59 protein-coding genes (1 of these 59 running past the window's edge) are annotated in these 54037 nt (G+C 71.8%); 37 read left to right on the forward strand and 22 right to left on the reverse strand.

All coding sequences use genetic code 11. The annotated features are described in order from the left end of the window. Nucleotides 1–378 precede the first annotated feature (378 nt). A complete protein-coding gene (locus ACIHIX_RS36140; protein ID WP_399963809.1) occupies nt 379–1317 on the reverse strand; it encodes a LysR family transcriptional regulator in 939 nt (312 codons plus the stop codon). A gap of 96 nt (nt 1318–1413) precedes the next feature. Between ACIHIX_RS36140 and ACIHIX_RS36145 the strand changes: the two genes are divergently transcribed. Further along, complete coding sequence (locus ACIHIX_RS36145; protein WP_399963811.1) at nt 1414–2583, forward strand: acyl-CoA dehydrogenase family protein; 1170 nt, start codon at nt 1414–1416, stop codon at nt 2581–2583. On the opposite strand, the gene ACIHIX_RS36150 is transcribed toward ACIHIX_RS36145, so the two are convergent. The 3 genes from ACIHIX_RS36150 to ACIHIX_RS36160 form a co-directional block, all read right to left on the reverse strand. Beyond that, nucleotides 2580–3272: a hypothetical protein gene (locus tag ACIHIX_RS36150; protein WP_399963812.1), complete on the reverse strand. Its 693-nt coding sequence runs from the start codon at nt 3270–3272 to the stop codon at nt 2580–2582. The genes ACIHIX_RS36145 and ACIHIX_RS36150 overlap by 4 nt on opposite strands. Nucleotides 3273–3361: 89 nt before the next feature. Next, nucleotides 3362–4036 carry a DUF3105 domain-containing protein gene (locus ACIHIX_RS36155; protein ID WP_399963814.1) on the reverse strand — a complete coding sequence of 225 codons (675 nt, stop codon included), beginning with the start codon at nt 4034–4036 and terminating at the stop codon, nt 3362–3364. Nucleotides 4037–4101: 65 nt separating this feature from the next. After that, nucleotides 4102–4473 (reverse strand): hypothetical protein, encoded by a 372-nt coding sequence (locus ACIHIX_RS36160; protein WP_399963816.1) that lies wholly within the window; start codon nt 4471–4473, stop codon nt 4102–4104. A gap of 124 nt (nt 4474–4597) precedes the next feature. Between ACIHIX_RS36160 and ACIHIX_RS36165 the strand changes: the two genes are divergently transcribed. Continuing rightward, complete coding sequence (locus tag ACIHIX_RS36165) at nt 4598–5395, forward strand: sulfite exporter TauE/SafE family protein (protein WP_399963818.1); 798 nt, start codon at nt 4598–4600, stop codon at nt 5393–5395. A gap of 33 nt (nt 5396–5428) precedes the next feature. Here the strand turns inward: ACIHIX_RS36165 and ACIHIX_RS36170 are convergent, their stop codons facing one another. Further along, complete coding sequence (locus tag ACIHIX_RS36170; protein WP_399963820.1) at nt 5429–6088, reverse strand: DUF1326 domain-containing protein; 660 nt, start codon at nt 6086–6088, stop codon at nt 5429–5431. Between the two features lie 146 nt (nt 6089–6234). After that, entirely contained in the window at nt 6235–7071 is an 837-nt protein-coding gene (locus ACIHIX_RS36175; RefSeq protein ID WP_399963822.1) for a DUF2182 domain-containing protein, read from the reverse strand. Nucleotides 7072–7227: 156 nt separating this feature from the next. Between ACIHIX_RS36175 and ACIHIX_RS36180 the strand changes: the two genes are divergently transcribed. From ACIHIX_RS36180 to ACIHIX_RS36205, 6 genes are all read left to right on the forward strand, one after another. Continuing rightward, a complete protein-coding gene (locus ACIHIX_RS36180; RefSeq protein WP_399963937.1) occupies nt 7228–8013 on the forward strand; it encodes an SGNH/GDSL hydrolase family protein in 786 nt (261 codons plus the stop codon). Nucleotides 8014–8038: 25 nt separating this feature from the next. Then, nucleotides 8039–8614, forward strand: coding sequence for a PadR family transcriptional regulator (locus ACIHIX_RS36185; RefSeq protein WP_399963824.1), 576 nt, complete (start codon nt 8039–8041; stop codon nt 8612–8614). 106 nt (nt 8615–8720) lie between these two features. Then, nucleotides 8721–10301, forward strand: coding sequence for a methylmalonyl-CoA mutase family protein (locus tag ACIHIX_RS36190; protein WP_399963826.1), 1581 nt, complete (start codon nt 8721–8723; stop codon nt 10299–10301). Nucleotides 10302–10335: 34 nt separating this feature from the next. Then, a complete protein-coding gene (locus ACIHIX_RS36195; RefSeq protein WP_399963827.1) occupies nt 10336–10725 on the forward strand; it encodes a cobalamin B12-binding domain-containing protein in 390 nt (129 codons plus the stop codon). A gap of 14 nt (nt 10726–10739) precedes the next feature. Then, on the forward strand, nt 10740–11696 hold the full coding sequence (locus tag ACIHIX_RS36200; RefSeq protein ID WP_399963829.1) for an LLM class F420-dependent oxidoreductase: 957 nt from the start codon (nt 10740–10742) through the stop codon (nt 11694–11696). Then, nucleotides 11693–12739, forward strand: coding sequence for a CaiB/BaiF CoA transferase family protein (locus ACIHIX_RS36205; RefSeq protein ID WP_399963831.1), 1047 nt, complete (start codon nt 11693–11695; stop codon nt 12737–12739). The genes ACIHIX_RS36200 and ACIHIX_RS36205 overlap by 4 nt, the downstream gene beginning before the upstream one ends. On the opposite strand, the gene ACIHIX_RS36210 is transcribed toward ACIHIX_RS36205, so the two are convergent. Beyond that, a complete protein-coding gene (locus ACIHIX_RS36210) occupies nt 12716–13717 on the reverse strand; it encodes a 2Fe-2S iron-sulfur cluster-binding protein (RefSeq protein ID WP_399963833.1) in 1002 nt (333 codons plus the stop codon). The genes ACIHIX_RS36205 and ACIHIX_RS36210 overlap by 24 nt on opposite strands. A gap of 97 nt (nt 13718–13814) precedes the next feature. On the opposite strand from ACIHIX_RS36210, the gene ACIHIX_RS36215 reads away from it, so the two are divergent. From ACIHIX_RS36215 to ACIHIX_RS36230, 4 genes are read left to right on the forward strand one after another with little or no spacing between them, the layout of a single operon-like run. Then, entirely contained in the window at nt 13815–15218 is a 1404-nt protein-coding gene (locus ACIHIX_RS36215) for a class I adenylate-forming enzyme family protein (protein WP_399963835.1), read from the forward strand. Then, nucleotides 15196–16089: an acyl-CoA dehydrogenase family protein gene (locus ACIHIX_RS36220; protein WP_399963837.1), complete on the forward strand. Its 894-nt coding sequence runs from the start codon at nt 15196–15198 to the stop codon at nt 16087–16089. The genes ACIHIX_RS36215 and ACIHIX_RS36220 overlap by 23 nt, the downstream gene beginning before the upstream one ends. Next, nucleotides 16076–17164, forward strand: a complete 1089-nt coding sequence (locus ACIHIX_RS36225) for an acyl-CoA dehydrogenase family protein (protein WP_399963839.1) — start codon at nt 16076–16078, stop codon at nt 17162–17164. The genes ACIHIX_RS36220 and ACIHIX_RS36225 overlap by 14 nt, the downstream gene beginning before the upstream one ends. 1 nt (nt 17165) lies before the next feature. After that, nucleotides 17166–17933: an enoyl-CoA hydratase/isomerase family protein gene (locus tag ACIHIX_RS36230; RefSeq protein WP_399963840.1), complete on the forward strand. Its 768-nt coding sequence runs from the start codon at nt 17166–17168 to the stop codon at nt 17931–17933. 18 nt (nt 17934–17951) lie between these two features. Here ACIHIX_RS36230 and ACIHIX_RS36235 read toward each other — a convergent pair whose 3' ends face one another. After that, nucleotides 17952–18719, reverse strand: a complete 768-nt coding sequence (locus tag ACIHIX_RS36235; RefSeq protein ID WP_399963842.1) for an SDR family NAD(P)-dependent oxidoreductase — start codon at nt 18717–18719, stop codon at nt 17952–17954. A gap of 80 nt (nt 18720–18799) precedes the next feature. Here ACIHIX_RS36235 and ACIHIX_RS36240 point away from each other — a divergent pair, with 80 nt between their 5' ends. Beyond that, the gene (locus ACIHIX_RS36240; RefSeq protein ID WP_399963844.1) at nt 18800–19948 is read left to right on the forward strand and encodes a thiolase family protein; all 1149 of its coding nucleotides are present in this window, start codon (nt 18800–18802) and stop codon (nt 19946–19948) included. Here the strand turns inward: ACIHIX_RS36240 and ACIHIX_RS36245 are convergent. The 3 genes from ACIHIX_RS36245 to ACIHIX_RS36255 form a co-directional block, all read right to left on the reverse strand. Then, nucleotides 19941–20975, reverse strand: a complete 1035-nt coding sequence (locus ACIHIX_RS36245) for a dihydrodipicolinate reductase (RefSeq protein WP_399963846.1) — start codon at nt 20973–20975, stop codon at nt 19941–19943. The two genes, ACIHIX_RS36240 and ACIHIX_RS36245, sit on opposite strands and share 8 nt — an antisense overlap. Next, nucleotides 20972–21793 carry an acyl-CoA thioesterase gene (locus tag ACIHIX_RS36250; protein ID WP_399963848.1) on the reverse strand — a complete coding sequence of 274 codons (822 nt, stop codon included), beginning with the start codon at nt 21791–21793 and terminating at the stop codon, nt 20972–20974. The genes ACIHIX_RS36245 and ACIHIX_RS36250 overlap by 4 nt, the downstream gene beginning before the upstream one ends. 64 nt (nt 21794–21857) lie before the next feature. After that, entirely contained in the window at nt 21858–22526 is a 669-nt protein-coding gene (locus ACIHIX_RS36255; RefSeq protein ID WP_399963850.1) for a TetR/AcrR family transcriptional regulator, read from the reverse strand. Nucleotides 22527–22666: 140 nt separating this feature from the next. On the opposite strand from ACIHIX_RS36255, the gene ACIHIX_RS36260 reads away from it, so the two are divergent. Genes ACIHIX_RS36260 through ACIHIX_RS36270 form a run of 3 tightly spaced genes read left to right on the forward strand, consistent with a single transcriptional unit; the run spans nt 22667 to nt 25616 of the window. Continuing rightward, on the forward strand, nt 22667–23665 hold the full coding sequence (locus ACIHIX_RS36260; protein WP_399963853.1) for an acyl-CoA dehydrogenase family protein: 999 nt from the start codon (nt 22667–22669) through the stop codon (nt 23663–23665). Further along, nucleotides 23649–24824: an acyl-CoA dehydrogenase family protein gene (locus tag ACIHIX_RS36265; protein ID WP_399963855.1), complete on the forward strand. Its 1176-nt coding sequence runs from the start codon at nt 23649–23651 to the stop codon at nt 24822–24824. Before ACIHIX_RS36260 ends, ACIHIX_RS36265 begins: the two co-directional genes overlap by 17 nt. 9 nt (nt 24825–24833) lie before the next feature. Beyond that, entirely contained in the window at nt 24834–25616 is a 783-nt protein-coding gene (locus ACIHIX_RS36270) for an enoyl-CoA hydratase (protein ID WP_399963857.1), read from the forward strand. 40 nt (nt 25617–25656) lie between these two features. On the opposite strand, the gene ACIHIX_RS36275 is transcribed toward ACIHIX_RS36270, so the two are convergent. The 5 genes from ACIHIX_RS36275 to ACIHIX_RS36295 all read right to left on the reverse strand — a co-directional run bounded on the left by ACIHIX_RS36275 (nt 25657) and on the right by ACIHIX_RS36295 (nt 29033). Beyond that, nucleotides 25657–26418, reverse strand: a complete 762-nt coding sequence (locus ACIHIX_RS36275; protein WP_399963859.1) for an acyl-CoA dehydrogenase family protein — start codon at nt 26416–26418, stop codon at nt 25657–25659. Nucleotides 26419–26422: 4 nt separating this feature from the next. Continuing rightward, nucleotides 26423–27532, reverse strand: a complete 1110-nt coding sequence (locus ACIHIX_RS36280; protein ID WP_399963861.1) for an acyl-CoA dehydrogenase family protein — start codon at nt 27530–27532, stop codon at nt 26423–26425. Then, on the reverse strand, nt 27529–27945 hold the full coding sequence (locus ACIHIX_RS36285) for a nuclear transport factor 2 family protein (RefSeq protein ID WP_399963863.1): 417 nt from the start codon (nt 27943–27945) through the stop codon (nt 27529–27531). Before ACIHIX_RS36285 ends, ACIHIX_RS36280 begins: the two co-directional genes overlap by 4 nt. After that, nucleotides 27942–28490, reverse strand: coding sequence for a carboxymuconolactone decarboxylase family protein (locus ACIHIX_RS36290; protein ID WP_399963864.1), 549 nt, complete (start codon nt 28488–28490; stop codon nt 27942–27944). The genes ACIHIX_RS36285 and ACIHIX_RS36290 overlap by 4 nt, the downstream gene beginning before the upstream one ends. A 78-nt stretch (nt 28491–28568) precedes the next feature. After that, entirely contained in the window at nt 28569–29033 is a 465-nt protein-coding gene (locus tag ACIHIX_RS36295; RefSeq protein WP_399963865.1) for a pyridoxamine 5'-phosphate oxidase family protein, read from the reverse strand. A gap of 137 nt (nt 29034–29170) precedes the next feature. On the opposite strand from ACIHIX_RS36295, the gene ACIHIX_RS36300 reads away from it, so the two are divergent. From ACIHIX_RS36300 to ACIHIX_RS36360, 13 genes are all read left to right on the forward strand, one after another. Next, a complete protein-coding gene (locus ACIHIX_RS36300; protein WP_399963867.1) occupies nt 29171–30634 on the forward strand; it encodes an aldehyde dehydrogenase family protein in 1464 nt (487 codons plus the stop codon). Nucleotides 30635–30717: 83 nt separating this feature from the next. Continuing rightward, nucleotides 30718–32106 (forward strand): ABC transporter substrate-binding protein, encoded by a 1389-nt coding sequence (locus ACIHIX_RS36305; protein ID WP_399963869.1) that lies wholly within the window; start codon nt 30718–30720, stop codon nt 32104–32106. Between the two features lie 9 nt (nt 32107–32115). Continuing rightward, on the forward strand, nt 32116–34230 hold the full coding sequence (locus ACIHIX_RS36310; RefSeq protein WP_399963871.1) for an ABC transporter permease: 2115 nt from the start codon (nt 32116–32118) through the stop codon (nt 34228–34230). Then, nucleotides 34208–34918 carry an ABC transporter ATP-binding protein gene (locus ACIHIX_RS36315; RefSeq protein ID WP_399963873.1) on the forward strand — a complete coding sequence of 237 codons (711 nt, stop codon included), beginning with the start codon at nt 34208–34210 and terminating at the stop codon, nt 34916–34918. Before ACIHIX_RS36310 ends, ACIHIX_RS36315 begins: the two co-directional genes overlap by 23 nt. Continuing rightward, nucleotides 34915–35622 (forward strand): ABC transporter ATP-binding protein, encoded by a 708-nt coding sequence (locus tag ACIHIX_RS36320; RefSeq protein WP_399963875.1) that lies wholly within the window; start codon nt 34915–34917, stop codon nt 35620–35622. The genes ACIHIX_RS36315 and ACIHIX_RS36320 overlap by 4 nt, the downstream gene beginning before the upstream one ends. Next, nucleotides 35619–36008 carry a hypothetical protein gene (locus ACIHIX_RS36325; RefSeq protein ID WP_399963877.1) on the forward strand — a complete coding sequence of 130 codons (390 nt, stop codon included), beginning with the start codon at nt 35619–35621 and terminating at the stop codon, nt 36006–36008. The genes ACIHIX_RS36320 and ACIHIX_RS36325 overlap by 4 nt, the downstream gene beginning before the upstream one ends. Beyond that, nucleotides 35974–36288, forward strand: a complete 315-nt coding sequence (locus tag ACIHIX_RS36330; RefSeq protein ID WP_399963878.1) for a hypothetical protein — start codon at nt 35974–35976, stop codon at nt 36286–36288. The genes ACIHIX_RS36325 and ACIHIX_RS36330 overlap by 35 nt, the downstream gene beginning before the upstream one ends. A 20-nt stretch (nt 36289–36308) precedes the next feature. Further along, complete coding sequence (locus ACIHIX_RS36335) at nt 36309–37607, forward strand: amidohydrolase family protein (protein WP_399963880.1); 1299 nt, start codon at nt 36309–36311, stop codon at nt 37605–37607. Then, nucleotides 37604–38362, forward strand: coding sequence for an SDR family NAD(P)-dependent oxidoreductase (locus ACIHIX_RS36340; RefSeq protein WP_399963882.1), 759 nt, complete (start codon nt 37604–37606; stop codon nt 38360–38362). Before ACIHIX_RS36335 ends, ACIHIX_RS36340 begins: the two co-directional genes overlap by 4 nt. 383 nt (nt 38363–38745) lie before the next feature. Next, on the forward strand, nt 38746–39888 hold the full coding sequence (locus ACIHIX_RS36345; protein ID WP_399963884.1) for a CaiB/BaiF CoA transferase family protein: 1143 nt from the start codon (nt 38746–38748) through the stop codon (nt 39886–39888). Continuing rightward, on the forward strand, nt 39885–40685 hold the full coding sequence (locus tag ACIHIX_RS36350; RefSeq protein ID WP_399963886.1) for an enoyl-CoA hydratase/isomerase family protein: 801 nt from the start codon (nt 39885–39887) through the stop codon (nt 40683–40685). Before ACIHIX_RS36345 ends, ACIHIX_RS36350 begins: the two co-directional genes overlap by 4 nt. Beyond that, the gene (locus ACIHIX_RS36355; protein ID WP_399963888.1) at nt 40670–41806 is read left to right on the forward strand and encodes a thiolase family protein; all 1137 of its coding nucleotides are present in this window, start codon (nt 40670–40672) and stop codon (nt 41804–41806) included. Before ACIHIX_RS36350 ends, ACIHIX_RS36355 begins: the two co-directional genes overlap by 16 nt. Next, a complete protein-coding gene (locus ACIHIX_RS36360; protein ID WP_399963890.1) occupies nt 41806–42954 on the forward strand; it encodes an acyl-CoA dehydrogenase family protein in 1149 nt (382 codons plus the stop codon). Before ACIHIX_RS36355 ends, ACIHIX_RS36360 begins: the two co-directional genes overlap by 1 nt. A 4-nt stretch (nt 42955–42958) precedes the next feature. Here the strand turns inward: ACIHIX_RS36360 and ACIHIX_RS36365 are convergent, their stop codons facing one another. Both ACIHIX_RS36365 and ACIHIX_RS36370 read right to left on the reverse strand, forming a co-directional pair. After that, a complete protein-coding gene (locus ACIHIX_RS36365; RefSeq protein ID WP_399963893.1) occupies nt 42959–43978 on the reverse strand; it encodes a phosphotransferase family protein in 1020 nt (339 codons plus the stop codon). Then, complete coding sequence (locus ACIHIX_RS36370) at nt 43975–45270, reverse strand: acyl-CoA dehydrogenase family protein (protein ID WP_399963895.1); 1296 nt, start codon at nt 45268–45270, stop codon at nt 43975–43977. Before ACIHIX_RS36370 ends, ACIHIX_RS36365 begins: the two co-directional genes overlap by 4 nt. Nucleotides 45271–45307: 37 nt before the next feature. Between ACIHIX_RS36370 and ACIHIX_RS36375 the strand changes: the two genes are divergently transcribed. From ACIHIX_RS36375 to ACIHIX_RS36385, 3 genes are read left to right on the forward strand one after another with little or no spacing between them, the layout of a single operon-like run. After that, entirely contained in the window at nt 45308–45961 is a 654-nt protein-coding gene (locus tag ACIHIX_RS36375; RefSeq protein ID WP_399963897.1) for a TetR/AcrR family transcriptional regulator, read from the forward strand. After that, the gene (locus tag ACIHIX_RS36380; protein ID WP_399963899.1) at nt 45958–46395 is read left to right on the forward strand and encodes a VOC family protein; all 438 of its coding nucleotides are present in this window, start codon (nt 45958–45960) and stop codon (nt 46393–46395) included. The genes ACIHIX_RS36375 and ACIHIX_RS36380 overlap by 4 nt, the downstream gene beginning before the upstream one ends. Further along, complete coding sequence (locus ACIHIX_RS36385; protein ID WP_399963901.1) at nt 46392–47210, forward strand: SDR family oxidoreductase; 819 nt, start codon at nt 46392–46394, stop codon at nt 47208–47210. Before ACIHIX_RS36380 ends, ACIHIX_RS36385 begins: the two co-directional genes overlap by 4 nt. Here ACIHIX_RS36385 and ACIHIX_RS36390 read toward each other — a convergent pair. The 3 genes from ACIHIX_RS36390 to ACIHIX_RS36400 are packed head-to-tail and all read right to left on the reverse strand — an operon-like array spanning nt 47200 to nt 48979. Beyond that, entirely contained in the window at nt 47200–47499 is a 300-nt protein-coding gene (locus tag ACIHIX_RS36390; RefSeq protein ID WP_399963903.1) for a DUF1330 domain-containing protein, read from the reverse strand. The genes ACIHIX_RS36385 and ACIHIX_RS36390 overlap by 11 nt on opposite strands. Before the next feature lie 14 nt (nt 47500–47513). Next, nucleotides 47514–47702: a ferredoxin gene (locus ACIHIX_RS36395; protein WP_399963905.1), complete on the reverse strand. Its 189-nt coding sequence runs from the start codon at nt 47700–47702 to the stop codon at nt 47514–47516. Next, entirely contained in the window at nt 47699–48979 is a 1281-nt protein-coding gene (locus ACIHIX_RS36400) for a cytochrome P450 (RefSeq protein WP_399963907.1), read from the reverse strand. The genes ACIHIX_RS36395 and ACIHIX_RS36400 overlap by 4 nt, the downstream gene beginning before the upstream one ends. 127 nt (nt 48980–49106) lie before the next feature. Between ACIHIX_RS36400 and ACIHIX_RS36405 the strand changes: the two genes are divergently transcribed. From ACIHIX_RS36405 to ACIHIX_RS36425, 5 genes are all read left to right on the forward strand, one after another. After that, nucleotides 49107–49481 carry a carboxymuconolactone decarboxylase family protein gene (locus ACIHIX_RS36405; protein ID WP_399963909.1) on the forward strand — a complete coding sequence of 125 codons (375 nt, stop codon included), beginning with the start codon at nt 49107–49109 and terminating at the stop codon, nt 49479–49481. Continuing rightward, nucleotides 49478–50335 carry an NAD(P)-dependent oxidoreductase gene (locus ACIHIX_RS36410; RefSeq protein WP_399963911.1) on the forward strand — a complete coding sequence of 286 codons (858 nt, stop codon included), beginning with the start codon at nt 49478–49480 and terminating at the stop codon, nt 50333–50335. Before ACIHIX_RS36405 ends, ACIHIX_RS36410 begins: the two co-directional genes overlap by 4 nt. A gap of 71 nt (nt 50336–50406) precedes the next feature. Next, nucleotides 50407–51675: an aromatic ring-hydroxylating dioxygenase subunit alpha gene (locus ACIHIX_RS36415; protein WP_399963912.1), complete on the forward strand. Its 1269-nt coding sequence runs from the start codon at nt 50407–50409 to the stop codon at nt 51673–51675. Nucleotides 51676–51688: 13 nt separating this feature from the next. Further along, the gene (locus ACIHIX_RS36420; protein ID WP_399963914.1) at nt 51689–52042 is read left to right on the forward strand and encodes a hypothetical protein; all 354 of its coding nucleotides are present in this window, start codon (nt 51689–51691) and stop codon (nt 52040–52042) included. Then, nucleotides 52042–53286: an amidohydrolase family protein gene (locus ACIHIX_RS36425; protein WP_399963916.1), complete on the forward strand. Its 1245-nt coding sequence runs from the start codon at nt 52042–52044 to the stop codon at nt 53284–53286. Before ACIHIX_RS36420 ends, ACIHIX_RS36425 begins: the two co-directional genes overlap by 1 nt. Nucleotides 53287–53374: 88 nt before the next feature. On the opposite strand, the gene ACIHIX_RS36430 is transcribed toward ACIHIX_RS36425, so the two are convergent. Beyond that, nucleotides 53375–54037 carry the 3' portion of an SDR family NAD(P)-dependent oxidoreductase gene (locus ACIHIX_RS36430; protein WP_399963918.1) on the reverse strand. The gene runs 102 nt beyond the window's last position, so only the last 663 of its 765 coding nucleotides appear in the window; the start codon falls outside the window, past its right edge — the gene reads right to left on this strand; it ends in the stop codon at nt 53375–53377.

Raw genomic sequence — 54037 nt, forward strand, 5'->3', positions numbered from 1 at the left:
AGGGGCTGGGTGTGCGGGGGTGGGAGGTCGGGTGAGGGGCTGGGTGTGCGGGGGTGGGAGGTCGGGTGAGGGGCTGGGTGTGCGGGGGTGGGAGGTCGGGTGAGGGGCTGGGTGTGCGGGGGTGGGAGGTCCGGCGATGGGCTCGCTGTCCGTGGGCGGGGGTTCCGTGAAGGGCTAGTTCCCCGCGGGCGCGGGTCTCGGTTACGTGCTAGCTCTCCGCGGGTTTGAGCCCTGCCGACGTGCCGGCTTCCCGCGGGTTTGAGCCCTGCCGACGTGCCGGCTTCCCGCGGGTTTGAGCCCTGCCGACGTGCCGGCTTCCCGCGGGTTTGGGCCCTGCCGACGTGCCAGCTCTGCGCGGGCTTGCGCCCTGCCCACGCGCTAGCTCCCCGCAGGCGGGAGTTCCGCCGACGGCCAGCGGTCCTCGTGAACGGCCGTCTCCGCCCGGCGTACGAGTTCGCGTGCGACGGCCTCCGCGGCGGGCGGGGTCCGGCCGGTGCGTGGCGTGGCCAGGACGATGGAGCGCCATACGTCGGGCTCGCACAGCGGCGCGGCGCTCAGCGTGCCGTCGGCGACATCCTGGGCGATGCCGACGCCGGGCAGGATCGTCCAGCCGTGCCCGGCCCGTACGAGCCGTTTCTGCAGCCCCATCGAGTTGGTCTGCACGGCGATCTCCAGGTCCGCTCGGGCCCGGGCCGCCGCGCCCTCGATCAGCGTGCGCAGGGCGTGCCCCGAGGCGGGCATGACGAGCGGACGCGCGGCGGCCTCGGCGAACGGGACCGGGCGCGCGGCGTGCAGTCCGGCCGCGGCAGGGGCGACCAGCCACAGGCGCTCCCGCACCAGCGGACGGGTGTGGAGCGACGGGGTGCTGTCCAGGTCGTAGAGGAGGGTGAGGTCGAGGTCGCCGTCGTCGAGCCAGCGCTGGAGATGCCCGGAGTAGCCGGTCATCAGGCGCAGCCGGATGCCCGGATGCTCCTCGGCGAGCGCCGTGACCAGCGGTTCGGCCAGCAGGTCCGCCGTGCTCTCCAGCAGCCCCACGGTGACGATGCCCGTCACTGCGCCCGGAGTGGGACAGACCTCCGCGCGGGCCCGCTCCAGCTCGCCCAGGGCACGCCGGGCGCGGTCGACCATGATCGACCCGGCTTCGGTGGGGCGCATGCCCTGCCGGGTGCGTTCGAAGAGCGGGACGCCCAACTCCTGCTCCAGGGTGCGGATCTGCCGGGTCACGGCGGGTTGGACCAGGTGCAGCAGCTCCGCGGCCCGGGTGACGCTGCCCACCTCGGCGACCGTGACGAGGGCCCTGAGCTGTCTGACGTCCATCGTTCTCCCGTCCTCGCGCCGCCATTCGTGCCGCGCATGACGGCATCACGAACGGCTATTTCACGGAGGTTCTCATGACTGGACATGATGGTGGGCATGAGCACCCTCGACGCCCTGTCCGAGGACGAGCGCTTCATCGTCCGTACCGTGCGTGACTTCGTGGACAAGGAGGTCAGACCGGTCGTCCGGGAGCTGGAGCACGCGAACACCTATCCCGACGCGCTGATCGAGCGGATGAAACGGCTGGGCGTCTTCGGGCTCGCCGTCCCCGAGGAGTACGGCGGCGCCCCCGTCTCCACCCCGGCCTACGTGCTGATCACCGAGGAACTGGCCCGCGGCTGGATGAGCCTGGCCGGCGCGATGGGCGGCCACACGGTCGTCGCCAAGCTGCTCCTGCACTTCGGCACGGACGAGCAGAAGCGGCGCTACCTGCCCGGCATGGCCACCGGCGAGATCCGCGCGACGATGGCGCTCACCGAGCCCGGCGGAGGCTCCGACCTCCAGGCCCTGCGCACCGTCGCCCGCGAGCACCCCGACGGCGGATACGTGGTCGACGGCACGAAGACCTGGATCACCAACTCCCGCCGCTCACAGCTGATCGCGCTGCTGTGCAAGACCGACCCCGAGGCGACCCCCGCCCATCGGGGCATCTCCCTCCTCCTGGTCGAGCACGGCCCGGGCCTGACCGTCTCCCGCGACCTGCCCAAGCTGGGCTACAAGGGCGTGGAGAGCTGCGAGTTGTCCTTCGCGGGCCACCGGGCCCCGGCCGACGCCCTGCTCGGCGGCGTCGCGGGCAAGGGCTTCGGGCAGATGATGAAGGGCCTGGAGACCGGCCGGCTCCAGGTCGCGGCCCGTGCGCTGGGCGTCGGCCGGGCGGCGTTCGAGGACGCCCTCGCCTACGCTCAGGAGCGCGAGTCGTTCGGCAAGCCGATCTGGCGGCATCAGTCGGTCGGCAACTACCTCGCCGACATGGCGACCTCACTGACGGCCGCCCGGCAGCTGACCCTCCATGCGGCACGGGAGGCGGACGCCGGGCGCCGCGTGGACATGGAGGCGGGCATGGCGAAGCTGTTCGCCTCCGAGACGGCCATGCAGATCGCCCTCAACGCCGTGCGCATCCACGGCGGTTACGGTTACTCGACCGAGTTCGACGTCGAACGCTACTTCCGGGACGCACCGCTGATGATCGTCGGTGAGGGCACCAACGAGATCCAACGGAACGTCATCGTGAGCCAGTTGGTGAGGCGTGGGGGACTCGACGCCTAAGGCACGTCCGGCGGGACCGCCGCCTGGATCTCCACCCGGTGGCGCAGATACGCGTCGGGATGGCCGCGGGCTATGCGCACCGCCTCCGCCACGAGGTCGTGGAGCGCGGCGGGTTGACCGCCCGGACCGAGCGCGAGGCCCGGCAGGATGCATCGGCGTACGTCGAGGTCCTCGTTGGCGACGAACTCCCTGAGCGCGGCCTCCTGCCACTCGGCCCCGAGGTCGGCGACGGCGTCGACCTCGGCCTGGCTCTCGGGCGTCAGGACACGGTTCTCCCAGTCCAGGAATCGTACGGACACGCCCGTCCAGTACCAGGCGCGGGCCGCTCCCGCTCGCTCCGGATCGCTGCCGGTGCGCAGATATCCGATCAGCGCGCTCTTCACCCGGCGGCGCCCGTAGCTGCGCACGGCGGGCTCGATGAACTGCCGGTTGAAGCTGGGGTCGGGGTCGTGCACCCCGGCGCGGACCAGGTGCTCGAAGAGACCCTGGGGACGTACGTCCGTGTCACGCAGGGTGTCACTCACGATCGTGCGAGCCCGGTGCGCCCACTCCCGGTCGGAATCGGCCGGGGCGGGGGGCTCGCCGCCGAGCAGCTCCACGAGAGCCGCCAAGTGCCCGTGGAACACGGCACGGCGGTGGCTCGGCCGGTCGGGAAGCGGCAGATACGCGCGGGGTGTCTCGTGGCCCACTGGTGGTCGTCCCCCTGGCTCGTGGTCGTAGCGGTGTGCGGACAACAATGCCCGGACGGCCGGGTGCGGCGGCACCCGGCCACCGGTCGTCAGGCCTTGCCGCCCGTGCAGGCCGCGCCCGGCTCGGGGGTCTGCCTGCCCTGCACGTACTTCTCCAGGAACTCGCCCACCCGCGGATCGGACCCCTTCGTCACGTTCAGCTGATGGCCCCAGGCGGAGAGCGTGATCGGCGAGGACTGGTCGGGGTACGGGCTCATCAGGGTGTACGGGGTCTTGGCGACCTTGCCGGACAGGGACTTGACGTCGGTGTCCGCCGCCTTGTCGTTGTACGTGATCCAGACCGCGCCGTGTTCCAGGGCGTGCACGGCGTTCTCGTTCTGTATCGGCTCGGAGTAGACGTCGCCGTTGCAGTTCTGCCAGACGGGGGAGTGGTCGCCGCCGACGGGCGGCGTCATCGGGTAGTCGACCGCGGTGTCGACGTGGGTCTGGCTCAGCTTCGCCCACGTCTTCTCGCCGGAGACCGGCGCGGCCTGGGCCTCTTCCTTGGCGTCGGCGGCGTCGAGCAGATACCAGCCGCCACCGACCAGACCGGCGAGGATCGCGGTGGAGACGGCGATGGTGACGATCCGGTTGCGGCGTTCACGGGCCTGCTCGGCGCGGCGCTGTTCCTCGACGCGGGCGCGCCGTGCCTCGGCCTTGGAGGCGTGGGTGTTCCTGCTCTTCTTCGTACTGGTTCCGGTGTTCTTGGAGTTGGCGGAAGCCATGGTGAATTCCCTTGTGGGCAGCGGAGATCGACGGATGCCGGTGGATCGGGGGAACGGCGTCCGGTCTAGGTCCGCAGCACTTGCAGGGCGTGCAGGTCGGGGGCGCGGGGGTCCGCGGTGAAGGGCGTGCGGGTGGAGGGGGCCACCGCCGGCCGGGTGTCCACGCGGGTGGGCGCGGCGAGCGGCTCGGGATGTGGGCCCGGTCCGGTGCTCGGCTTGCCCGCGACGGCCTTTCCGCCGCACCGGTCGTGGCCGGAGGAGACGCAGACGTGCTCGCGCTCCTGCTGGTCCGCCACGTCGTGGAGGGCCGCGGCCACGGTGGTGTGCTGCGGCGGAAGTTGCGGCCCGCGGGCGCACAGACAGGCCACGCCGAGCAGCGTGGCCAGGGCCACCACCAGGCCCAGCACCACGGCTTCGGTCCGCCGCCCCGTACGCATTGTCGATTCCCCGCCCTTCGAGGACTCAGGGTAGGCGAGGGTGTGGCGGGGGAGGCGGGCGGGGGAGGATCTCTCGTCAAGGCCGGAGAGGATCTCTCGCCCTCGACGAGCATGAGGAGACGGCGTGACGATCCCCGCGGAGTGGGGCGGGCTGGCCGCGGGGCTGCTGATCGCGACGGTCACCGCGCCGGTGGGAGTGTCCGGCGCGGTCTTCCTGCTGCCGGTGCAGCTGAGCGTGTTCGGCGTGCCGAGCCCCTCCGTCACGCCGACGAACCTGCTGTTCAACGTGGTGGCCGGGCCGGGGGCGCTGGCGCGCTTCCACCGGGACGGGAGACTGCGGGGTCCGCTGACGCCGCTGCTGGTGGCGGGCACGCTGCCGGGCGTGGTGATCGGCGCGGTCGTACGCGTCTTCGCCGTGCCCGGGCCGACCGTGTTCCGTCTCCTGGTGGCGCTGTTGCTGCTGCCGCTCGGCCTCTGGTTGATCGCGAGGACCCTGCGACCGGCCGCGCGGGCCGCACCGGCGGGCACTGCGGCGCATCCGCCGTCCCCGCGCGCTCTCACGGGCCTCGCCCTGCTGGTGGGCGTGGTCGGCGGCGTCTACGGCATCGGAGGCGGCTCCCTGCTCGGCCCGCTCCTGGTGGGCCGCGGTCTGCCGATCGCCCAGGTCGCGCCGGCCGCCCTGGCGTCCACCTTCGTCACCTCGCTGGCCGGTGCCGGTACCTTCGCCCTGCTGTCCCTCACGGGCTCCGAGGACATCGCCCCCGACTGGTCCCTCGGCCTGGCCTGCGGCGTCGGCGGACTCATCGGCGGCTACCTGGGCGCCCGCCTCCAGCCCCGCGTTCCGGAAACCGCACTCCGCGTCCTGCTCGGCGTACTCGCCACGGCGCTCGGCGCGGCCTACGGCGCCGCGGCACTGAGCTGAGCCGATCGTTACGGCCACAGCGAACCGGTCGGGTCAGTCGGGACCGCTCCAGTCGAAGGGGAAGTGCTTGCTCGACTTGCCGGAGCGCTCCCAGGAGAAGCCGAACGCGTCGGCCTCGTCGACGGTGGCCCGGCCCCAGGTGGCGACCTGACCCGGCCCCACCTCGGCGCCCGGCGCGTTGTGGACCTGGACACGCCCGCCGTCAGGAGTCGTCGGCCCGGTGAGCGCCTCGGCCACCGCCCTGACCCGGCCGGGCACCTCGGCCCGCCAGCCCGCGAGATCCTCGTCGATCTCCACATGGATCGGAGCGATGTCCATCCCGCGCATCTCGGGGTGGAACATCTCCCCGAACCGCGCCGGCCAGCCGCCCGCCTCACCGCCGAACACGGCACCGAGTGCGGCCCGCTGCTGTTCGTCGGCCCGTTCGTCGAGGAAGACCGCGGCGTACGGGGCGCTGTGCTCGCCGGCCCAGACATTGCCCGTGAACGAGCCGAGCATCAGCACGTTGAGGCCGTCGAGCCGTACGTCGCCGTAGGTGCCCTCCCGGATGTGCCAGGCCAGGATGCCTTCGCAGTCGCCGTAGGTCGGGGGCTGGGCGAACGTGCACGGACAGGGGATGGCGCACTTGCACACATCGAACCAGTCGCCGGTCAGATGCCAGCGGGTCTGCGTGGTGGTGGCCTGCTCAGTCATCTCGCTTCCCTCCTGCCGAGCCCCAGGGAGCTCTCTCGGAGTGGCGAGACCGCGTGTGCCGAGCCCGGTCCCGGGATCAGGGAGCGGTCTCCCTTCCAGCTTGCACCTCCTGTCCCGCTGGGGGAACCCCGGTCACACGGACCGGGTCACATGTCCTCCATCGACGGCATGGAACCCTGCAACCCCGGCAGCAGCCAGTCCTGGAAGGGCGCGAGCACGGCCAGGACGAGGAAGGCCACGCCGACGACGCGGCCCAGCAGCACCCCTCGGGGTGACAGCTTCTCCAGGAAGATCACCACGGCCAGCCCGGCCATCGCCGCCACGTTCATCACGCCCAGCGGAACGAGGACGACCATCAGCCCGGCGCAGCAGCCGACGCAGTAGGCCCCGTGCTGGAGTCCCACCCGCAGGTCGCGCAGCGGCCCGCGAAAGCCGGAGTAGTGCACGAGATGGCCGAGCGGGTCGCGGCAGTGCCGCAGGCAGACGTACTTCAGCGGGCCCAGCTGGTAGAGGCCCGCGAGCAGGAAGGCGACCGAGCCGATCCAGCGGCCGGCGGTGGGATGGTCGTCGACGAGGCCGCCGGTGAGGGCCAGCGCCGCGTAGGCGAGGAGTCCGAACGCCGTCCAGACCAGCAGATACCCGGCGATGAACGCGACGGTACGGCCGGTGCGGGCCCAGCCGGAGGACTGCCGGCCGATCCCCCGGACCCAGGTGATCGCCACCGGCGCCATGGACGGCAGCATCATGGCCGCCATCATCGTCACCCACAGCAGCAGGAACAGCGGCAGCGCCATCCCCATCGTGCCGGGCTCGACGCCCATGTCCCGGGCCTGGCCGACGGTCAGCACCCACGCGGGCACCGCGATCAGCACCACGAGGAACCAGGCGGCCGCGAGATCCCGGGCCGGCAGCAGGCCACCACCCGCTCCGGTCGGGGCGACCGCCGGGGCGGATGCGACGACGGAACTCCGGCTGCGACGCATCGGCGTGCTCTCCTGCGACTGCCTCCAGCACAGCACAGGACACCCCGCGAGGCGACCCGGCCGGGAGAGCGGCCTGTGCGTACCGTGCGGCGCACGCTATATTCAACAATGCGAGTAGGTGTGTAGTTGCCTGAATCAGCGACGGACGGGGCGATCATGGTGGACAGCGGATACGCGCGGTACGTCGCCCTCGGCGACAGCCAGACCGAGGGGCTCGGCGACGGTGACGACGTACGGGGGCTGAGGGGGTGGGCCGACCGGCTCGCCGAGCAGCTCGTCCGTGCGTCACCGGACCTGCTCTACGCCAACCTCGCCGTCCGCGGGCGCCTCGCGGGACAGGTCCGGGCCGAACAGCTCGCGCCCGCCCTCGCGTTGAAGCCCGACCTCGCCACGGTGGTCGCGGGGGTCAACGACCTGCTGCGGCCCCGCTTCGACGCCGACGAGGTGGCCGGGCACCTGGAGGCGATGTTCGCGGCGCTCACCGCTCAGGGCGCCCGCGTGGCCACGCTGACCTTCCCCGACGTCTCCCGGATCACCCCGCTCGCCCGCCCCCTCGGCGCCCGCGTCACCGCCCTCAACACCCGCATCCGCGAGGCGGGGGCCCGGCACGGCGTGCTGGTCGCCGAGACCGCCGACCACCCGGTCGTGACCGACCCCCGCCTGTGGAGCCCCGACCGGCTGCACGCCGGTCCGCTCGGCCATGCCCGGATCGCCGCCGCCGTCGCCCAGGCGCTCGCTCTGCCGGGCAGCGACGACAGCTGGACCCGGCCGCTGCCCGTCGACCCGCGCGCGACCTCGGGGCTGCGGGTCCTCGGCGCTGAACTGCGCTGGGCCGGTTCCTTCCTGGGGCCGTGGCTGGTACGGCGGGTGCGGGGCCGCTCGTCCGGCGACGGACGGCAGGCCAAACGCCCGGAACTGCTCCCGGTCCTCGCCCTGGACTGATCAAACCGGCTGTTAGGTTGAGTGCATGGCTCTGCGCAACGCGGTGATGGCGGCCCTACTGGAGGGTGAGGCCTCCGGATACGACCTCGCCAAGGGCTTCGAGGCATCCGTGGCCAACTTCTGGATGGCCACACCGCAGCAGCTCTACCGCGAGCTGGAGCGCATGGAGAGCGAAGGGCTCGTCTCCGCGCGGGTGGTCCAGCAGGAGCGCCGCCCGAACAAACGGCTGTTCTCGCTGACCGACGCCGGGCTCGACGTCCTGCGGTCCTACGTCGCCCACGCGCCCGCCAAGCCGACGGCCATCCGCGACGAGCTCATGGTCAAGGTCCAGTGCCTCGACATCGCCGACCGCGACGACATCCACGCCGTAAGGGAAGCGGTCGCCGAGCGCAGGGAACGCTCCGCCACGAAGCTCGCCCGCTACGAGCGCATGCGGGAACGCATGCTGGCCGGGCGGACCGAGGACGAGTACTTCGCCGGCGCCGACCGCATCGGCCCCTACCTCACCCTCCTCGGCGGCATGGCCTTCGAGCGCGGGAACCTTCAGTGGGCCGAGACGGTCCTGGAGCGCCTCGCGCAGCGGATCGCCACCCGCGGCTGAACCAAACACCTCCTGCACCCCCGGCCCATGCGTCTCAGGTCCCGGGGTGCTTCACTCCCGCTGGCGGTATTGGCATTCTCATTTTTCGCAAGTACCGTATCCGGCGATGGATGACTTCGCCCAGACCTCGTCCGGCATCCCGCTGAAGCCGGTCTACGGACCGGCGGACCGGGCCGCCGAGCCGCCAGAACCGGGCACCTTCCCGTTCACGCGCGGCAATTACCCCTCCGGGTACCGGGGGCGGCTGTGGACGCTCCGGCAGTACTCCGGCTTCGGCACCGCCGAGGAGTCCAACCGCCGCTACCGGTATCTGCTCGCACAGGGCGGCACCGGACTCTCGGTGGCCCTGGACCTGCCCACGCAGTGCGGCCACGACTCCGACGACCCCGAGGTGAGCGAGGAGGTCGGCCGGGTCGGGGTGGCCGTCGACACCCTCGCCGACGTCGAAGTCCTCTTCGCGGACATCCCGTTGCACCGGATCAGCACCAGCTTCACCATCAACGGCACGGCGGCGATCCTGCTCGCCTTCTACGTGGCCGCCGCCGAACGCGCCGGCGTACCCCGGGCGAAGCTGACCGGCACCATCCAGAACGACATCCTCAAGGAGTACGCCTCCCGAGGCACCTGGATCTGGCCGCCCGAGCCCTCGCTGCGCCTGATCGCCGACACCATCGAGTTCTGCGCGGCCGAGGTGCCGCGGTTCAACGCGATCTCCGTCGCCGGCGCGCACTTCCGGGACGCGGGCGCCAACGCCGTACAGGAGATGGCGTTCACGCTCGCCGACGGGGTGACGTACTGCGACACCGTGCTGGAGCGCGGGCGCATGACGATCGATCAGTTCGCCCCGCAGGTGTCCTTCTTCTTCTACACCCACGGCGACTTCTTCGAGGAGATCGCCAAGTACCGCGCCGGGCGCAGACGTTGGGCGACCCTTGTGCGGGAGCGCTACGGGGCGGACAGCGACAAGGCGGCGATGTTCCGCTTCGGCTGTGTCGCCGGAGGGGCCTCGCTGTACGCGCCGCAGGCCCGCAACAACACCGTGAGGGTCGCGTACGAGGCGCTCGCCTCCGTGCTCGGCGGGGTGCAGTCGATGTTCACGGCCGCCTGGGACGAGCCCTTCGCGCTGCCCAGCGAGGAGTCGGCGACGCTCGCGCTGCGCACCCAGCAGATCCTCGCCCACGAGACCGGCGTCGCCCGCGTCGCGGACCCGCTCGGCGGCTCGTACTTCGTCGAGGCGCTCACCGACGCCACCGAGGAGCGGATCGTGGACATCATGGCGGACCTGGAGCGGCACGGGGGAATGGTCCGGGCGATCGAGGACGGCTATCTGCAGCGGCTGATCGCGGACGAGGCCTACCGGACGCATCAGGAGGTCGAGGCGGGCACCCGGCCGGTCGTCGGCGTCAACAGGTACGTCGACGCGGACGAACCGGCACCGGACGTCACGATGTACGAACTCGACGCCAAGGGGCGCGAGTTGCAGCTGAAGCGGCTCGCCAGGGTCAAGGCCGAACGCGACCCGGCCGCCGTACGTGCCCGGCTCGCGGCCCTCTCGAAGGCCGCCGAAGGTTCCGACAACCTCATGGGTCCGCTCATCGACTGCGCGGGCGCCTACTGCACGGTCGGCGAGATGGTCAGCGCGCTCAAGGCCGTGTGGGGCGAGTTCCGTCAGCCGGTGGTGTTCTGATGGGCACGTCGGTCCTCGTGCAGGTGATGTGTTGATGGGCACCCGGATCCTGATCGCCAAGCCCGGCCTCGACGGGCACGACCGGGGTGCCAAGATCGTCGCCCGTGCGTTGCGCGACGCCGGCTTCGAGGTCGTCTTCACCGGCATCCGGCAGCGTGTCGAGGACATCGTCGCCACCGCCGTGCAGGAGGACGTGGCCGTCGTCGGTCTCAGCATGCTGTCGGGCGCGCACCTCGCGCTCACCGCCCGGACCGTCGCGGGCCTGCGGGCGGCGGACGCCGGGGACATCACGGTCGTCGTCGGAGGCACCATCCCCCCGGCCGACGTGCCCCGCCTCAAGGCCGCCGGCGCGGCCGCCGTGTTCCCCACCGGGACACCGCTCGACGTCGTGGTGGCGGACGTACGCGCCCTCACCTCACCCTGACATCTGGAGGGAACGTGCGGATCGGAGTGATGATCGGGGCCGAGCGGGGGGACTCCGCGCGCAAGGCGTCCCGGATGGTCGCGGATGTGCGGTGGGCCGAGTCGGCCGGGTTGGACACCGTCTGGGTGCCCCAAGTACCCACCGACTTCGACGCGTTGACGGCGGTCGCGCTCATGGGCGCGGCCACTTCGCGCATCGAGCTCGGCACCGCCGTCGTCCCTCTCCAGGCCCAGCATCCGATCGCCCTCGCCCGCCAGGCGCTGTCCACCCAGGCGGCCACCGGCGGCCGGCTCGCGCTCGGCGTCGGCCCCTCGCACCACTGGATCGTCCACGACATGCTCGGCCTGCCCTACGAACGTCCGGCCGGCCTCGCCCGCGACTACCTGGACGTCCTCGACGCGGCCCGCAACGGCCCCGGACCCATCGACGTCGAGAACCGCACCTACACCGTCCACAACCCCCTCGACCTCGCCCCCGTCGCCCCGCTGCCGATCCTGCTCGCGGCCCTCGGCCCGGTCATGCTGGCCCTCGCGGGCGAGCGGGCCGACGGGACCGTCCTGTGGATGGCCGACGAACGCGCCGTCGCCGACCACGTCGTCCCGCGCATCACCAAGGCCGCGGAGGGCGCCGGGCGGCCCGCACCCCGGATCGTCGCCGGCATCCCGGTGTGCCTGTGCCGGCCCGGCGAGGTCGACGCCGCCCGCGAACGCGCCAACCGCATCCTCGGCGAGGCCGACATCTCGCCCAACTACCAGCGCCTGCTGGACCACGGCGACGCCCGCGACGTCGGCGACCTGTGCGCGGCGGGCGACGAGAGCGCCATCCTCGCGCGCTTCCGACGGTTCGCCGACGCGGGCGTCACCGATCTCTCCGTACGCCTGCTGCCGATCGGCGCCGACCGCGACGAACTCGTCGCCTCCAAGCGCCGGACGCGCGAGATGATCGCCACGCTCGCGGCGGAACTGCGGTGACCGCCGGCCCCCTCGCCGGCCTGCGCATTCTGGAGGTCGGCCACATCCTCGCGGGCCCGTTCGCCACGATGCTCCTCGCCGACCTCGGCGCCGAGGTCACCAAGGTGGAGCCACCGGGCGGGGACCTCTCGCGGCAGGTCGGGGACGCCTACTTCGCCAGCATCAACCGCGGCAAGCGCAGTGTCTGCCTGGATCTCACGTCCGCGGCGGGACAACGACGCCTCGGTGAACTGGCCGCCGAAGCACACGCGTTGCTCGTCAACCTCAAGCCGTCGGTGATACGGCGACTCGGGCTGACGTACGACAGTCTGCGCCGGCACAACGAGCGGCTCGTCTGCGTCGCCGTCACCGGGTACGGCCTCGACGGCGGCGACGACCCGGCCTTCGACTACGTCATCCAGGCTGCCACCGGCGTCGCCGCCCTCACCGGCGACCCCGAGGGCCCGCCGACCCTGCCCGGCTACTCCTCCGCCGACAACTCGGCCGCCCTGACCGCCGCGTTGGGCCTGCTCGCCCAGATCGTCTCCGGGCGCGGCGGACAGGTCGAGGTGGCGCTGCGGGACGTCATGCTGGCCCAGCTCAACTACCGGGCGGCCGCCTATCTCAACGACGGCGTGGAACCGAGCAGACTGCCCCACGGAGCGCACTCCTACTATGTGCCGGCGCAGCTCTTCCCCACGGCCCAGGGGTACTTGGCGCTGTTCATCACGCATGACGGGTTCTGGAAGACGTTCGCCGCGGAGGCCGGGATCGAGGGCTTCGCGACGATGGCCGAGCGCGCCGCGCGACGGGACGCGGTCCTCGACGCCGTCACTCGGGTGCTCAGCGGCGACACGGCGGCCGGCTGGGAGGCACGGCTGCGCCCGCTCGGGGTCCCGGCGGCGGCGGTCCGCACCCTCCCCGAGGCCCTGGCGGCGACCCCGGAGATGGTCGTGCGGGCCGGGGGGTTCCGGCTCGTCGGCAGCCCCGTCAAGGTCGCCGGACACCAGCCGGAGTACGGGCCGCCACCCCCGCTGGGCTCACTCGTAGTGGACGGTGACTGACCCCTCGTCGGGCACGCCCTGGCAGGTCAGCACATAGCCCTCGGCCACCTCGTCCTCCGTCAGGACGTCGTTCACCCGCATGGTGACGCTGCCCTCGGTGATCCGTGCCATGCAGGTGGCGCAGTTGCCGGCCTCGCAGGAGAACGGCGGGGTGAGCCCGCCTCGGCGGGCGCTCTGCAACAGGGTCTCGCCCGGGTGCTTGGGGACACGGACGCGCTCTTGGCCGAGGACGACGGTGACGGTGCCGTCGTCCTTCGGCGGTGCCTCGGGGGCCGGTGCGGCAGGCCCGGGCGCGCCGCCGAACCGTTCGCTGAAGACCCGCCCCGGCCCCGGCAGTGCCTTCTCCACCAGTTCCATGAAGGGTTCGGGCCCGCACACATAGGCGTCCGCGTCCCCGTCCGCCCCGATGAACTCACGCACCCCGGTGGCGTCCAACAGCCCCCGCTCGGCGTCGAGATGACGTACGACGGTGAGCCGGCCGGGGTGGTGGGCGGCCAGGTCCGCCAGGGCCGAGTCGAAGATCGCCGAGCCCCGGTCGCGGTCGGCGCACAGCAGCCGCACCGGACGGTCGGTGCCCGCGAGCGCGCTCTTGGCCAGGGAGAGGATCGGGGTGATCCCGCTGCCGCCGCTGAAGCCCAGCAGCGGGGACGGTGCCGGGCGCAGACAGAACAGGCCCCGGGGTGAGGTGAGTTCGAGCTCGTCGCCCTCGTCGACATGGTCGTGCAGCCAGTTCGAGACCTTGCCGCCGGGCACGCGCTTGACCGTCGTCATCAGTTCGGCGTCCGTCTCCGGCGCGCTCGACATGGAGTACGACCGCAGCAGATACCTGCCGTCGACCCGGACGCGGAAGACGCAGAACTGCCCGGCCCGGTAGGTGAAGGGACCGTCGTGCGGGTCGAGGACGAAGGTCCGGGCGTCCGGGGTCTCCTGGACGATCTTGACGACGGTCGCGCGCCGGAACAGGGCGGGGCTCGCCATGGACGCCCTCCTTGAGCTCTGGTATCAAGGTTCTGTCACTGTGAGAATACTATTCTCACGAAACAGATGGGACCCTCTCGGCGGGCGGGGATGAGAGATGAGATCACGGGCCGCGCTGGTCTTCGAGGACCGGGAGTACACCCTGGCCGAACTGGAGCGCCTCGCCGACGGGTTGGCGGCCACCCTGGAACGGCGCGGGGTGCGCCCGGGGGAGCGGGTGGCGCTCATGTCGTCCAACCGGCCCGAGTTCGTGGTCGCGGTGCGGGCCGTCTGGCGGCTGGGGGCGGCCGTGGTCCTGCTCAGCCCGGCCTGGCGACACGGCGAGGTCGAACACGCCCTGGCGGTGACCGGAGCGACGCACGCGGTGGGCGACCACCCGGTGCTGGCGGACCTGATGCCGATGCTGCACCTGGACGAACCGATCGCCCCGGGTGCCGCCACCTCCCCGCGACCCCCCGAAGAGGCCGACGCCGTCCTGGTGTTCAGCTCCGGCACGACCGGCCTGCCCAAGGCCGTACGGCACACCCACGCCTCCCTCGCCGCCGCCGTACGGCACTGGCGCGAGGCGCTCGGACTGACCGCGGCGGACCGGATCCAGATCGCCACCCCGCCCTCGCACATCCTCGGCCTGCTCAACATCGTCACCGCCCTGGAGACGGGCGCCCGGCTGCGCCTGCACCGCCGCTTCGACCTGGACCGGCTGCTGCACCACATCGAACTCGACCGCGTCACCGTCGAGATGGCCGTCGCCCCGATCGCCCTCGCGCTCGCCGCGCACCCGAAACTGGAGTCCTACGACCTGTCCTCGCTGCGCTACATCATGTGGGGCGCCACACCGGTGACCCGAAGCGTCGCCGAGACCGTCACCCGGCGCACCGGAGTCGGCTGGCTGCCCGCCTACGGGGCCAGCGAACTGCCCGTCATCGCCTGCAACCCGTTGGGCGAGGCCCGGTTGGACACCGCGGGCCGGGCCGTTCCCGGGGTGCGGGTGCGGGTGGTGTCACTGGAGTCCGGTGAACCGGTCGGGCCCGGCGCGACGGGGGAGATCGAGGTGCGTTCGGACTCCCTGATGGCCGGCTATCTGCCGGCCGAGGCGACGGCGCAGGCCCTGCACGACGGCTGGTACCGCACGGGGGACGTCGGCAGTGTCGACGCCGACGGCTGGCTGCGGCTCACCGACCGGTCCAAGGAAATGATCAAAGTGCGAGCCTTCCAGGTGGCGCCCGCCGAGGTCGAGGCGGTCCTGCACGGGCATCCCGCGGTCGCCGACTGCGCGGTGTTCGGCGTGCCCGACGCGACCGACGGGGAGGCCGTGGTCGCCGCGGTACGGGTGAGCCGTCCCGTCGAGGCGGCCGAACTCATCGAACTGGTCGGAGCCCGGCTCGCCTCCTACAAGCGGCCGCGCCGCGTCGAGTTCGTGACCGAGATCCCCCGTCTGCCCTCGGGCAAGGTCCTGCGCAGGGTCCTCAAGGAGCGCCATGGATGCACGTCTGACAGCTGAACAACGCCAACTGCGGTCCGCGGCGGCCAGATTGGCCGACGACCTCGGACCCCGATCGGTCCTCGACCTGGACGACGCGGACCGGATCGCACGACTGGAGAAGGCGGTCGAGGCGACCGGATGGCGGGCGCTGCGCTCGGACGGGGCGTCCGGGGTCGAAGTCGCCGTGGTGGTGGAGGAGTTCGGGCGCGGGCTGGTGGACGTGCCGTTGCTGGGACCGCTGCTCGCCGACGACCTGGCCCCGGGGTCGTCGTCGACCACGGTCGTCGTGGACGGCGTCGCACGGGACGCCCGGGGAACGCGACGCGGAGTGACCCTGCGAGCGGGCCGCCTCCTGACCGTCGGTCTCGCCCCCTCGGCCCGAGGCGTCGACCTCACCCGCCACGACGCCGTTCCCCGCGGACCGCTCGAACCCCTCGCCCCGCTGTCACCCGAAGTCGCCGCCCGGCACCGGGCGTTGGCGCTGGTCGCCACCGGCGCCGACCTGGTGGGAGCGGCGCGTGGCGCGCACCGCGCGGCGGTCGCCCACGCGAAACTCCGCGAGCAGTACGGCAGACCGATCGGCGGCTACCAGGCCGTGGCCCACCTGCTCGCCGAGAGTCTCGCCCTGATCGAGGGCTCGGTGAGCGTACTGCGCCACGCCGCCTGGGCCGTCGACGAGCTGCCGCCCGAGGAGGCGATACGGGCCGCCCGCATCGCGAAGCTCTACTGCGCCCGGTCCGCCCGCACCGTCTGTGAGACGTCCGTCCAGGTCCACGGTGGCATCGGCAACACCTGGGAGTGTCTCGCCCATGTGTATCTGCGCCGGGCCCTGACGTCCGCCGAACTGTTCCCCGTACGCCTGGAGGAGATCGACCGTGGACTTTCGTGACTCACCCGAGGAGGCGGCCTTCCGGGAACGCCTGCGCGGATGGCTGGCCGAGCGGGCCGGAGAGTTCCCGACGTCGGGCGACGCGTACTGGGCGCGGCAGGGCGACTGGCACCGGGCCCTGCACCAGGCCGGCTTCTTCGGCCTGTCCTGGCCCAAGGAGTACGGCGGCCACGACCTGCCCCCCGTCTACGACGTCATCCTCGACGAGGAACTCGCCCGCGCGGGCACCCCGGCCCGCCCCAGCCTCGGCTACCTGGTCCAGGGCCTGGGCCGGCACGGCAGCGAGGCACTGCGCCGCCGCTTCCTGCCCGGCATGATCGACGGCACCGAACGCTGGTGCCAGGGCTTCAGCGAACCCGGCGCGGGATCGGACCTCGCCTCCCTGACCACCACCGCCACCCGCGACGGCGACGACTACGTCGTCCACGGTCACAAGATCTGGACCAGCTACTCCGACGTCGCCGACTGGTGCCTGCTCCTGGCCCGCACCGACCCCGCCGCACCCCGGCACCGAGGCATCTCCGCGTTCATCGTCGCGATGAGCCAACCCGGCGTCGAACAACGCCCGTTGACGATGATGAGCGGCGTCACCAAGGAGTTCGGCCAGGTCCTCCTCGACGGCGCCCGAGTCCCCGCCGACCAGCTGGTGGGCGCGCCGGGGGAGGGCTGGGCGCTGGCGATGACGGTCGTGGGGCACGAGCGGGAGCCCGCGACCCTGGGCTTCACGGCCCGCTACGGCACACTCGTACGACAGTTGACGGCCCGCACCGAAGGACCACTGCCCCCGGAGCTGGCCTGGGCGGTCGTGGAGACGGAGATGCTGCGCCTGCACGTCCGCAGAAGGCTGTCGGAACAGCTCGACGGCGTCTCGCACGGCCCCGAGGGCTCCCTGGACAAGCTCCTCATGACCTGGACGGAACAGACGGTCGGCCACGCGGCCCTCGCGACCGGCGGCACCGCCGACCCCGACCTCCTGCACGCCTATCTCTACAGCCGCGCCCAGAGCGTCATGGGCGGCACCTCGCAGATCCAGAAGAACATCATCGCCGCCCGCATCCTCGGACTGGGAGCCTGACGTGAACCTGTACGGCATGCCGGAGGAGATCCAGGTCGCGGCCGACGGCCCGCTGCGCGTCATCACCCTCAACCGCCCCGAGGCGCTGAACGCCGTCAACGACCCCCTCCACACCGGCCTGGCCCGCCTCTGGCCCCGTCTGAGCGAGGACCGCGACGCCCGCGCGGCCGTCCTCACCGGCGCGGGCAAGGCCTTCTCGGCGGGCGGTGACTTCGCCTACCTCGACGCGATCAGGCAGGACGCGGAGCTGCGCGCCCGGACCATCGCCCACGGCCGGGACATCGTCCTCGGCATGGTGCGCTGCCGCATACCGGTGATCGCGGCCGTCAACGGCCCCGCGGTGGGCCTCGGTTGCAGCCTCCTGGCGCTGAGCGACACCGTCTACCTCGCCGAGTCCGCCTACCTCGCCGACCCGCACGTCCAGGTGGGCCTCGTCGCCGCCGACGGCGGCCCCCTCACCTGGCCCCTGCACACCAGCCTCCTGCTGGCCAAGGAGTACGCCCTGACCGGCGCCCGCATCCCGCCCGAACGGGCCCTCGCCATGGGCCTGGCCAACCACGTCGTCACCGACCCCCTCACCGAGGCGACGACCTGCGCGAAACGGATCGCGGAACTGCCCCGGCAGGCGGTCGAGAGCACCAAGCGACTCCTGAACCTGCACCTGGAACGGGCGGTGCTCGCGACCCTCGACTACGCGACGACGGCCGAGGAGCGGTCGTTCGAGACGGAGGACTTCCGCTCGGTCATCGCCCGGCTCACCGAGCGGTAGGGCCGTGGCCGGGCCGGCTCACCTGGGCGGAAACCTGAGCGCCCCGTCCAGCCGGATCACTTCCCCGTTGAGATAGTCGTTCTCGCAGATGTGCTGGACCAGGGCCGCGTACTCCGGGGAGCGCCCCATGCGTCGGGGGTGCGGTATCCGAGGGCCCCAGTGCGCCTCCAACTGGTCCCCGGCCCTGCCGTACGCCGGTGTCAGGAAGGTGCCCGGCGCGATCGTGACGACGCGGATGCCGAGCGGGGACAGATCGCGTGCCGCCACCAGGGTCATCGCCGTCACCCCGCCCTTGGCCGCGGCGTAGGGGAGTTGGCCGATCTGACCCTCGTACGCGGCGATCGACGCCGTGTTGACGACGACGCCCCGGGCGCCGTCCTCGGTCACGGGTTCATGGCGGGCCATGGCGGCGGCGGTCAGGCGCATGACGTTGAAGACGCCGGTGAGATAGATGTCGACGGTCCGGCGGAACCCGGCGAGGTCCAGGGGTTCGCCGTCGCGGCCGATCAGCCTGCCCCCGCTCGCGGGCCCGCCGTGCGTGTCCACCGAGATCCGGAGCGGGGCCAGGGACTCCGCCTCGGCGACGGCCGCGAGGACGTCCTCCTCGCTCGTCGCGTCGGTCCGCGCGTACCGGACGCCGAGTTCTGCCTCCAGGGCCTTGCCCTTGTCGTCGGCGAGGTCGGCCACGACGACCGCCGCGCCCGCGGCGTGCAGGCGGCGGACCGTCGCCTCGCCCAGTCCGCCCGCTCCGCCGACGACGACCGCGGACGACCCTGCTATCTCCATGACGGCTCCCTTGCGAGTCATGTTCTAGTTTTGCGAGAGTAGCATTCTCATAGGTTGTCGCTACCCCGTGGGAGGCGTCCATGCCCGAGGCAGTCATCGTGTCCGCCCTGCGTACACCCGTCGGCACGGCGGTCAGGGGCGCCCTGCGCGACACCACCGCCTTCGACCTGGCCCACCACGTCGTGGGCGCCGCCGCCGAGGGGCTCGACCCGGACCGGGTCGACGACGTGATCCTCGGCGAGGGCCTCTACGGCGGCGGCGTCATCGCCCGGCACGCGGCCCTCACCGCCGGACTCACCTCGGTGCCGGGCCTGGCGTACAACCGGCACTGTGCCGCGGGGCTGGCCGCGGTGGCGGGCGCCGCCGCGAGCATCCGGGCCGGCATGGACGAGCTGATCATCGCCGGGGGTGTCAACTCCGCCTCGACGGCGCCGACATCGCGCTTCCGGGTCGATGGGGAGTGGACCGAGCCCTGGATGCCGCCCACGCACCCCGACCGCCCGGACGCCCCCAACGCCGACATGTCGATCTGCATCGGCTGGAACGTGGCCCGGCGGGCCGACGTGTCCCGCGCCGAGATGGACGCATGGGCGCTGCGCTCGCACCGCAATGCCGTGCGCGCCATCGACGAGGGGCGGTTCGCGGCCGAGATCGTCCCTGTCGAGACACCGCACGGGCTCTTCTCCGTGGACGAACACCCGCGCCGGGACACGTCGTTGGAGAGGCTGGCCGCCCTCAAGCCACTGCATCCGGAGATCGATGGCTTCAGCATCACCGCGGGCAACGCCTGCGGAGGCAACGACGGCGCCGCCGCCCTCGTCTGCGCGAGCGGGGAGGCCGCCGCGGACCTGGGGCTGCCCGCCCTGGCCACCGTCCGGTCCTGGGCGTCCGTCGGGGTGGACCCCGCGGAGACCGGGCTCTCCCCGGTCAAGGCCATCCCCAAGGCACTGGCCCGCGCGGGCCTCACCACGGCCGATGTCGACCTGTTCGAGATCAACGAGGCCTTCGCCTCGGTCGCCGTCGCCGCCGTGCGTCTCCTCGGCCTCGACCCCGACCGGGTCAACGTCAACGGCAGCGGCTGTTCCCTGGGCCACCCCGTCGCCGCCACCGGCGCCCGCATGCTGGTCACCCTCGTCCATGAACTGCGGCGGCGCGGCGGCGGGATCGGGGTCGCGTCGATGTGCGCCGGGGGCGGAATGGGCTCCGCCCTGGTCGTGCAGGTCAGCTGAGCGCCGCCGTCACCTGCGGCAGATCCGACGTCGTACGGATCCCCGGCGCCGCCGCACACACCGACGGCACCGCGTTGACCGCCCGGTTGGCCGTGTACGACGGGGACACCTCGGCCATCCGGTCGAGCGGTACGGGGAGCCGGATGCCGACGTCCACAGGGGCGTCGCCGTCGACGGTGACGTGCCAGCCCGTGTCGTGCAGGGGCCAGGCCGGGTCGAGTTCGGTGGTGCAGTACCAGGTTGCCCGGAACCGCAGCAGCGCCCGGCCCTCGCGCATCCCGGACACCGTGAGGCGCTGGGCCGCGACCGTCCCCGGCGCCAACTCGCCCGCCGCGATCCGCACCCGGTGCCGGGCCGTCGCCAACTCCCCGTCGGCCTCCAGGGAGTCGAGCGGCAACGACAGTGCCTCGGCGACCAGCCGCAGAGACGGGCCGAAGCCGGTCCGTGCGCGGGAGAGGCGCTCCGCGGCGAACTCCGCGGGCGCGACACCGAAGCCCATGATCCCGAACAGCAGCTCCGGCGAAGGGCGTCGGGACAGGTCGGCGTACTCGTCGATGGTCACCGCGTCCACCCGGCGCGCGATCGACGTCAGGACGAGCGGCACCGCCTCGGTGATGAAACCGGGGCTGCTGCCGGTGCTGTGGATCGAGGTACCCCCGCGTGCGCAGGCGGCCTCGACCCGCTCGCGTACGACGGGATCCATGCTCCCGGGATGGTGGAACTCGCCCCGCGTGGTCACGATGTTCGCCCCCGACTCCAGCAGCCGGCACACCTCGTCGAGGTCGCACACCAGGGGCATGTACAGCACGCAGTCCGCCCCGAGCGCGATCACCTCCTCGACGTCCCGCGTCGCCGTCACGCCGGTCGTCACCCCGAGCCCGCACAACTCACCCGCGTCCAGGCCGGACTTGGCCGCCGAGTGGACGAAGACCCCGGTCAGGGCCAGGCCGGGGTGCTCGACCACGGCCCGCAGCGAACGGCCGCCGATCGTCCCGGTGGCCCACTGGACGACCCGGTACGGCCTCACACCGCCTCCCGCGCCAGCCGCAGCAGGGCCTCCTGGGCGTAGGACGCCACCAGGGAACCGTCCCGCGTGAGCACATCGCCTCGCCCGTAGCAGCGGCCGTGCGCGAGGACCGGGCTGTGCTGGCGCAGCAGAAGCCAGTCGTCGGTGCGGAACGGGCGGTGGAACCAGACCGTGTGCGAGGTGACGGCCGAGGTGAACGCCGCCCCCGCGTCCCCTTGGCCGACGCCCTTGAGGGGGCGCAGGGCGGTGCCGATCAGGGTCAGATCGGTGGCGTACGCCGTGAGCGCCGAGAACAGCCGGGGGTCGGCCGCCGGGGTGCGCATCCAGAGCTCGAAGTCGGGCGGCCCCGCGTCGGGGGCGTCCAGGTCGGCCGCGGTCCGGGTCTCCCAGGGGAGCAGGCGCAGCTCGACGCGGTGCTCGGGGCCGAGGAGCGCCGGGACCGGGTCGGTGGCCTGGTGGGCGGGTCCGTCCTCCGGGGTGTGCAGGGAGACGGTGGCGGTGGCGACGACGCCGTGCGACTGCCGGGCCGTGACCGCCAGGGTGGCGAAGGTGCCTCCCTCATGGTGGCGGGCCACCTCGTAGCGGACGGGCTCCTCGGGGCGGCCCGCCCGCGGGAAGAGGGCGTGCAGGGACTTGACGGCCTTGTCCGGGCAGCTCAGCCGAGCCGCCCGGACGGACTGGGCGAGCAACTGCCCGCCGAACAGCCGGTGGTGGCCGAGTCGTTGGTTGCGGGCCTCGAAGACCTCGCTCCCAAAGGGTGCGCGCAGATCGAGGCAGGCGAGCAGATCGTCCCAGAGGTCACTCGTGGCAAAGGGCATGCCTGTGAGCGTAAAGGAGATTTTCTGCCGTGAGAATGGCGCTCTCGCCCGGGATCGTGCGGACCTAGCTCAGCGTGAAGCCCTTCGCGCAGAAGTCCCAGATCTCGTCGGCCGTGATCGGGTGGGCGCCCGCCTGACCGCTGGACTGCGCGTTGAACATGACGGTCTGCATGGTCATGGCCGCCACCCGGCGGGGCTTGAAGCCCGGGCGCAGCAGACCCGCCTCCTCCAGCTCCGTCATCAGGTCGGTGAGCAGGGCCAGCAGCGGGGCGTTCGCGACCCGCATCTCCTCGGGGTGCGAGACCAGCAGGCGCAGCGCGAAGTCCGTGAACAGCGGGCGCTTGGCGGCCGGGTCGGGGCGGGAGTTGTCGAACAGGGTCTGCACGGCGACCTTGAGGCGGTCCAGCGGGGTCGACTGGCCGGCCGCGGCGGCCCGCAGCTCGTCCGCCGACTTGCTCATGGCGTCCTCGAACAGGGCGAGGAGCAGTTCGTGCTTGCCGTCGAAGTGCTGGTAGAAGCTGCGCAGCGACTGCTTGGAGCGGTCGACGACCTCCTGCACGGTGAAGTCCGTCGTGCCCTTCTCCGCCATGATCGCCTGCGCCGCGTCGAGGAACCGCTCCACCCGCTGCTCGGCCCGACGCTTCGCCGCCTGGGTGGAACGTTCGACCGCGCGCTGCTTCCAGGCCGGCTCTTCGGTGGGGGTGCTCACGGGCTGGTCCGCCTTCTGTGCCATGGGGAGAACTTTACTGCAGTGTAGCGACAACAGCCCTACAGCCAGGCAGGACATCCCTTATCGCGGTTGCGAGACTCTTAATTTCTCTGCATGAGAATGTTATTCTCACGTCGCGTTCCCGCGCCGACGAGGGAGGCCCCATGCTGGGGGAGTTCGACGCCGAGCAACGGCTGTGGCAGGACACCGTGCACAAGGCCCTGCTCAAGGAGTGCCCACCGGCCCTGATCCGCCGCATCTGCGACGAGGGCGCCGACCCGGCCCCGCTCTGGCGGGTCTACCGCGACCTGGGCTGGACCGAACTGACGGACCCCGCGGACACCGTCGAGCTGGCGATCGTCCTGGAGGAACTGGGCCGGGCCACCGACCCGACCCCCTATCTGGCGACGATGACCCAGTTCGCCCCGCTCGCCCCCGCCTTCACCGCGCCGGGACGCTCCGGCACCGCGGTCCTCTCCGGGATCACGGCGCGGGCCGAGGGCGGTGACTGGGTGCTGGAGGGCGTAGCCCGCCATGTGCTCGACGGTGATCGCGCCGAACAGTTCGCCGTGGTGACGGGGGCGGGTGTCTTCGTCGTCGCCGCCGACCAGGTGTCCGCCGTGCGCGGCTCCGTCTTCGACCCGATCCTGCACATCACCGACGTCCTCTTCGACCATGTCCGCGTGCCCGTCGACCGCCGCAGCGCCGCCGACCCGGAGCGCGCCCGCCATCTCGCCCTCACCGGTATGGCCCTGACGATGGTCGGAGCGTGCAGGCGCGCCCTGGAGCTGGTCCTCGACCACGTCCGGAGCCGACATCAGTTCGGCGCCCCCATCGGCTCGTTCCAGGCCGTCCAGCACAAGGCGGCCGACATGCACGTGGCCGTCGAACGGGCCAGGGCGCTCGCCTACTTCGCGGCGCTGACCATCGCCGAGGACGACCCCCGGCGCCGCCTGGCCGCCGCCATGGCCAAGGCCGCGGCGGGTGAGTGCCAGGCCCTGGTGTTCCGCAACGCCGTGCAGCTCTTCGGCGCCATGGGACACACCTGGGAGAACGACCTCCAGTTCGCGATCAAGCGGGCCAAGGCGGGCGAACTGCTGCTGGGCGGCGCTGCCGAACACCGGGCGCTGATAGCGGAGGAGTGCCATGCGACTGACCTTTGATGCCGACGTCGAGGCCTTCCGGGCCGAGTTCGCGGCGTTCCTGGAGGCCAACCTCCCCGCCGAGGCGGAGGCGGCCGAACGTTCCCGCTCCACGGGGCACATCCCCGACTGGGCCAAGCGCTGGCAGCGGCTCCAGTTCGACGAGGGGTGGCTGCTGCCCGGCAACCCGCCCGAGTTCGGGGGCCGCGACGCCACCGTCCTCCAGCAGTACGTGCACATGGAGGAGCTGTCCCGGCGCCGTATCTTCCACAGCTTCAACCCGCAGGGCGTCGGCATCATCGCCGCCTCCCTGCTCACGTTCGGCACCGAGGAGCAGAAACGGCGCTGGGCCGTGCCCGTGCTGCGCGCCGAGATGACGGCGGCCCTCGGTATGAGCGAGCCCGGTGCGGGCTCCGACCTGGCCTCCCTGCGCACCCGCGCCGAACCCCGGGGGGACCACTTCCTCGTCAACGGACAGAAGGTGTGGACCTCCGGCGCCCACGACGCCGACGTCCTGCTCACCTTCGTCCGCACCGACCCCGACGCCCCCAAGCACAAGGGCATCAGCGTCCTGCTGATCCCCACCGACAGCCCCGGTCTGACCCGCCGCCCCTTCGCCTCCTACACCAACGCCGAGGACAAGGACTTCAACGAGGTCTTCTTCGACGACGTCCGCGTCCCCGTGGAGAACCTCGTCGGGCCGTTGAACGAGGGCTGGCGGGTGGCGAACGGCTCCCTCGGCCACGAACGCACCCTGATGTGGGTGAGCGAGGCGGAACGGCTCGGCGACATCGTCCGAGACTTCCGCCCGGCCGGCCCACTGGAGAAGGACTGGTACGCCACCCTCGTCATGGACCTCCAGGCCCTGCGCCTGCTGGGCTCGGCCGCCCTGGCCCGGGCCGCCCGCGGCGAACAGGACGTGCCGGCGCTGTCCGTCCTCAAGGTCTTCGGCTCGGAGGCCTCACAACGGGCCCTGGAGAAGGCCCTGGAGGCGGCCGGCCCCGACGGGCTGACCCACCCGGCGGCGACGGCACCGGCGTACCACATGACGTACGACGACAACTTCGCCAGCTGGTTCCACCGCTACGCCCGCAGTTTCGGTGCCACCATCGCCGGCGGCACCTCCGAGATCCAGCGCACCATCATCGCCGAGCGCGTGCTCGGTCTGCCCCGACGCTGAGGAGCCGCCGTGCACATCCTGTACGAGGTGAAGGACCGCATCGCGACCCTCACCCTGAACCGTCCCGAGGTCGCCAACGCCCAGAACATGGCCCTCCTCGACGAACTCGACGCGGCCTGGACGCGGGCCGCGGTGGACGAGGAGGTGAAGGTGATCGTGCTGCGGGCGCAGGGGAGGCACTTCTCCGCCGGGCACGATCTGAAGGACCGCTGGCCGGGGCCGGAGGAGATCACCCTGGAGTGGATCTACCGGGCGGAGAGCCGCCGGTACCTGGAGTACACGCTGCGCTGGCGCAACGTCCCGAAGCCGTCGATCGCCGCCGTGCAGGGGCGCTGTATCGCGGGCGGTCTGATGCTGTGCTGGCCCTGCGATCTGATCGTCGCCGCCGAGGACGCGCTGTTCTCCGACCCGGTGGTGACGATGGGGATCGGCGGTGTCGAATACCACGGTCACACCTGGGAGTTGGGGCCGCGCAAGGCGAAGGAGATCCTCTTCACCGGGCGCCCGCTGACCGCGCGTGAGGCGGAGCAGGTCGGCATGGTCAACCGGGTGGTGGCGCGGGAGGAGTTGGACGCCGAGGCCCGCGAACTGGCCGAGCGGATCGCGAAGATGCCGGCGTTCGGGCTGCGCCAGGCCAAGCGGGCCGTCAACCAGACACAGGACGTGCAGGGCTTCTACGCCGCCGTCCAGTCCGTGTTCGACGTGCACCAGACCGGGCACGGCAACGCGTTGAGCGTGAGCGGCTACCCGATCCTGGCGAAGCTGGACGAGATGAAGGAGAAGCTGCGGTAGCGCTCCGTTGCCGAACCGCAGTCTTCTTCACCAGGTCCGCTCAGAGGTGGACCAGCCTCGGTGCCGAGCCCTCCGCCCTCAGTCGTGCGCCCGCCTCGCGGGTCAACTCCCGTGCGCTGCCGAGCAGTCCGTCGAGCACCAGCGTCCGGCGGACATGGCGGTGCAGAGGGTGTTCGGCGGTGAAGCCGATGCCGCCGAGCACCTGCTGGCAGTGCCGGGCCGCCGTCAGCGCCGCCTCGCCGGCCGCGGCCTTGGCCAGCAGGGAGCCGAGGGGGTCGGTGGCGGCCAGCAGGGTGGCCTCCGCGCCCTCCAGGGCGACCAGCGTCTCCGCGAGCCGGTGCCGTACCGCCTGGAAGGACGCCAGGGGGCGGCCGAACTGGACCCGGTCCAGTGCGTGGCCGCGGGCCAGCGCCAGCATGGCGTGGCCGGTGCCGAGCAGCCACCAGCCGAGGGCGCGCCGGCCGGCGGCGAGGGGGAGCGGCGCTCCCGACGGAACCGTCCGCAAGGGGAGTTCGGGGTCGACGGTGGTGCCCGGAGCGGTCGCGTCCCAGACCACCCAGGCGCCGCCCGCGTAGGGCAGTGGGCGGGTGCCGCCGCCTGTGACGTCGTTGAGGACGCAGGCGTGCGTCCCCGTCTCGCCGAGCAGCCGGAAGACCGTGCGGAGGGCCGGCTCGGGGTGTTCCGCCAGCAGTTCACGCCAGCCCAGATCCCTCAGCGCCGCGTCCAGGGCGGTGCCCGAGGTGGTCGTCGTCATCGTCCTGCGGAGCGTCTCGGTGAGCAGCTCCAGCTCCGCGGCGTCCATGGGATCACTCCTTGCCGAGGTCGAGCAGCCGCCGGGCGATGATGTTGCGCTGTATCTCCGCCGTACCGCCGTAGATCGTGGCGGCCCGCGAGTACAGGTACTCGGAGCGCCATGACGCGTCGGTGAGCTCCACCGCCCCCGGCAGCAGATCCCGCGCGGTGTCGAACAGCCGCTGTTCCGCCGTGGCCAGCAGCACCTTGTCCACCGAGGTCTCCGGCCCGAGCCGGGCACCGTCCGCGAGCCGGCGCTGGGTCGCGTGGGAGCGGCAGCGGACCGTGTGCAGGGCGAGGTAGGCGGCGCCCAGCGCGCTGTCGTCCCGGCCCGGGTCCGGTGTCTCGTCCAGCAGGCGGTCGAGGCGGGTGTAGAGGTGGGCGACACGGTGCCAGAAGCATGTCGAGCGTTCGTGCGGGAGCAGGTCCATGGCCAGGCGCCAGCCGTCCCCGGGGCGGCCGAGCATCCGGTCGGCGGGGATCACGACGTCGTCGAGGAAGACCTCGGCGAACTCGTCGACGCCGTGCAGGGTGCGCAGCGGTCGGACCGTGATGCCGGGGGTGTCCATGTCGAGGAAGAAGGCGGTGATGCCGCCGTGGCCGGGTGCCGTGCGGGTGAGCAGGACGCAGCGGGCCGCGTACTGGGCAAGGCTCGTCCAGACCTTCTGGCCGTTGACCAGCCAGCTGCCGTCGTCGCGGGGCACCGCCCGGGTCGTGAGGGACGCCAGGTCGCTGCCGGAACCCGGTTCCGAGAAGCCCTGGCACCACTGCTCGCGGCCGCTCAGCAGCAACGGGACCATGTCGGCGGCCAGTTGTGGTGGGGCGTACGCGATCAGCGTCGGGACCAGGACCTCGACCATCGAGTAGATGCCGGGCTCGGCCAGGCCGCGCGTGGCGACCTCCTCGCCGAGCACGGCCCGGAACACGGCCGGCCCGCCGAGCCCCCTCACCTCGGCGGGCCAGCCGTAGCGCATCCAGCCGGCGTCGAACAGGGCCCGCCGGACCCGGGCCAGCTGGGCGACCTGGGCGTCGAGGGAGTCGTCGGGGCCGGGGGAGAGGTCATGGCCGGCGAGCCAGTCCTGAAGGGCCGAGCGGAACGCGGCGACGGTCGCGTAGGTGGTCATGCCGAGGGGCGTTCGAAGGCGTGCGGGCGGCCCGAGTCGTGGGCGCCGCCGCGGCGGATGAACGTCATCGCCCGGGTGCGCAGCCGCCAGCCGTCCGCCGTGCGCGCATAGGTGTCGTTGTAGTAGCCGATCCGCATCTCGTGCGTGGCGTGGTCCACGAAGCAGAGCGGCTGGGTGCCGGTGGCGGTGTCGCCGTCGGCCTCCTCGATCACCGGAGTTCCGGTCAGGAACAGGCCCTTGGGAGCGGCGGCCACCAGGGCGGGGAACTCCGCGAGGGGGTAGGTGTCGCCGAAGGCGCTGTAGGTGCCGTCGGGGGTGAAGACGGCCAGCAGCCCGTCGATGTCGCCCCGGGTGATCGTCACCGCGTAACGGGCGAGGAGCTGCTGGATCTCCACGAGGTCGTCGGTGCTCATGGGCCGTCGCTCCCCTGGGTGTCTGCCGGGACGCCGAACGTGTTGAAGGCCATCGCCATCACCGCGTACGCCCCCGCCGTGAACACGAAGTCCATCCGCTGCCGCTCGTCGAGGTGCTCACCGAGCGCGTCCCAGGTGCGGTCCGACAGCGTGGAGTGGTCCTCCAGCTCGTCGACCGCGGCCAGGACCAGGCTGTCCAGCGGGTCGTCCGCCTTGCCGCGCCCGGCCGCCTCGACCTCGGCCGCGGTGAGTCCGGCCTCCCGCGCCAGCTTCACATGGCTGGCCCACTCGTAGGCGCAGTCCCGGCGGGCCGCCACCCGCAGCGTCACCAGCTCACGCACCCGGCGGGGCAGCGTCGACCGGAACAGGACGTACACGCTGAAGGAGAGGAAGGCCTCGGTCAGATCGGGGTGCCGGGCCATCGCGGCCATCGCGGGCCCGGCGTCGCGCTCGTTGCGCATCCGCCGGGGCAGCAGTGCGGACAGCGCCTCGCGCGTCCGGTCGTCCCACTCGTCGTCCGGTAGCGGGGGCAGGCGCGGGGGCATTCGACACTCCCTTGGTGAGAATGGCATTCTCGCGAATCTCGTGGAAGGTTTCCATGCGCCCGGAGCGGTCGTCAACCGTCAGGCGCGCAACTTGGCGAAGTCCCAACTCGCCACCTTCTCCGGCCGCAGCCGCAGCCAGGCGTGCCGCCCGTCGTACCGGAAGGTGCCGCCGTTCATGTACTTCTCCGCGAACAACCGCTCGGGTACGGCGAGTTCGTCCAGCGGCGTGCCCTTGCGCGGCACCTCACCGACCACCTCGCCGCATCCCAGCAGCTCCACGCCTCGCAGGCGCAGGAAGTCGAAGCCTCCGTCGTCGACGAGGACGGAGATTTCGGGACGGTGCCGAATGTCAGCCCATCGTCGGCTTCTTGTCAGGGAGTTGAGCCACAATGCGGTCCCGTCCCATACGAACCACAGCGCACTGGTGTGCGGATGTCCGCCCGCTCCCGCGGTCGCGACCCGGCAGACCGGTTGAGTGCGCAGGAACGCGTCCCGCTCCTCGTCCGTCATGGCGATCCTGGTGCCCCTGCGCTGACCGGGCATGATTCCTCCCGCTCTTCGATGAATGCCTAATTCTCCTGCACGAGTGGTTGCTTCTCTTGTAGCGAGAAGCTACTTTCCACCGCAGACGGGGCCCTGGCAAGCCAAGGCCCCGAGCCACTCGGAAGAGATGGGGAGCCGTGAGTCTTTTCCATGAGGACCGGCTGTTGATCGACGGCGAACTCGTGCACGCGGGACGCGACTTCGAGACCGTCGATCCATCCACCGGAAAGGTGCTGGGCACGGCGTCCGACGCGGACGCCCCGCAGGCCGAGGCGGCCGTCGCCGCGGCCCGCCGCGCCTTCGACACGACCGACTGGGCGAGCAACCGCGCCCTGCGACTGCGCTGTCTGCGCCAGCTGTACGAGGCACTCCACGTCCACCGTGAGGAGCTGCGCGAGCTGACCATCGCCGAGGTGGGCGCACCCCGCTCACTGACCCACGGCACCCAGCTCGACGAGCCGATCGAGCTGGTCAAGTGGTACGCCGACCTCTTGGAGAGCTACGCGTTCCGCACCGAGCTGCCCACCACGCAGAGCCGGGGCCGCTCGCACCGACGCTGGGTGGAGAAGGAGGCGGCCGGCGTGGTCGCCGCGATCCTGCCGTACAACTTCCCCCACCAACTGGCCCTCGCCAAGCTCGCCCCGGCGCTCGCCGCCGGGTGCACCGTCGTCCTCAAGGGCGCCCCCGACACCCCGTGGACGACCCTCGCGCTCGGCCGGATCATCGCCGAGGAGACCGACATCCCGGCCGGCGTCGTCAACGTCCTCACCTCCTCGGACCCCGGGACGGGCGAGCTGCTCACCACCCATCCCGACGTCGACATGATCAGCTTCACCGGCTCGACCCCGGTCGGCAGGACCATCATGGCGGCGGCCTCGGCCACGCTGAAGAAGGTCTTCCTGGAGCTCGGCGGCAAGTCGGCGATGCTCGTGCTCGACGACGCCGACCTCACCCAGGCCGCGACGATGGCCGCCTTCACCGTCTGCACCCACGCGGGCCAGGGCTGCGGCATCACCTCGCGCCTCCTCGTCCCACGCGCACGGCACGAGGAGGCGGTCCACCTGGTCAAGGCCATGCTCGGCCGCGTCCCGTACGGCGACCCGTCCGACCCGGCCACCCACATGGGCCCCCTCATCAGCGAACGCCAGCGGGCCAAGGTGCACGGCCTGGTCGAGCGCGCCGTCGCGGACGGCGCCCGCCTGGTGACCGGCGGACGGCCCGTCGAGCGCGAGGGCTTCTTCTACGAACCGACCCTCCTCGCCGACGTCGACCCGGCCTCCGAGATCGCCCAGGAGGAGATCTTCGGCCCGGTCCTGGTCGTCATCCCCTACGACGACGAGGACGATGCCGTCCGCATCGCCAACGACTCGGTGTACGGCCTGTCCGGCGCGGTGATCGGCGCCGACGAGGACCGGGCCGTCGCGGTGGCCCGCCGTGTCCGCAGCGGCAGTTTCAGTATCAACGGGGGCCTGTTCTTCGGCCCCGACGCCCCGTTCGGCGGATTCAAGCAGTCCGGCATCGGACGGGAGATGGGCGTGCCCGGGCTTGAGGAGTTCCTCGAGCTCAAGACGTTCGGCGTGGCGGAGACGCGGGACACGTGACCGTTCCGGCGCAGGCCCATCGGCAGCCACCGGCATCTGAGCACCCACCGGCCATTCGGGGACGGCACCTAGGAGGCAACCCCGTGAGAGTCCAGGCAATCCCCGCCGCCCTTGCGGCGGCCGCACTGCTCGCCGTCGCCGGATGCGGCGGCCATGACGACGCCGGTGAGTCCGACGCCGGCGACGGCACCCCCACCAAGGCCGCACAGCAGGCGGCGTCCGGCGACTTCGGCGACCTCAAGGGCGTGTGCGGGGGCGGTACGGCGAAGAGCGCGCCCGCGCAGGGCGTCACCGCCGACGAGATCAAGCTCGGGGTCTTCACCGACCTCGGCTTCACCAAGAAGTCCGAGTTCGTGGACGCCGCGAAGGTGTTCACGTCCTGGTGCAACGCGGCCGGCGGCATCAACGGCCGCAAGCTCGTCGCCACCACCCACGACACCAGGCTGATGGAGGTCCGCCAGCGGATGCTGGAGGCCTGCAAGGAGGACTTCGCGCTGGTCGGCGGCGGCGCGGCGCTGGACGCCCTGGGCGTCAAGGACCGCCTGGAGTGCACGCTGCCCGACTTCCCCGCGCAGGTCAGCCAGGTCCAGAACAACGGCTCCGACCTGCAGCTCAACGCCACCGGCGGCGCCTCCTACAACCGTTACGCCGGGTACTACACCTGGCTCCTCAAGGAGGGCTACCCGGCCTCGGCGAAGGCCGTCGGCACGATCGGCGGCGACTCCCCGGTCACCAAGGTCATCAACGCCGAGGCACACGAAGGCCTCCAGGCAGCCGGCGCGAAGATCATCTACAAGGACCTCTACCCCGCCCAGGGCGTCTCCGACTGGACGCCGTACGCCCAGGCCATCAAGAGCAAGGGCGTCAAGGGCCTGATCTTCAACGGGGACTTCGTCCAGCTGGCCAAGCTGGAGCAGGTCCTGACCGGCATGAAGTACAAGCTCGACTGGATCGACGCCAACAACAACTCCTACGGACCTGCCTTCCTCCAACTCGCCGCCACGTCCCTGGACTTCCAGAACAACCTCGCCGATCTGAGCGGGGTGTACCCCCTGGAGAAGGCCGCCGACAACCCCGCCACCCAGCAGGTCGTCGACCTGTTCAAGAAGTACGCCCCCGACGCCCAGGTCACCCTGCCCGCCGTACGCGGCTTCGCGGCCTGGCTGCTGTTCGCCGAGTCGGCCAAGAGCTGCGGCGACGCGCTCACCCGCACCTGCGTCGTCGAGACGGCCCGCGAGGAGTCGGCGTGGACCGGCGGCGGCCTGCTCGCCCCCGTCGACCTCAGCACCTCCGACGCCCCGCTGACCTGCTTCAACGTGGAGAAGGCCACCTCGAAGGGCTGGGTGCCCGCCGACTTCAAGCCCACCGAGGGCGCCTACCGCTGTGACGCCCCGGCCTACAAGTTCAAGGGGGACTACGGCAAGCCGCTCACCCTCGCGGACGTCGGCAAGAGCATGAGCGACGTGAAGTGACGTGAGCTGATGGAACAGTTCCTCACCTTCGGGATCGTCGGCCTGAGCACCGCCGCCGTGTACGCGGTGATCGGCAGCGGACTGGTGCTCACCTACGTCACCACCGGCGTCTTCAACCTCGCGCACGGGGCGGCGGGCATGCTCGCGGCGTTCTGCTACTGGCAGTTCACCGTCGGCTGGGGCCGGCCGGTCCCGGTGGCCCTGGCCCTGGTGCTGCTCGTACTGGCACCGGGCTTCGGCCTCGCCGTGGAACGGGTGCTGATGCGGCCCGTGCAGCGCCTCGGCGAGGCCGAACGGCTGGTGATGACGGTGGCGCTGCTCAGCGGCGCCATCGCCGCCGCCCGCTGGATCTGGGACCCCAACGTCCCCCGCCCGCTGGGCGTGTTCTTCGCCGACCGCGACCCCTTCTGGATCGGCCCGGCCACCGTCACCTGGCACCAGGCCCTCACCATGGCCGTCGCCGTGGCGGTCGCGGCGGGACTCTGGTTCCTCCTCAACCGCACCCGCACCGGCGCCGAGATGCGGGCCACGGTCGACGACCGCGACCTGGCCTGCCTCACCGGCGCCGACCCGGTCCGGGCCGGCCGGGCCGCCTGGATCCTCGGCACCCAACTCGCGGCGATCGGCGGCATATTGATCGCCCCGACCGTCGCCCTGGACGCCTCCCAGCTGTCCCTGCTGATCGTCAGCGCCTACACGGCCGCGGTCTTCGGCAGGTTGCGCAGTCTGCCCCTGACCTTCGCCGGGGCGATCGTCGTGGGCTGCCTGGAGAGCTACCTCACCGGCTATCTCCCCCAGAACGACTACCTGCCGGGCCTGCGCCTCGCCGCTCCCGCCCTGCTGCTCTTCCTCGCCCTGCTGGTCTTCCGCCACCCCCGGCTGCGCGGCCGCGACCGACGGCTCGTCCCGGTTCCGGCCCCCACCCTGCGCGGCACGGCCGTCTTCGCCGCCGCCACCGTCGCGTTCGCGCTCGTGCTGGCCACCACGCTCGACGAGGCGGACCTCTCGACGTACGGCCCGATCTTCTCGCTCGGCATCGTCGCCCTCTCCTACGTCCCGCTGGCCGGATACGCCGGGCAGATCTCCCTGTGCCAGCTCAGCATGGCCGGCATCGGCGCCGTGGTGTGGGGGCACCTGGGCGCCCACGGCCAGTGGTGGGCGCTGCTCGCCGCGATCGCCGTGTCGGCGGCGGCGGGAGCGCTGATCGCGGTACCCGCGCTGCGCTTCTCGGGCGTGTATCTCGCCCTGGGGACAGCGGCGTTCGCGGTCGTCCTCGACCGGTGGATCTTCACCCTGCCCTCCTTCGCGGTGCTCGGTGTGCGCGTCGCACTGTTCGACCAGGGCTCGGTGGAGATGGCCGGGCCGAGCGTCCTCGGTCTACGACTGGACTCCGCCGCCGAGCTGACGGTGCTCGCGTCCGTCTGTCTGGGCCTCGCCTCCCTCGGCGTCGCCCGGCTGCGCCGCGGCCGCTTCGGGCGCCGGCTGATCGCCCTGCGGGACAGTGAGGCGGCCTACGCCACGCTCGGCGGCAACCTCCTGGTCACCAAGGTGCTCGTGTTCGCGCTGTCGGCGGGCGTCGCCGGACTCGGCGGCGCCCTTTACGGCATGCAGCAACGGTCCATCACCGCCGACCAGTTCAGCCTCGTCGCCGGACTCCCGATCTTCCTCGTCGCGGTGATCGGCGGCCTCGGCGCGGTCGGCCTCGGCCTGTTCGCGGGGACGGCCTTCCTCGGCCCGAACCTCCTGATCGGCCTGGCCGCCCGGACCCAGAACATCGTCAGCCTCCTTCCCGCCCTGGCAGGGATGGGCCTGGGCCACAGCCCGCAGGGGCTCATCTCCAGGTTCCGGCAGGAATGGGAGCCCCTCGGCCGCGACCGCGCCGCCCGTCTCCTGCTGCCGGGCGCGCTCGCCACCGGCTGGGTCCTGCGGCTGGCCGGGCTGATCAACGGCTGGACGCTGCTGCTGGGTTCGCTCGCCGTGGCGTACGCCCTGCGGAGCTGGGCCGCCGCGCGGCAGGCGCCGAAGGCCGAGGCGGACGTACCGGTGGAGTGGTGGGGCGTACGACGTCCCTGGCGTCCGCAGGACGGGGAGGTGCTGGCCCGTGCCACTGCTGGAGGTGAGTGAGGTCACCGTCGCCTTCGGCGGCAACCGTGCGCTGGACGGGGTCGGGCTGCACGCCGACCGCGGCCGGATCACCGGCCTCATCGGCCCCAACGGAGCCGGCAAGAGCACCCTGTTCGACGTCGTCTCCGGACTGCGTCGCCCGGCCACCGGAAAGGTCGTCCTGGACGGCCGGGACGTCACCCGGTTCGGGCCCGCCCGCCGTTCGCGGCACGGGCTGGCCCGTACCTTCCAACGCCTGGAACTCTTCGGCCGGTTGAGCGTTCGCGACAACCTTCTCGTCGCCGCCGAACTCGGCCCCGAGCGGAAACGGGCCCCGCTGGTCGCCGACGAGCTCCTCGCACGCCTCGGCCTCACCGGCGTCGCCGACACCGGCGCCGACACCCTGCCCACCGGGGTGGCCCGCCTCGTCGAGGTCGGCCGCGCCCTCGCCGTACACCCTTCACTGCTGCTCCTCGACGAACCCGCCGCCGGACAGGACGGCGAGGAGACCGAACGGTTCGCGGCACTGCTGCGGTCCCTCGCCGACGACGGCACGGCCGTCGTCCTCGTCGAACACGACATGGGGCTGGTGATGAGCGTCTGCGACGAGGTGTACGTCCTCGACCTCGGCAAGGTCATCGCCGTGGGACCGCCCGAAGTGATCCGCAGTGACGAGACCGTACTGGCCGCCTACTTGGGGGACGCGTGAACGCCCTGCTCGAACTGCGCGGCATCCGCGCCGCCCACGAGGCCATCACCGTGCTGCACGGGGTGGACCTGGCCGTCGGTGCCGGCCAGGTCGTCGCGCTGCTCGGACCCAACGGCGCCGGAAAGACCACCACCTTGCGGGTCGCGGCCGGTCTCCATCCCGCACTGTCCGGTCAACTCCTGCTCGGCGGACGGGACATGACCGGCGCCGAGCCCCGCGACCTCGCCCGGGCCGGCATCTGTCTGATCCCCGAGGGGCGGGGCGTGTTCCCCAACCTGTCGGTGCGCGACAACCTCCTGATGATGACCTTCACCGGGCGCGGCCGGGAGGAGATAGCGGAGACCGCCTTCGCCCGGTTCCCCGTTCTCGCCCGGCGGCCCGGACAGGCGGCCGGGACCCTCTCCGGCGGCGAACAGCAGATGCTCGCCCTCGCCCGCGGCCTGGCCACCGACCCCGCCGTCCTCCTCCTGGACGAACTGTCCATGGGCCTCGCCCCCTTGGTCGTCTCCCGGCTCTACGAACAGGTCGCCGAGATCGCCCGGCAGGGCGTCGCCGTCCTCGTCGTCGAGCAGTTCGCGGCGGCCGTCCTCGGCATCGCCGACCACGCAGCCGTCCTCGTCCGCGGCCGGGTCGAACGCCAGGGCAGCCCCGACGCCGGGCTGCGCGCCGAACTGTCCGCCCTCTATCTGGGGAGTTCCGCATGACCACAACCGCAGGTGAGTCGAGGGCCGACCGCTTCGTCCGCGACCTCGCCGACCTGAAGATCCCCGATCCGGCCGCCGCCCGGACCACCCTCTGGCTGCGCCTGGGCGCCGTCCTGATGATCCTCGGCCTGGTCCTCGCAGGGTCGGCGTACTTCGTCTCGCACGCCACCCAGAACCCGCTCGACCAGCGCGACGCCCTCGCCCTCGGCCTCGGCGGGATCGCCGGGACCGTCGTGGGCGGCGCGCTGTTCCTGCGCTACTCGCTCACCGGCTTCCTGCGGTTCTGGATGGCCCGCCAGTCCTACGACCTCGCCGTGCTCGCCGACCGTCTGTGCGAAAGGGACCTGAACCATGACCTCACCAGCAGCGACGCTGCGTCCCGGTGACCAGCTGGCCAGCACGGTGTGCGGCACCCGTGTGGTCGTGGTCCGGGCACCGGCCGGACAACCGCTGATCACCTGCGGCGGCGCCCCGATGGTCCCCGCCACCACGGCACCGGCCGGGCCCACCGGCGGCGGCGCGCCGGTCACCCTCCTCGGCAAGCGCTACACCGACGCCGCCGACGGCCTGGAGGTGCTCTGCACCCATCCCGGTCCAGGCCAACTCGCCTGCGACGGCCGCCCCATGACACTCAAGGCCGCCAAACCCCTCCCGGCCTCGGACTGACGACGGAAAGGCATTCCCCCATGAAAAAGGACGACTTGATCCTCATCAGCGTCGACGACCACATCATCGAGCCGCCCGACCTCTTCGTGCACCACCTGCCCAAGCGCTACCTCGACGACGCCCCGAAGCTGATCCACCGCGAAGACGGCAGCGACGTATGGCAGTTCAGGGACAACACGGTCGGCAACGCGGCACTCAACGCGGTCGCCGGGCGGCCCAAGGAGGAGTACGGCCTCGACCCCCAGGGCATGGACGAGATCCGCCCCGGCTGCTACGACGTCCACGAACGCGTCAAGGACATGAACGCGGGCGGCGTCCTCGCGCAGATGAACTTCCCCTCCTTCCCCGGCTTCTCGGCCCGCATGTTCGCCACCGAGGACTCCGACTTCTCCCTCGCGCTGGTGCGGGCGTACAACGACTGGCACATCGACGAGTGGTGCGGCGCCTACCCCGGCCGCTTCATCCCGATGGCCCTGCCCGCCATCTGGAGCGCCGAGCTCACCGCCGCCGAGATACGGCGGGTGGCCGCCAAGGGCTGTCACTCGATGACCTTCCCGGAGAACCCCGCCGCCCTCGGCTACCCGAGCTTCCACGACCCCTACTGGAACCCGGTCTGGCAGGCCGCCTGCGACACGAACACCGTCCTGTCGGTACACATCGGCTCCTCCGGCCGGCTCGCCATCCCGTCCGTCGACTCACCTCCCGACGTGATGATCACGCTCCAGCCGATCAACCTCGTCCAGGCCGCCGCCGACCTCCTGTGGTCCCGCGTCCTCAAGGAGTACCCCGACCTGAGGATCGCCCTGTCCGAGGGCGGCACCGGCTGGATCCCGTACTTCCTGGAACGCGTGGACCGCACCTTCGAGATGCACGCCACCTGGACCCTCCAGGACTTCGGCGGCAAGCTGCCCAGCGACGTCTTCCGCGAGCACTTCCTGACCTGCTTCATCACCGACCGGCTCGGCGTGAGGCTGCGGCACGAGATCGGCATCGACAACATCTGCTGGGAGGGCGACTACCCCCACAGCGACTCCCTGTGGCCCGATGCCCCCGAGCAGCTCCACGAGGTCCTGACGTCCTGCGAGGTGCCGGACGCCGACATCGCGAGGATGAGCCACGAGAACGCGATGCGCTGGTACTCCTTCGACCCCTTCGCCCACGTCCCGCGCGAGCGGGCCACCGTCGGCGCCCTCCGCAAGGCCGCCGAGGGCCACGACGTCAGTATCCGCCCCCGCAGCCGCCAGCTCCAGCAGCCGGTGGACAAGCTGGAGGCCTTCCGCGCCCGGGCGCGCGCGGCGGTCGCGGCGGCGGCCAAGTGACGGGCCTGTTCGACCTCACCGGCCGCTCGGCCCTGGTGACGGGGGCGGCCGGCGGCATCGGCGCCGCGGTCGCCCACGCCCTCGCCGCGGCGGGCGCCGCCGTCCTCGTCACCGACGTGGACGGCCCGGCCGCCGCGGCCGTCGCCGGGAAGATCACGGCCGCGGGCGGTACGGCGGACAGCGCGCCCCTGGACGTACGGGACCGGACCGCCGCCGACGCGGCCGTGTCCCGGGCGGCGGCCCTGGCCGACGGCACGCTGCACGTCCTGGTCAACAACGCCGGGGTGACCGCACCGGCCATGTTCCCCGACCTGACCGAGGACGCCTTCCGCCGCCTCCTCGACATCCATGTCCTCGGCACCTTCACCTGCGCCCGGGCCGCGCTTCCCTTCCTCCCCCTCGACGGCACCGGACGCATCATCAACGTCACCTCGTCGGCCGGCCTGACCGGCACCCTCGGCCAGGTCGACTACTCCGCCGCCAAGGCCGCGATCATCGGCATGACCAAGTCCCTGGCGCGGGAACTGGCACGCAAACAGATCAAGGTGAACGCCCTCGCCCCGCTCGCGGCCACCCCGATGACCGAGACCATCCGCACGAACGAGAAGTTCGCGGCGACCATGCTGGCCCGCATCCCGCTCGGCCGCTGGGCCGAACCCGAGGAGGTGGCCGGCGCGTTCGTCTTCCTCGCCTCGGACGCCGCGTCCTTCGTCACCGGGCAGGTCCTGCCGGTCGACGGCGGCCTGGTGATCTGATGACCGAGGATCCACGGGCGGGGGTGACGGGTGCTGCACCGGCGGGGGCGGGCGGTGTGCCTCTGGCGGGGGTGGCTGGTGTTCCGTTCGCGGGGGCGGCTGGTGCTTGTTCTGTGAGGTCGGCGGGTGCTCGTTCTGTGGGGGTGGGCGGTGTGCCTCTGGCGGGGGTGGCTGGTGTTCCGTTCGCGGGGGTGGCTGGTGCTTGTTCTGTGAGGCCGGCGGGTGCTTGTTCTGTGGGGGTGGGCGGTGTGCCTCTGGCAGGGGCGGCTGGTGTTCCGTTCGCGGGGGCGGCCGGTGCCTCTTCTGTGAGGCCGGCCGGTGCTCGTTCTGTGGGGGTGGGCGATGCGCCACTGGCGGGGGCGGGCGGTGCTCCGCTCGCGGGGGTGACTGTCGTCGCTCTCGAACAGGCCGTCTCCGCACCGCTGTGCACCCGGGTGCTGTGCGACCTCGGCGCCCGGGTGATCAAGGTGGAGAACCCGGACGGCGGTGACTCTGCGCGGCACATCGACGACGTGGTCAACGGCCAGGCCGCCCACTTCGTCTGGGCCAACCGGGGCAAGGAGTCGCTCGCCCTCGACCTCAAGTCCGCGGCCGGGATGGCGATCCTGCACCGGCTCCTCGCCCGCGCCGACGTCCTGGTCTCCAACCTCACCCCGGGCACCACCACCAGACTCGGCATCGCCCCCGACGACCTGGCCGTCCGCCACCCCGACCTGATCGCGGTCGAGATCGACGGCTACGGCCAGGGCGGCCCTCTCTCCCACAAACGCGCCTACGACCTCCTCGTGCAGGCCGAGTCAGGGGTCTGCGCGATCACCGGTCACCCCGGCGCACCGGCCAAACCGGGCCCGCCCATCGCGGACGCCAGCGCCGGCCTCTACACGGCGCTGACCGTCGTGGCGCTGCTGTACGCGGGCGAACGCCGGGGCGGTCGTGGCGGGGCGGTGGCGGTGAGCCTGTTCGACACGATGACCGAACTCATGGGCTACCCCCTCACCCACACCCGCCACTCCGGCACGGAACAGCAGCCGATCGGCATGAGCTCGCCCGCCGTCGCCCCGTACGGCGCCTACCGCACGGCGGACGGCCGGACGGTCGTCCTCGGCACCACCAACGACCGCGAGTGGCAGCGCCTCGCCCGCGGTCTCCTCGACCGGCCCGACCTCGCGGACGACGAACGGCTGCGCACCAACCCGGGCCGGGTCGCCCACCGGGCCCTGCTGGACGAGGCGATCGCCGCCTGGTGCGCCCGGCACGACCTGGCCGACGTCCAGCGGCGCGCCGACGACGCGGGTATCGGCAACGCCCGCTACAACACCCCCGCCGAAGTCCTCGCCCACCCGCACCTGGCGGCCCGCGACCGCTGGCGCACCGTCGACACCCCGGGCGGCCCGATACCGGCGCTGCTGCCACCGCCGGTCATCAAGGGCTACGACATGCCGATGGGAGCCGTTCCCGCCCTCGGCGAGCACACCCACAGGATTCTCGCCGAACTCGGTACGGGCGCCGAGGAGTTGGGCGAGTGACCGTGCTGCTGTCCAGTGACACCGCAGGCGTGCGGACCCTCACCCTGAACCGACCGCACCGCAAGAACGCCCTCGACGCCGAACTGTGGCACGCGCTGCGGACGGCACTGACGGAGATCGCCCACGACCGAGCCGTACGCGCCCTTGTCCTCACCGGCGCCCAGGGAGCGTTCTGCTCGGGCGCCGACCTCAAGGCCGCCGACACCAGGGACCCCCAGGACAAACTCCGCGACCTCAACGAAGTCGCCCTGCTGCTGCACGAGTTGCCGATCCCGACGATCGCCAAGGTGACCGGCGTCGCCGTCGGCGCGGGCTGGAACCTCGCCCTCGGCTGCGATCTGGTCGTGGCCACTCCGGAGTCCCGCTTCGCGCAGATCTTCACACGGCGCGGACTGTCCCCGGACTGCGGCGGGACCTGGCTGCTGCCGAAACTCGCCGGACTCCAACAGGCCAGGAGACTGGCCCTGTTGGCCGACCCGATCGACGCGGCGGAGGCGAGCTCGCTGAACCTCGTCACATGGGTGGTGCCGGACGAGGAGATCGACGACTACGTCTCCGAGCTGGTCGCCCGGCTTGCGGCCGGACCGCCCGTGGCGCTCGCCCAGACCAAGGCGCTCCTCAACGAGAACACCGACCGCACGCTGGGTGAGGCGCTCGCCGCGGAGGCCCGTGCCCAGCAGGTCAACCTCGCCACGACCGACGTACGGGAGGCCTACGCGGCGTTCACCGAGCGGCGGGAGCCACGGTTCACCGGCCGCCGGCACCGACAGGAGGACCCTGAATGCGCTCAGCAGTGATCGTCGAGGCCGTCCGCACCCCGGTCGGCAGACGGGGCGGGGGACTGGCCGCGGTCCATCCGGCCGACCTCTCCGCCCTGGTCCTGAACGCCCTCGCCGCCCGCACCGGCCTCGACCCGGCGCTGGTCGACGACGTCGTCTGGGGCTGTGTCTCCCAGGTCGGCGACCAGTCGAGCAACATCGGGAGGTACGCCGTCCTCGCCGCGGGCTGGCCCGAGTCGATCCCCGGCACCACGGTCAACCGGGCCTGCGGATCCAGCCAGCAGGCCCTGGACTTCGCCGCACAGGCCGTGATGTCCGGGCAGCAGGACCTCGTCGTCGCGGGCGGCGTCGAGGTGATGAGCCGGGTGCCGCTCGGCTCGGCACGCGCGAGCGGAACGCCGTACGGGCCGCGTGTCCTGGCACGCTACGACGACTTCACCTTCGACCAGGGCCTGTCCGCCGAGATGATCGCGCGCAAGTGGGCCCTCTCACGGACCCGGCTGGACGAGTACGCGCTGCTCTCCCACGAACGGGCCGCCGCCGCACAGGACATGGGCGCCTTCGACGCGCAGCTCGTCCCGGTGGCCGGGGTGACGGCCGACGAGGGCGTCCGGCGGGGCGGTACCGTCGCGAGGCTCGGCGGGCTCAAGCCCGCGTTCCGCGAGGACGGGGTGATCCACGCCGGCAACTCCTCGCAGATCTCGGACGGAGCGGCGGCCCTCCTCGTCACCACGCCGGAGAAGGCACGGGAGTTGGGACTGACGCCCCTCGTGCACTACCGGGCGGGAGCGGTCGTCGGTTCCGATCCGGTGCTGATGCTCACCGGCCCGATCCCCGCGACGGAGAGGGTGCTGCGCAAGGCGGGCGTCGGGTTGGCCGAGGTCGGAGTCTTCGAGGTCAACGAGGCCTTCGCGCCCGTCCCGCTCGCCTGGCTCGCCGAGACCGGCGCCGACCCGGCCCTGCTCAACCCCCTCGGCGGCGCCATCGCCCTCGGGCATCCGCTGGGCGCGTCCGGGGCCGTCCTGATGACCCGCATGATCCACCACATGCGGGACCACGGCATCCGCTACGGCCTCCAGACCATGTGCGAGGGCGGCGGCACGGCCAACGCCACGTTTCTCGAACTTGTGGGGGTGTGATGCGACGCGATGTCTCCGACGGCGAACACGAGGACTTCCGCAAGCTGGTAAGGGAGTTCGTGGCCAGGGAGGTGGTGCCGCGGTACGCCGCCTGGGAGCGGGAAGGCCGTGTGCCACGCTCGTTCTTCGAACAGCTCGGCTCCTTGGGCGTGTTGGGGATGGCGATCCCGGAGAAGTACGGTGGAGCGGGCCGGGAGGACTACCGCTACAACGTCGTGCTCCAGGAGGAGGCCGCCCGTGCCTTGGTGACCCTCGGCACGGTCCGCACCCAACTCGATGTGATCCTGCCGTACTTCCTGGCCTACGCCGATGAGGCACAGCGCGCCCGCTGGTTTCCCGGTCTGGCGGCGGGGAAGCTGCTGACGGCCATCGCCATGACGGAACCGGGAACGGGTTCGGACCTGGCCGGCATCCGCACGACGGCGGTACGCGACGGTGAGACGTACGTACTCAACGGAGCGAAGACCTTCATCACCGGCGGTCTGCTCGCCGACCTGGTCATCGTCGTCGCCCGCACGTCCACCGAGCCCGGCAACCGCCGGGCGGGGCTGACCCTGCTGGTCGTGGAGGACGGCATGCCCGGATTCACCCGGGGCCGGGTGTTGGACAAGCTGGGCATCAAGGTCCAGGACACGGTGGAACTGGCCTTCGACGAGGTGCGTGTCCCGGTGTCCAACCGCCTGGGCGAGGAGGGGGCCGCGTTCCACTACCTGGGCCGCAACCTCCCCCAGGAGCGCATGACGGTGGCGGTGGGCTCGGTGGCCCAGGCGCGGGCGGCGCTGGACACGACCGTCGACTACGTCCGGGAGCGACAGGTCTTCGGGAAGCCCGTCGCGTCCTTTCAGAACACCAAGTTCGAACTTGCTGCCGTCTCCGCCGAGGTCGAGGCCGCGCAGGCCCTGCTGGACCGTGCGGTCCTCGAACTCGTCGCCGGTGAGCTCTCCGGCGCGGACGCGGCGAGGGTGAAGCTCTTCTGCACCGAGACGCAGGCCCGCGCCGTCGACCGCTGCCTCCAACTCTTCGGCGGCTACGGCTACATGGCGGAGTACCCGATCTCCCGCCTGTACGCCGACGCCCGCATCACCCGCATCTACGCCGGCACCAGCGAGGTCATGAAGGTGATCATCGCGAAGTCGCTGGGGTTGTGAGCGCCTACGACCCGTAGCGCGTCGTCTCCGCCAGGTCCGCCGCGCTCTTCATCAGGTCCAGGACCATCGGGCCGAACGCTCGCAACTTCACGTTTTCCCCGGCGCGTTGGAAGCCCTGTTCCAGGACCACGCCGAGTTTCCACTGGGCGAGGACGTCGTAGTAGTCCATGTCGTCGACCTGGCGGCCCGACACCTCCGCGTAGTGCCGGATCAGGGCGTCGCGGGACGGCATGCCGGTGAGGTCGACGTACAGCGCCGAGGCCGCCTCGGGGCTGCTGGTGTCCTCCGGCCAGCCTCTGAGCATCCAGGCCAGGTCGAGCTTGGGGTCGCCGACGGTGCCCATCTCCCAGTCGACGATCGCCGCGAGCCGGGCCGGGGCGCCGTCGCGGTACATGACGTTGGCGAACTGGTAGTCGCCGTGCATCAGCCCCGGCACGTAGTCGAGCGGCTTGTGGGCGCGCAGCCAGGCCGCCGCCACCTCGAAGCCGGGGAGGTCGCGGCCCTTGACCCGTTCCAGGTAGCGGCTCCAGCGGTCCACCTGGCGCTCGTGGAAGCCCTCCGGGCGGCCCAGGTCGTGCAGCCCCCTCGCCTTCCAGTCGACCCGGCCGAGCAGCGCCACCCCTTCGGCGAGCTGGTACGCGAGCCCCGCCCGGGCGGGGAGATCGGTGTCGAACGGCGTCGGCCAGCCGCGCTGCCCCATGGGGGACCAGCCGTCGACGAACTCCATCAGATAGAAGGTGCGGCCCAGCACGGCCGGGTCGGTGCAGACCGCGACCGCCTCCGTGTGTGGTACGTCGGTGCCGTTCAGGGCCTCGATGATCCGCCACTCCCGGAAGATCCCCTCGTCGCGGGCGGCCGGCGCCGTCGGCGGCGGAATGCGCAGGGCGCAGTGGAGGTCGCCGCGCCGGATCTCGTAGATCTCGTTCTGCGCGCCGCCGGACACGTACCGGTGCTCGACCGGCTCGCCCTTGCCGGGGAGGCCGGACGCGTCCAGCCAGTCCGCCAGGCGTTCGACGTCGATCATCGGGCGTCCGCCTCCAGGAACTCGGCGTACTTGGCGCGCGCGGCGGCGACCCGCGTGGGCAGGTAGGCGCTGGGCCACAGGTCCTCGCTCGGCCTGTGGTCGCGCAGCACCTGCCGGGCCACCGTCACCTTGTGCACCTCGGTCGGGCCGTCGGCGATACCGAGGACACTCGCCCCGAGCAGCATCCGGAACAGCGGCATGTCCCCGCTCACACCGAGCGCGCCGTGCACCTGGATCGCCCGGTGCGCGACGTCGTGCAGGACGCCCGGGAGCAGCACCTTGACCATCGCGATGTCCTTTCGGACCTTCCGGTAGTCGTTGTACTTGTCGATCTTCCACGCGGTGTGCAGCACCGTCAGCCGGAACTGCTGGAGCTGCGCCCACGAGTCGGCTATGTGGCCCTGCACGAACTGCTTGTCGGCGAGCCTGCCGCCCTGCGTCCGCCGGCTCAGCGCCCGCTCGCACATCATGTCGAAGGCCTTGCCCGCGAGGCCGATCGTGCGCATCGCGTGATGGATCCGCCCACCGCCGAGCCGCGTCTGCGCGATGACGAACGCCTGCCCCTCCCCGCCGAGCAGCGCGTCGGCGGGGACCCGTACGCCCTCGTAGTGGACGAGCGCGTGCGAGCCCCGCTCCTGCGGCTCGCCCGCCAGCGCCACGTTCCGCTCGATGACGATGCCGGGGGTGTCGGCCGGGACCAGGAACATCGACATGCTCCGGTAGGGGTCGCCGTCCGGGTCCGTCACCGCCATGACGATGAGGAAGGCGGCGGTCCTGGCGTTGGAGGAGAAGTACTTCCAGCCGTCGATGACCCAGTCGTCGCCGTCCCGCACCGCGCGGGTCGTGAACTCCTTGGGATCGGCGCCCGCCTGAGGTTCCGTCATCGAGTAGCAGGAGAAGATCTCGCCGTCGAGAAGGGGGCGCAGATAGCGCTCCTTCTGGGCGTCCGTGCCGTAGTGGGCGAGGATCTCGGCGTTGCCCGTGTCCGGGGCCTGGCAGCCGAAGACGATCGGCGCCCAGGAGGAGCGGCCCAGGATCTCGTTGAGCAGGCACAGCCTGACCTGTCCGTGCCCTTCGCCGCCCAGTTCCGGGCCGAGGTGCGTGGCCCACAGCCGGCGCGCCCGCACCTCCTTCTTCAGGGGGTCGAGAACCCGGCGGAGGTTCGCGTCGGGCGGGGTGAACTGGAGGCCGTCCCACAGGAGGTCGAGGGGCTCGACCTCCTCGCGCACGAAGCGGTCGGCCCAGTCCAGCTGCGCCTGGAATTCAGGTTCGGTTTCGAAGTCCCACGACATTGTGTCTCCTTCCGGCGAGTGCCAGAATAGCGTTCTCATGAACGAGAACACAATTCCCCAGTCACGGAACGACGTTGCCGAGCGGATCGCCCGGCGTGCGCTGGAGAGCCGGGGAGCCCACTACCAGGCCGAGGTGCGGGCGCTTCTCGTCGCCGCGCTGAAAGTGATGCGCGGCTGTGGCACGGCCTCCCGGCCGCGTGTGGCCGACGTCGTCGCGGCGGCCGGGCTCTCGAACGAGGCCTTCTACCGGCACTTCCGGTCCAAGGACGCCCTCGTCGCCGCGCTCATGGAGGACGGTGCCGAGCGGCTGTGCGGCTACCTCACCCACCAGATGGCCAAGGAGCCCACACCCCGGGGCAAGGTGCGCCGCTGGGTCGAGGGCATCCTCGCCCAGGCCATGGACGACGACACCGCGGCCACCACCCTCGCCGTGATGTGGAACGCCGGAAGCGTGCCGGAGGGCTTCCTCGCCGGGCCGCCCTCGGCCGCGGGCATGCTCGCGACGCTGCTGTACACGCCGTACACCGAACTCGGCAGTGACAACCCCGAGTTGGACGCGTCCCTGGCCGCCCACGCGGCCGTGGGCAGGCTCGCGGACCACCTGTGGCGACGGGAACGGCCCACCCCGGCCGATGTCGACCACGTCACGCGGTTCCTGCTCCGTACCGTCGATCAGGAGGTGGGCCCATGAAGGCCGCCGATCAGTTCCACGTCGGTCTCGTCGTCGAGGATCTCGCCCTGGCGCAGGCCGAGTTGACGGCCGTGTTCGGCCACGAGTGGAGCGCCGAACTGGGCGCGTCCGTCAACGTCACCCTGTCCACCGGCGACACCGTGCTCGACCTCAGGAACGTCTACTCGACGACGACGCCCCGCCTGGAACTCGTCCGGCGCATCCCGGGCACCCTGTGGGACGCGACCGGCCTCCACCACCTCGGCTACTGGTCCGACGACGTGAAGGGCGACTCCGCCGAGCTCGCCCGACGCGGCTACCAGGTCGAGGCCGTAGGCAAACGGCCCGACGGGACGCCGTACTGGGCCTTCCACCGCAGCGGCACCGGACCGCTCGTCGAGCTCGTGAGCCGTGAACTCCAGCCGGTGCTGGAGCAGTTGTGGGAGGCGTCGTGACGACCGTGGGGATCGTGACCGGCGCGGGCCGGGGGATGGGCCGGGAGTGTGCCCGCCGGCTCACCGGCACGGTGGACCGGCTGCTGCTGGTCGACCTGGACGAGCGGACGGTGACGGAGGCGGCCGAGGCGCTGTCGGGGCAGGGCGCGGCCGTCGAGCCGTACGTCCTCGACATCACCGATCCCGACGGGCTCGCGGGCCTCGCCGACCGGGCCGCCGCCCTCGGACCGCTGCGGGCCGTCGCCCACGCGGCCGGCATCTCCCCGACCATGGCCGACTGGCGCCGCATCCTCACGGTGGACCTGATCGGCACGGCCCGGCTGGCCGGGGCGCTGCGCCCGCTCGCCACGCGCGGGACGGCGGCGGTGTACTTCGCCTCGATGGCCGCCCACATCGGGATCCGCGAGCCGAACCCGCTGGCGGACGCGGTCCTTTCGGACCCGCTCCAGGAGGGCTTCCTCGACCGCCTCCACGAGGCGCTCGGGCCGTCGGTGGAGGACCCGGGCGTGGCCTACAGCTGGGCCAAGCGCGGCGTCCACCTCCTCGCGCGGCGCGAGGCGACGCGGGTCGGGCCGGCCGGGGCGCGGGTCTGTTCCGTGTCGCCGGGGGTCGTCGCCACCCCGCAGGGGCGGCAGGAGGCGGCGGCGCATCCCTCGATGAAGGCGCTGGTCGACCGGTCCGCGCTCGGCAGGGAGGGCCGTCCCGAGGAGCTCGCCTCCGTGGTCGCCTTCCTGCTCTCCGACGAGGCGTCGTTCCTGACCGGGGTGGACGTCCTGGTGGACGGCGGTGTGTCGGCGGCGCTGGCTAGCGCCTGACGAACCCGGTCACGATCACCGCGTTGGTGTCGGCCGCCGCCTGCCGCAGGGGCTTCGCCCGCGTGTAGGCGGCGGACGCGTACCAGGCGCGCGCCGCGTCCACCGACTCGAATTCGAGAACGACGGTCTGGTCGCCGTGCCAGTCCCCTTCGAGCACCTGTGGACCGGTGTCCACCGCCAGGACACGGGCCCCGCCCTCCGCCATCGAGGGAGCGGCCGCCCGGCCGTACGCGGCCATGCCGGCCGGGTCCCGCACGGCCTCGGTCAGGATGACGTACGCCTTGGGCATGGCTCTCCTCGTGGTCAGTGCACGGTGATGGCGCGCTCGGGGCACATGCCGGCCGCGGAGCGCACGGCGTCCTCGAACTCGACCGGGACGAGGGGTACTTGGGCGACGGCGTAGCCGTCTTCGCTCAGGTCGAAGACCTCGGGGCAGAGCGAACAGCACACGCCGTGGCCCCGGCAGCGCTCGTCGTCGACGGTGACCTTCATCGGGCCTCGCTCCACTCCAGGTCGAGATGGGTGAGCCCGCGCAGGATGAAGGTGGGGACATAGGAGTAGCGGCGGGCGCCGGCCGGACCGTGCGTACCCTCCGCGATCCGGATGTCGGAGGTGCGGTCCAGCAGCCGTTCGAGCGTCACCCGGGCCTCGGCGCGGGCGAGCGGGGCGCCGGGGCAGGAGTGGACACCGCGCCCGAACGCGAGATGGCGCCGTACGTTGGTCCGGCCCGGGTCGAAGGCGGCAGGGTTCTCGAACTGGCGCGGATCACGGTTCGCCGCGCTGTTGAGGACCATCACCGTGGTGCCGGCCGGAATGTCGACACCGCCCACCGCCGTCGGCACCTTCGACAGCCGGAAGTCGCCCTTGACCGGGCTCTCCGTGCGCAGCGTCTCCTCGACGAAGGCGGGGATGCGATCACGCTCGGCACGCAACCGCCGTTGCAGCTCCGGCTGTTCGGCGATGAGCCGGAGCGCGGCGCTGAGCAGCCGGACCGTCGTCTCCTGGCCCGCCGCGAAGAGGTTGGCGGCGACCCGGACGACATCCGCCACCTCGGGGGTCGAGCCGTCCGGGAAGGTCGCGGTGGCCAGGCCCGTCAGGACGTCCGCGCGCGGCTCGCGGCGACGCTCCTCGATGTACGTCGTGAAACGGCCGTACAGATAGTGGAGCGGCGAGTGGTGCAACGTGTCGTCGCCCGTGCTGCCGATCCCGGCCTCGGTCTGCGGGCGGCGCTGGAGCTTGGCCATGAACTCCTGGCGGTCCTCCTCGGGCACGCCGAGCAGGTCGGCGATCACGAGCAGCGTGAACGGCCCGGCGAAGCCCCCGATGAACTCGCCCTTCCCCGGGGCGAGATAGGTGTCCAGCAGGCTGTCGGCGAGATGCCACATCGACGCCTCGTTCTCCTTGAGGCGCTTCGGTGTGATCAGCCGCATCAGCAGGGCGCGGTGATCGGTGTGCACGGGTGGGTCCATGGTGGGGAGCTGGTCGCTCATCGGCAGTTCGTCGCGGTGCCGCTCGATGAGCTCGCTGACGTCGTCGCCCTCCAGCGGCACCGGGAACCCCGGGAACGGGCCGGTCACCGAGACACACGCCGAGAACGCGTCGGTGTCGTTGTAGACCTGCACCGCCTCGTCGTACCCGGTCACCATCACCACGTCGTGGTGGCTCTCCCGCTGCACCGGGCAACGCCCGCGCAGGGCGTCGAAGTAGGGATAGGGGTCCGCGACGACCCGCTCGTCCCGGAAGAAGTCGATCGCCTCGAAATCGTCCACGGTCTGCTCGGCTCTCTGTCGCGCTCAAGGACCCTGACGCCGTGGGACGGTAGCACAATTCTCCCAATGCTGGAATCTTGCTTGTAGGTTTGTGAGAGTGACGTTCTCGTATGTGTTGAGGAGCCCCATGGAAGAGATCGAGGCGCTGGGCGCCGCACGCGGCATACGCCGTGCCGTGCTCGGCGACGCCCATGTCGATGCCGCCACCGCCGACCCCGACCCCGTGGCCGTCGAGTTCCAGGACTACCTCACCGCTACGGCGTGGGGCGTCTGGGCGCGCGGTGGTGCCCTGAGTACGCGCGACCGCAGCCTCGTCGTCCTGGCGATGACCGCCGCGCTGGGGCGCACGGAGGAGTTCCGCGTCCATGCCGGCAGCGCGCCGCGTGCCGGAGTGAGTGACGCCGAGGTCGACGAACTGCTCTTCCAGATCGCCGCCTACGCCGGTGTCCCGGCCGGCAGCGCGGCCCGGCGGATCGTCACCGAGGTCAGGAGGCAGGCGTGACGGTCGGTTTCGTCGGCCTCGGCAACATGGGCGCCGTCCTGGCCGCGAACCTCGTCGCGGCCGGGCATGAGGTGGTGGCCCATGACGCGCTGGGCCCCGCGCGGGCGCCCGAGGGGGCGGTCTACGTCGACGAGGTCGCCGAGGTCGCCCGCCGTGCCCAGGCGTTGGTGCTCAGCCTCCCCGACGGCGCCGCCTCCGAGCAGGTCGCCCGCGCGATCCTCGCCGCGGACGGGCGCCGCGTCCGTCAGGTCGTCGACACCTCGACCATCGGCGTGACCGCCGCCCGGGCCGTCGCCGCACTGCTCGCCGGGGAGAAGGTCGGCTACGTGGACGCACCGGTCTCCGGCGGAGTCGCCGGGGCGAAGGCCCGCACCCTCACCGTCATGTACGCGGGCGCCGACCACGACTGCGCCCAGGTCGCCGACGTGCTGGCGGGCCTCGGTGACCGCCGCCACCGCGTCGGCGACACCCCCGGCATGGCCCAGGCCCTCAAGCTCGCCAACAACTTCCTCTCCGCCACGACCCTCGCCGCCACCAGCGAGGCCGTCGCGTTCGGGCTCTCCGCCGGGCTCGACCTGGCCACCATGCTCGACGTCCTCAACGGATCGAGCGGCCGCAGCGCCGCCACCGAGGACAAGTTCCCCCGCCATGTCCTGACCGGCCACTACGCCGCCGGCTTCACCAACTCCCTGATGAACAAGGACGTCCAGCTCTATCTGCGGGAGTCGGGGGCGTGGGGCGGCTCGGTCGGCGAGGCGATCGGGGTGCTGTGGGAGCGGTTCGCGCGGGCGGAGCCCGGGGTGGACTTCACCCGCATCCACCCGTACTTGACGCTCCGACAAAAGCGAGAATAGCATTCTCGCACGGAGAGACTGAGATTATCGCTCGCTCTTCCTCCGTACAGCCGACTGGAGGACCAGACCTCATGGCGCACTTCAAGAAGCCCGCAGCGGGCAGCTGGACCGAACACCTCAAGCTCGGGACGGAGCCGGTCAGTTACGAGGACTCCATCTCGTCCGAGCACTACGAGCGCGAGCGCGACGCGATCTTCCGGCGGACCTGGCTGAACGTCGGCCGGATCGAGCAACTGCCCAAGCGCGGCAGCTTCTTCACCAAGGAACTGGACGCGGCCCGCACCTCGGTCATCGTCGCGCGGGGCACCGACGACGAAGTGCGCGCCTTCCACAACGTGTGCCGGCACCGCGGCAACAAGCTGGTGTGGAACGACTTTCCACGCGAGGAGACCAGCGGCGTCTGCCGCCAGTTCACCTGCAAGTACCACGCCTGGCGTTACGACCTGGAGGGCAAGCTCGCCTTCGTCCAACAGGAGCAGGAGTTCTTCGACCTCGACAAGTCCCGGTACGGGCTCAAGCAAGTCCGGACGGAGGTGTGGGAGGGGTTCATCTTCGTCAACCTCGACCCGGACAACACCACACCCCTGCGTGACTACCTGGGCGAGTTCGCCCAGGGCATCGAGGGCTACCCGTTCCACAAGATGACGCAGGCCCACAAGTACCGGGCCGAGATCGGCGCCAACTGGAAGCTGTTCATCGACGCGTTCGCCGAGTTCTACCACGCGCCGATCCTGCACGCGGGCCAGTACGTCTCCGAGGAGGCCCGCAAGATCCAGAAGTACGGCTACGAAGCCCTCCACTACGACATCGACGGCCCGCACAGCATGGTGTCGTCCTGGGGCGGCATCGCCCCGCCGCACGACCGCGCCATGGTCAAACCCATCGAAGGGGCCCTGCGCAGCGGGCTGTTCGGCCCCTGGGAGTTCCCGGACATCGGCGTCGCCACCGAGGATCTGCCGCCGGCCGTCAACCCGACCCGCGACAAGCGCTGGGGCATGGATTCCTTCGTCTTCTTCCCCAACTTCATGCTGCTGATCTGGCGGCCCAACTGGGTGCTCACGTACCACTACTGGCCGACCGCCCACAACAGCCACATCTTCGAGGCGACCTGCTACTTCGTGCCGCCGGAGAACGCCTTCCAGCGGCTCCAGCAGGAGCTGGCCGTCGTCTCCTTCAAGGAGTACGGCCTCCAGGACGGCAACACCCTGGAGGCGACGCAGACCATGCTCGAATCGCGGGCGGTGGGGGAGTTCCCGCTCAACGACCAGGAGGTGCTCCTGCGCCATCTGCATCAGACCGCCCGCCAGTACGTCCGCGACCACGAGCAGCGCACGGCCTAGGAGGACCCGCATCATGCACCCGAACACGGACCCGGCCACGGCCCCCGTCTTCCCGCCCGAGTTCGCCGCCCTGGAGCCGTTCGCGGACTGGGCGATCCCCACCGAGAAGGCCCGCTACGCCAAGCGGATCGCGTCCACGATGGACGAGCTCGACGCCTTCTACGCCACGGCGTTCCCGCTGCTCAGGGACGGCACCGCATATCTCCAGCAGGTCTCCATGGACGACATCTGCGAACCCGACAAGCACCTGCTGTGGGCCTTCTGCGCCCTGGTCACCGTCGCCTTCCCGGTGGAGGCCTGGCGGCAGCCCAAGGTTCCCGACACGGGTGCCGCGAGCATCGACGCCGTTTTCGAACCGGCCGTCTGATGCCCCGCCCGCGCGCCCCGCAGCCGCCGGTCCGGCTGCGCGCCGCCCGCATGCTCGATGTCGACAAGGGCGAACTCGTCACCCCCGCCGACCTGTTGATCGAGGGCGACCGCATCACCGCGATCGCCCCGGCCCGGGTCCCCGAGGACACGGTGGAGATCGACCTCGGCGATCTGACCCTCCTGCCGGGCCTGATGGACATGGAGGTCAACCTGCTGCTCGGCGGCCCCGACCACCGCAGTCCGCTCAACCCGGTCCAGGACGACCCCGCCGTACGCGCCCTGCGTGCCGTCGCCAACGCCCGCCGCACGCTGCGCGCGGGCTTCACGACCGTACGGAACCTCGGCCTGTTCGTGCAGACCGGCGGGCTGCTGCTGGACGTGGCGCTGAAGAAGGCGATCGACCTGGGCTGGATCGAGGGACCACGGGTGGTACCGGCCGGGCACGCCATCACTCCGACCGGCGGCCACCTGGACCCGACCATGTTCCAGGCGTTCGCCCCGCACATCATGCCCCTCACCGTGGAGGAGGGCATCGCCAACGGCGTCGACGAGGTCCGCAAGGCCGTCCGCTACCAGATCAAGCACGGGGCACGCGTCATCAAGGTCTGCGCCTCCAACGGCATCATGTCCCACACCGGGCCGGCCGGCGCCCAGCAGTACTCCGACGACGAACTCCGCGCCGTCGTCGACGAGGCCCACCGCGCCGGCCTGAGGGTCGCCGCCCACTGCATGGGCGACCGCACGATCCGCGCCGCCCTCGACGCGGGCATCGACTGCGTCGAACACGGCTTCCTGGCGAGCGACGAGACCCTGGACCTGATGATCGAGCGGGGCACCTTCCTGGTGGCGACGACCTACATAGCCGACGGCATGGACGTCTCGAAGGCGGCCCCCGAGCTCCGGGCGAAGGCGGCAGAGGTCTTCCCCCTCGCCAAGGCGACGATCGCCCGGGCCGTCGAACGCGGCGTCCGCATAGCCTGCGGCACGGACGCCCCGGCCATCCCGCACGGCAAGAACGCCCGGGAGCTGGTGGCGCTGGTGGACAGAGGGATGACCCCACTCGGCGCGATCCGGGCGGCGACGACGGTGGCGGCGGACCTGATCGACGCGGACGACAGGGGCCGGTTGGAGCCGGGCTTGTTGGCGGACGTGATCGGAGTTCCCGGAAACCCGCTGACGGACATCACGGTGACCGAGGACGTCCGGTTCGTGATGAAGGGCGGCAAGGCATACGCCCTCTAGGGGCGCGGGACTGCGTCAATGTGCGGCTCCGCCGCGTGGGCGCGAGCAACCACAACGCACCCGCAGCCGCCGTCCCATCTCAGCCCCCTCACACCTTCCGCGTGATCCCCCCGTCCACCCTCACCATCGCCCCCGTGGTGAAACCCGACGCCCCGCTGGCGAAATGCAACGCCAGCGGGGCAACGTCGTCCGGCACCCCCAACCGCCCCAACGGCACGAACGACGCGTCGAACCCCTCCGCCTCCCACTCCGCGTGCGCGCCCGTGCGGATCGGCCCCGGCAGGATGGCGTTGACGCGGACCTTGGGGGCGTAGGCCTCCGCCAGGCCGACGGTGAGGGCGTTGAGGCCCGCCTTGGCGCAGGCGTAGGGGAGTTCGTGGACGCTGGCGAGGAGCGAGCCGGCCGTGCCGATGTTGATGATCGATCCGCCGTCGTGATCGGCCATGTGCCTGGCCGCCAGGACCGCCAGGCGGAACGGGCCCTTCAGGTTCACGGCGAGTGTCTTGTCGTAGAGCTCCTCGGTGACCGTGTCGAGGCTCTCGTACAGCGGCGACATGCCCGCGTTGTTGACCAGTACGTCGAGCCGGCCGAACTCCGTCAGGGTTTCGGCGACCAGTCGCTCGCAGTCGTCCCAGTGGCCGACATGGCAGGCGATGCCCACGGCCCGCCGTCCCGTCGACGCCCGTACCTCCTCGGCCACCGCCCGGCACGCCTCGGCCTTGCGTGAGGCGACGACCACATCGGCGCCGGC

It is taken from the genome of Streptomyces sp. NPDC051913 (assembly GCF_044593635.1).
Taxonomy (GTDB): Bacteria; Actinomycetota; Actinomycetes; order Streptomycetales; family Streptomycetaceae; genus Streptomyces.

Coding starts and splice junctions, on each gene's coding strand:
- ACIHIX_RS36140 (WP_399963809.1), bottom strand. CDS start 1,317: ATGGACGTCAGACAGCTCAGGGCCCTCGTCACGGTCGCCGAGGTGGGC.
- ACIHIX_RS36145 (WP_399963811.1), top strand. CDS start 1,414: ATGAGCACCCTCGACGCCCTGTCCGAGGACGAGCGCTTCATCGTCCGT.
- ACIHIX_RS36155 (WP_399963814.1), bottom strand. CDS start 4,036: ATGGCTTCCGCCAACTCCAAGAACACCGGAACCAGTACGAAGAAGAGC.
- ACIHIX_RS36160 (WP_399963816.1), bottom strand. CDS start 4,473: ATGCGTACGGGGCGGCGGACCGAAGCCGTGGTGCTGGGCCTGGTGGTG.
- ACIHIX_RS36170 (WP_399963820.1), bottom strand. CDS start 6,088: ATGACTGAGCAGGCCACCACCACGCAGACCCGCTGGCATCTGACCGGC.
- ACIHIX_RS36175 (WP_399963822.1), bottom strand. CDS start 7,071: ATGCGTCGCAGCCGGAGTTCCGTCGTCGCATCCGCCCCGGCGGTCGCC.
- ACIHIX_RS36180 (WP_399963937.1), top strand. CDS start 7,228: ATGGTGGACAGCGGATACGCGCGGTACGTCGCCCTCGGCGACAGCCAG.
- ACIHIX_RS36185 (WP_399963824.1), top strand. CDS start 8,039: ATGGCTCTGCGCAACGCGGTGATGGCGGCCCTACTGGAGGGTGAGGCC.
- ACIHIX_RS36190 (WP_399963826.1), top strand. CDS start 8,721: ATGGATGACTTCGCCCAGACCTCGTCCGGCATCCCGCTGAAGCCGGTC.
- ACIHIX_RS36195 (WP_399963827.1), top strand. CDS start 10,336: ATGGGCACCCGGATCCTGATCGCCAAGCCCGGCCTCGACGGGCACGAC.
- ACIHIX_RS36210 (WP_399963833.1), bottom strand. CDS start 13,717: ATGGCGAGCCCCGCCCTGTTCCGGCGCGCGACCGTCGTCAAGATCGTC.
- ACIHIX_RS36215 (WP_399963835.1), top strand. CDS start 13,815: ATGAGATCACGGGCCGCGCTGGTCTTCGAGGACCGGGAGTACACCCTG.
- ACIHIX_RS36220 (WP_399963837.1), top strand. CDS start 15,196: ATGGATGCACGTCTGACAGCTGAACAACGCCAACTGCGGTCCGCGGCG.
- ACIHIX_RS36235 (WP_399963842.1), bottom strand. CDS start 18,719: ATGGAGATAGCAGGGTCGTCCGCGGTCGTCGTCGGCGGAGCGGGCGGA.
- ACIHIX_RS36240 (WP_399963844.1), top strand. CDS start 18,800: ATGCCCGAGGCAGTCATCGTGTCCGCCCTGCGTACACCCGTCGGCACG.
- ACIHIX_RS36250 (WP_399963848.1), bottom strand. CDS start 21,793: ATGCCCTTTGCCACGAGTGACCTCTGGGACGATCTGCTCGCCTGCCTC.
- ACIHIX_RS36255 (WP_399963850.1), bottom strand. CDS start 22,526: ATGGCACAGAAGGCGGACCAGCCCGTGAGCACCCCCACCGAAGAGCCG.
- ACIHIX_RS36260 (WP_399963853.1), top strand. CDS start 22,667: ATGCTGGGGGAGTTCGACGCCGAGCAACGGCTGTGGCAGGACACCGTG.
- ACIHIX_RS36265 (WP_399963855.1), top strand. CDS start 23,649: ATGCGACTGACCTTTGATGCCGACGTCGAGGCCTTCCGGGCCGAGTTC.
- ACIHIX_RS36275 (WP_399963859.1), bottom strand. CDS start 26,418: ATGGACGCCGCGGAGCTGGAGCTGCTCACCGAGACGCTCCGCAGGACG.
- ACIHIX_RS36280 (WP_399963861.1), bottom strand. CDS start 27,532: ATGACCACCTACGCGACCGTCGCCGCGTTCCGCTCGGCCCTTCAGGAC.
- ACIHIX_RS36285 (WP_399963863.1), bottom strand. CDS start 27,945: ATGAGCACCGACGACCTCGTGGAGATCCAGCAGCTCCTCGCCCGTTAC.
- ACIHIX_RS36290 (WP_399963864.1), bottom strand. CDS start 28,490: ATGCCCCCGCGCCTGCCCCCGCTACCGGACGACGAGTGGGACGACCGG.
- ACIHIX_RS36295 (WP_399963865.1), bottom strand. CDS start 29,033: ATGCCCGGTCAGCGCAGGGGCACCAGGATCGCCATGACGGACGAGGAG.
- ACIHIX_RS36310 (WP_399963871.1), top strand. CDS start 32,116: ATGGAACAGTTCCTCACCTTCGGGATCGTCGGCCTGAGCACCGCCGCC.
- ACIHIX_RS36325 (WP_399963877.1), top strand. CDS start 35,619: ATGACCACAACCGCAGGTGAGTCGAGGGCCGACCGCTTCGTCCGCGAC.
- ACIHIX_RS36330 (WP_399963878.1), top strand. CDS start 35,974: ATGACCTCACCAGCAGCGACGCTGCGTCCCGGTGACCAGCTGGCCAGC.
- ACIHIX_RS36335 (WP_399963880.1), top strand. CDS start 36,309: ATGAAAAAGGACGACTTGATCCTCATCAGCGTCGACGACCACATCATC.
- ACIHIX_RS36355 (WP_399963888.1), top strand. CDS start 40,670: ATGCGCTCAGCAGTGATCGTCGAGGCCGTCCGCACCCCGGTCGGCAGA.
- ACIHIX_RS36360 (WP_399963890.1), top strand. CDS start 41,806: ATGCGACGCGATGTCTCCGACGGCGAACACGAGGACTTCCGCAAGCTG.
- ACIHIX_RS36365 (WP_399963893.1), bottom strand. CDS start 43,978: ATGATCGACGTCGAACGCCTGGCGGACTGGCTGGACGCGTCCGGCCTC.
- ACIHIX_RS36370 (WP_399963895.1), bottom strand. CDS start 45,270: ATGTCGTGGGACTTCGAAACCGAACCTGAATTCCAGGCGCAGCTGGAC.
- ACIHIX_RS36375 (WP_399963897.1), top strand. CDS start 45,308: ATGAACGAGAACACAATTCCCCAGTCACGGAACGACGTTGCCGAGCGG.
- ACIHIX_RS36380 (WP_399963899.1), top strand. CDS start 45,958: ATGAAGGCCGCCGATCAGTTCCACGTCGGTCTCGTCGTCGAGGATCTC.
- ACIHIX_RS36390 (WP_399963903.1), bottom strand. CDS start 47,499: ATGCCCAAGGCGTACGTCATCCTGACCGAGGCCGTGCGGGACCCGGCC.
- ACIHIX_RS36395 (WP_399963905.1), bottom strand. CDS start 47,702: ATGAAGGTCACCGTCGACGACGAGCGCTGCCGGGGCCACGGCGTGTGC.
- ACIHIX_RS36405 (WP_399963909.1), top strand. CDS start 49,107: ATGGAAGAGATCGAGGCGCTGGGCGCCGCACGCGGCATACGCCGTGCC.
- ACIHIX_RS36415 (WP_399963912.1), top strand. CDS start 50,407: ATGGCGCACTTCAAGAAGCCCGCAGCGGGCAGCTGGACCGAACACCTC.
- ACIHIX_RS36420 (WP_399963914.1), top strand. CDS start 51,689: ATGCACCCGAACACGGACCCGGCCACGGCCCCCGTCTTCCCGCCCGAG.
- ACIHIX_RS36425 (WP_399963916.1), top strand. CDS start 52,042: ATGCCCCGCCCGCGCGCCCCGCAGCCGCCGGTCCGGCTGCGCGCCGCC.